This is a genomic window from Marinobacter sp. CA1, assembly GCF_020546665.1.
GTDB classification, from domain to species: Bacteria; Pseudomonadota; Gammaproteobacteria; order Pseudomonadales; family Oleiphilaceae; genus Marinobacter; species Marinobacter xestospongiae.
Map to the genome: position 1 here is coordinate 567,532 of NZ_CP071785.1, position 57,671 is coordinate 625,202.

Below are 57,671 nucleotides of genomic sequence, written 5' to 3' on the forward strand. Positions count from 1 at the left end.
GACCGATACCGCCACCACGGTGCGGCTGCGGGACGGTAAACTGACAGCCACTGACGGCCCCTTCGCCGAGACCAAGGAACAGTTGGCCGGGTTTTACCTGTTAACGGCCCGGGACCTGAACGAAGCCATCCAGTTGGCGGGCAAGATTCCGCCGCTGCGACTGGGGTCGGTGGAGATTCGGCCGGTCCGGGAGTTGGCGACCGAGGGCAACCTGGCCGGAAAAACACCGTTGATCGACCATACCGCAAGGAGTGATGGATGAACCCCCGTATCAGCATGATTACCCTTGGGGTCAGTGACTTGGATCGGGCCGTGCGGTTCTACCGCGATGGTCTGGGGCTGCCGCAGCTGGAATCGCCGCCAACGGTGGCGTTTTTCCCGCTTAACGGCACCTGGCTCGGACTCTATCCCTGGGACGCTCTGGCAGACGACGTGGGCGTGGCCGCCGCTGGCTCCGGGTTTCGCGGTGTCACCATTGCCCACAACCTGAAATCCGAGGCCGACGTCGACCGGATGATGGCGGAAGCGCTGGCTGCCGGTGCCACCGAGGTTAAGAAGCCCCAGCCGGTATTCTGGGGCGGTTACTCCGGTTACTTTGCAGATCTGGACGGCCACCTGTGGGAGCTGGCCTACAACCCCTTTGCCTGGGTTGGGCCGGAGGAAGACGCTGACGGTCCTGACGGGAAAACGTCATGACGCCACCTCTTGGCATTATTGAAGGTTTCTACGGCCCGCTCTGGTCCTGGCAGGAGCGCCGGGATCTGGTAACCACCCTGGCGCCGGAAGGCTACCAGTTCTACCTCTACGCACCGAAAGCGGACCCTTACCTGCGCCGCCACTGGCAAAGTCCTCATCCGCCCGAGCAGGCCGGTGCGCTGCTGGCCTTTGCTGACCATTGTCACGGTCTGGGGGTGAGGTTTGGCATTGGCCTGAGCCCGTTTGAGATCTTCAACGACTTCAATGCACCGGCCCGGGAGGCGCTTGCCCGCAAGCTGACGGCGCTGGATGCCCTCGGTATCGACGATCTCGCCATCCTGTTTGACGACATGCACAGCCAGACCCCGCAACTGGCAAAAGTGCAGGCGGAGATCGTGCACTGGGTGGCGGAACGTTCCTCCGCGGAGCGTCTGCTGGTGTGCCCGACCTACTACTCCGATGATCCGGTGCTGGATCGGGTGTTTGGGCCGCGGCCACCGGATTACCTGGAGACCCTGGGGCAGGCGCTGGATGCTTCGATCGAGGTGTTCTGGACCGGGGAAGAGGTGTGTTCCAGGGAGATTTCCCCGGGCCATCTGCAGCGGGTGGCCGGGCAATTGGGGCGGCGCCCCTGGCTGTGGGACAATTACCCGGTCAACGATGGGGATCGGATGTCCCGCCACCTTCATCTGCGGGCCTTCAGCGGCCGGCCGGCGGCAAACGCCGACCACCTGGCCGGCCATGCCATCAATCCCGCGCTGCAGCCTACCCTGAGCTGTATCCCGGCGCTGACGCTGGCCCAGAGCTACCAGCAGGGTGGTCGTTACCAGTACGGTCACGCCTTTCGCCAGGCCGCCGAGGCGGTATTGGGGACCTCATTGGCCTGCCGGATTCACCAGGACCTGCTACTTTTAGAAGACGCGGGGCTATCCCGGCTATCTGCGGAAAAAAAGACCTCGCTACGCTCGGCGTACCAGCAGTTCGATCACCCGGCAGCTCGGGAGGTGGTTGCGTGGCTTGACGGCGACTACCAAGTGACCGACGAAATGGTACAGACCCAGTAACTGCTCTGGATCGCTGTCACCGGTTCAGACAGCGGACCTAAGGATGGCGGTTTATGGACGAACAGGCGGTCTGGCAATCCTCCGGCAAAGAGCGCGGCCATCACCCTGCCTGGGCCTGGCTGGTGGCGCTGCCGCTCTACTTCCTGGCGGGCTACTTCGGCCTGTCACTGGCTTTTGAAACCACCAATGTGTCGCCGGTCTGGCCGGCGTCCGGTGTGGCTGTGGCGGCGCTGCTGGTGTACGGCGTGCGGCTGTGGCCGGTCATCGCGATTGGGGCTTTGCTGGTCAATTTTGTCAGCTTTGGCATTGATGCCGGTGACTGGCAGCGTCCCGGGGTGGGGTCACTGATGATCGCCACCGGAAATACCCTGGAAGCGTTGGCGGCGGCGGTGTTGCTGCGCCAGGCCTTGGGGTCCAACCTGCAGTTTGATTCCCTGGTGATGGTGTTCCGGTTCCTGGTTGTGGTGGCGGTGGCGGCCGCCATCAGCGCTGCCGTGGGAACCGGCACCCTGGTGGGGCTGGGGTTCGCCGGTGCTGACTATGCCGGCAACATTTTCTCGACCTGGTGGCTCGGGGACTGCGTCGGCATGCTGGTGGTGACACCGCTGGTGCTGACCTGGCGTAAGCGCCCGGACGTGCTGCCCAGACAGCCGGTGTGGCACGCCTTGTTGCTGGCGGGCGTTACGGTGCTGCTGTCGGCCCTGGTGTTTGTGGAAGGTCTGTCGGCTCACTTCGACGACCGCCTGTTGAGTTTTCTGTTCCTGCCCCTGCTCGCATACAGTGCCTATGTCTTCGGTCTTCACGGGGTCACTGCCTGCACCCTGGCGGTGACGTCGGTGGCGGTCGCGGCCACCATTTCCGGAGCCGGGCCGTTTGTCCTCAATAGTGTCAACGCTTCCCTGGTGGCGTTGGATGCCTTTATCGCATTGTGGGTGTGCTGTGGCCTGGTGTTGGCTGTCGACTTGAGGGAACGCAGTCAGTTGGGGGTGCTGCGACGGCGGGAAACCCTGTTGCCCTGGCTGGTGCTGGTGGGAGCCTTGGGGGGCACCGTACTGATGTGGCGAATGGCGGTGGCGACGGCCCAGGAAAAGGGGGCGGAACAGTTCGATTACCTCGCCGACACCATTCGCGCACGGGTGGTTGACCGAATGAAGGATTACGAGCAGGTGCTGCGGGGCGGGGTAGGACTGTTTAACGCGTCCAGTGAGGTCTCCCATGAAGAGTGGGCCCAGTTCGTTGAAGATCTTGATCTGTGGGAGAACTACCCCGGGATTCAGGGCGTCGGGTTCGCCCGCTACCTGGCCTCGGAATCGGAGCGACAGGCGTTTGTAAACGGCTTGCGGGAGGAGGGCTTTCAGTCCTTCGATGTGCGGCCCCAGGGCCGGCGTGATGCCTACGTGTCCATCGCTTATCTGGAACCGTTTGACTGGCGCAACCAGCGAGCCCACGGCTATGACATGTTCTCCGAGGCTCGGCGTCGTGAAGCGATTGAGGCGGCCCGGGATTCGGGCGAAACCTCCCTCTCCGCGCCAATCACGCTGGTGCAGGAAACGGCGGTTGGTGTCCAGGCCGGTTTCCTGATGTATCTGCCGCTGTATCAGGGCGGGCGGGTGCCGGAAGACCTGGAAATGCGCCGGGAGCGTATGTTTGGGGTGGTGTACAGCCCGTTCCGGATGGATGACTTGATGGCGGGCATCCTGGCGGACCAGTTTCCCCAGGTGGCGCTGTCGGTGTACGACGGCGATGCCGGTTCGTCCGAGAGCCTGCTGTATGAGGCGAACCGGGATCAGGCGGAAACCGATCAACTGATTGCGCCCTTTACCCGCACCGTGCCGGTGCAGGTGGCGGATCGGACATGGACGCTCCGGGTTCAGTCCCTGCCACAATTCACCGATACCCTGGATCAGCAGAAGGCCCAGATTGTGCTGATCAGCGGTGTGGTGATCAGTTTTCTGCTGTTCTCGTTCATTCGCGCGCTGGTACTGACCCGCTCGCGGGCCCTGCGGTTGGCTGATGAGCTGACCTCGGCACTGAAACAGTCGGAACGCAAGTTCTCGGCGCTGGCCAGCAATGCCAGCGAGGCCATCTTCATCCTGGATGATCGCGGTCGAATTGCCTCCGCCAATCCGGCCGCCAGCGAATATTTTGGCTGGCCCGAAGAGCATCTGGAAAGTACCCGCATCGACAGCCTGTTTGCCGAAGGCGAGCGGGAGCGCCTGCAGGATGCCTTGGCCCGGCTACTGGTCGACGGTCGCGGGGTGGACCGCATCGAAAACCGCCAGACTGAGTGCGTGGCCCGCAGCGGGCGTGCGTTTCCGGCGGAGTATTCACTGTCCCACTGGCAAAGCGATGGTGAGGATTACGTGGGGCTGATCCTGCGGGACATCACCGAGCACCGCCAGGCCGAGGAGCGTTTGCAGCAGGCCCGGGCGGAAGCGGAGCAGGCCAGCCGGTTCAAGAGTGAGTTCGTCGCCAACATGAGCCATGAAATCCGCACGCCAATGAACGCGGTGCTGGGGATGACCCAGATCATGGCTCGCACCGCGCTGTCGGGTGATCAGCGACAGTATCTGGAAATGATCCAGTCGGCGGGCCGTTCGCTGATGGACATCATCAACGACATTCTCGATTTCTCCAAGATCGAGGCCGGGCGGTTGGAGATTGAACCGGTGCCGTTCAACCTCGATGAACTGGTCAATAGCCTGGCCAGCGTGATGATGATCGGTGCCAGCAAGAAGAGCCTGGAGCCTTCGATTGGGGTGGAGACCAATGTGCCGCGGTGGCTGATTGGCGATGAGTTGCGCATTCGTCAGGTGCTGCTCAACCTGCTGTCCAACGCCATCAAGTTCACCGAGGAGGGCGAGGTTGGGCTGTTGATTGAGCAGATGGATCGACAGCAGCAGCAGGTTCGTCTGCGCTTCAGTATCAATGACACCGGCATCGGGATGACGGAGGAACAGTGCCGACGGCTGTTCACGCCGTTTACCCAGGCTGATGCCTCCACCACCCGCCGGTTTGGCGGCACCGGACTGGGGCTGGCCATTTCCCGCCGTCTGGTCACTCTGATGGACGGCCGGGTTGATGTGGAGAGTCTCCCCGGCGAAGGCAGCTGTTTCCGCATGGAGCTGCCGTTGCAGGTGCAGGCGGAGCGGGAGACGCCGCGGGTTCCGTCCTGCCTGGCGGATCGGCGGGTGCTGCTGATTGACAGCAACGACACCAGCCGGGATTACCTGGAGTGCAGCCTGCAGGGCTGGGGCTGGCAGTTGAGGGCCGTGGCCGATGCCGAAGAGGCGCCAGCACAGCAACAGGTGTTGGGAACCGTGGATATTCTGCTGGTGGATTGGTTACCCGATAACCCTGAGGGTCAGCAGCGGTTGCAACGCTTGCGTGATGCCATCAGTAATCCGGATCTGGTGGTGGTCGCGCTGATCTCACCCCACGAACAACCGGAGGATGGCAATGCCGAGTTGCCAGAGGGGCTGAGTGCCATGCTGGTCAAGCCGGTCACCAGCTCACGGTTGTTCGACAAACTTCACGAGATCATGAGTGGTGGGGTGGTGGAGCCTGCAGCGGTGTTGACGTCCGAGCCCTCGGCATTGCCTTTGGATGGGCGCCGCCTGCTGCTGGTGGAAGACAACGAGCTGAACCAGATCGTGGCCCGCAGCTTCCTGGAGAGTGCCGGCGCCGAGGTGATTCTGGCCGAGGATGGTGAACAGGCCCTGACCCGCCTGGGGGATGACAAGGTCCACTTTGATCTGGTGTTGATGGACGTACAGATGCCGGTGATGGATGGTCTGGAAGCAACCCGGCGTATACGGCAGCAGGGCCTCACCCTGCCGGTGCTGGCGATGACCGCCGGTGTGCTGTCAACCGAACGGGACAATTGCCTGCAGGCCGGTATGGATGACTTTATCGCCAAGCCGGTGGTGCAGGCCCAGATGCTGGCGACCATTGAGCGCTACCTGCAGGTGCCCCCGGAGGATGCCAGGCCAGAAGAGAAAACACCGGCCCCGGTCAAGGCGGAGGATGCCACGGATTGCGAGGAGATCACCGGCAAGCTGTTGGCGCAGCTCGACGATCTGGTGAGAGCGGTCGGGGCCTATGCCGATTCCCGTGAGGCGGTGCTGTTGATTGCCCGCAACCTGGTGGATCGGGGCATCGCACCGGTGGATCAGGCCATGCACCAGTGGCAGGCCGGTCAACGGGACAAGGCCGCCAAGGGACTGGAGAGCTTGCGGGGGCTGTTGGGCGGAGTGGACGCGCGGCAGTTGATCCGCTTGTGCGAGTCACTGGAAGATGAGCTTCGTGATGCCCCCAGCGCACAGCTGCAGGACAACTGGAATCGCCTGCAACGGCTGTACCGGGATTACCTCACGGCGCTGGCGGGTTGGCTGCGGGACCAGGCAACGGTCTCGAGCTGAGCCCCGCCGGCAGCCTGTTTCAGACCGTGCTACTCAAGACAGTACTAATCAAGATAGTACTAATCAAGATAGTACTGCACGGTGGACACCACCCGCACCGTCTTGATTGCCTGCTGGGCCTCGACGACGCCAGCGGCCTGGTCCCGTGCCAGGATCTGGAACACCCCCTGGTTGGCCCGTCGCAGGGTGCCCAGGGAGGCATTGGCGTCCTTGGCAAACTGACGGGCGGCCTCCCGGGCGGCGGCCGTGGCTTCTGCAATCATCGCCGGTTTGATGTCGTTGAGCCCATTGAACAGGTAGGTGGGGCCGCTGGGGCCGTAGTCCGCCGACAGCACCACACCGGAATCCACCAGCTCGCTGACCGCCTGGGCGGCCTGTCGCACCCGTTCAATATCCTCGCTGCGGACCATCAGGGTCTGATTGATGATGAAGCGCTGGTTATTGTTGTTGCCCTGGTAAGGGTTCGCCCGGTTGTCGGTTACGTCCAGTCGTTGCAGTTCCACGGCGTCGGTGTCGATGGCCTGCAGTTTGAGGAATGCCATGATGGCCTCGCGACTGGATCGGGCCTGCTCCTGCGCCGCCGCCAGGGTGTCACCTGCCGCCACGAACCGCAGTGGCCATAGCGCCAGGTCCGCTTCCACTTGGCGTTCCGCCACCCCCTTGACGGTGACGTAACGGTCGCTGGTGCGCAGGTGGGTAAGCCCCTCCTTCACCAGGAAGGCTGAGGCAACCAGCCCCAGGGCGACGATCAGACTGGTGATCACTTTCATGGTGCACTTCCTCTCAACACGTAAACCTCCACCATTGCGGCAGGCCCGGTTGGCGTCAAGTGACCGATTGCTAATTAGAGGCTCCTGAGGAAGCCGGATTGGGGCGTACCGGCGAAGATGTGCCATGCTTCAGCAGCTAGTGTCCCGTGCGGTTAATTCGCTGACCTACTGCGAACGAACCGCACGGGACACCAAGGGCAATCAGGAGAATGTAATGATTCGAACTCGGGTAGAGTGTGTTCAGGGCGACATCAGCAATCAGCCCGACATGGATGCGGTGGTCAACGCCGCCAATGCTCAATTACAACCTGGCAGCGGTGTTGCTGGCGCCCTGCACCGTGGTGCCGGGCCAGGTCTGGCACGGGAGTGTCAGGCGTTGGCGCCGATCCGGCCGGGGCAGGCGGTGATTACCGGGGCCTACGACCTGCCCAACCGTCGGGTGATTCACTGTCTCGGCCCGGTGTACGGACGCGACGAACCTTCGGAACAGCTATTGGCGGACTGCTATCGCCATGCCCTGGCGCTGGCGGAGCGGGAATCGCTGGTCTCCGTTGCCTTCCCGGCCATTTCCACCGGGGTGTTCGGCTATCCGCTGGCCGAGGCGGCGGAGGTCGCCATCGCCACGGTACTGGCCGCCCTGACGGATTCATCACTGACCCGGGTGCGCTTTGTGCTGTTCAGCCAGGCGGATCTGGTGGTCTTCCAGCGGGCTCTCGACGCCGCGCTGACGGCGGCACCGTTTGATGACGGCCGGAAGTCGCAGTGACATGCGGCCAAGGAGGCATTGCCGGTGACGGGTGATTCGGCTGTGATGGCATAAGTTACCTGGCTGGGGGATAGGACATGCAGTGGCGAGCCGTGGTGTTAACGGTGGTGGCGATGGTCGCATTCGCCGGTAATTCGCTGTTGTGTCGGGCTGCGTTACGGGACACCGACATCGATGCCGCCAGCTTCACGTCGTTGCGGCTTGCCTCTGGCGCGCTGGTGCTGGCGTTGTTGGTGTGGCTTCGGGGTGGCCGGGTGCGTGCTGGAGGTTCGTGGCTGTCGGCGCTGGCGCTGTTCATCTACGCCGCCGGTTTTTCTTTGGCGTATCTCGGGCTGGGTACGGCGATGGGCGCATTGCTGCTGTTTGGCGCGGTCCAGGCCACCATGATCGGGGTGGGTCTGGTGCGGGGCGATCGTCCCAATCGCTGGCAATGGCTGGGATTTGTGTTGGCGTTTGGGGGGCTGATTGGCCTGCTGTTACCGGGGCTGTCGGCGCCACCAATCGCCCAGGCAGTTCTGATGCTGGTGGCCGGGACCGCCTGGGGCGTGTACTCATTGAGGGCAAAAGGTGCGGGTGAACCCACCCTGGCAACGGCAGGAAACTTCCTCCGGGCGCTGCCGTTGACGGTGATCTTCAGCGTAGTGCTGTGGCCGCAGGCCCAGGTTGATGTTCCGGGGGTGGCACTGGCGCTGGCATCCGGAGCGCTGGCTTCGGGATTGGGCTATGCCGTCTGGTATGCGGCGTTGCCGTTGCTCCAGGCCACCACGGCCGCGACGGTACAGCTCAGTGTGCCGGTGATTGCTGCACTGGGCGGCGTGCTGCTGTTGGCGGAACCACTGACGCCGCGGCTGCTGGTGGCTGGCACTGCCATCCTTGGCGGTATCGCGCTGGTGATTCTGGCGAAGACCGTTACCCCAACTGCCAGATCACCGGGGTAGTGGGGATCAGGCGCCGAACAGTGCCGAACGCAGGGGCGCCATAAAACGTGTGGCGCGGCCCTGGCCCTGCTTGCTGCGGCGGCCGTCAAACTCGATGTAGCCATCCTCGATGGGATCGAAGCGCAGGGTCCTCACGTCTTCCAGGTAGTTCTGTGAGCCTTTCCACGGACCCTGGCTGCCCTGGCGGGGCAGACGGTCGTTGGCGCGTTTGATGTAGCCGGCACTGAGGGAGCCCAGGATGGTGTCCTCGGTGCGGCTGTTCTGGGTATCGTGGGTGACACACTCCTGATAGCCCTTACGGTCCATGTGATTGATCAGACGGCAGATGTATTCGCTGGCGATATCGGCCTTCAGGGTCCAGGAAATGTTGGTGTAGCCGAAAATCATCGCGGCGTTGGGCACGCCTTCCACCAGTACGTTCTTGTAGATCAGCGTATCCCGGATCGGTACCGGCTGACCGTCTACTTCCAGATCCATGCCCCCCATCATCTGAACATCCAGACCGGTGGCGGTGATGATGATATCGGCCTCCAGTTCCTGACCGGATTGTAGCCGGATGCCGTTCTCGGTGAAGCGGTCGATGTGGTCTGTGGCCATGGAGGCCTTGCCGGCTTTCAGCGCCTTGAACAGATCGCCGTCGGCAACCACACACAGGCGTTGGTCCCAGGGGTTGTAGTCCGGCGAAAAGTGGCGCATGTCGACCTTGCCGCCCAACTGCCGCCGTACAATGCCGAGTATCAGGCGGCGTACGGCTTTCGGATTCTTGCGTGAGCGTTCGAAGATGGTGCGGGCCAGGGTGACGTTGCGGGCACGGGTCAGTCGATAGGCCAACTGGTCCGGCAACAGTTTCTGCAGCGTCACCGAGATTGGATCTACTGAGGGCAGTGGCATCAGATAGGTGGGCGAGCGTTGCAGCATGGTGACGTGTGCAGCCTTGTCAGTGAGCGTCGGCACCAGCGTTACGGCGGTGGCGCCACTGCCGATGACCACCACTTTCTTGCCACTGTAATCCAGGTCCTCCGGCCAGTGCTGGGGGTGGATCACCTGGCCCTTGAAGTCGGCCTCGCCCGGAAAGTCGGGTTTGTAGCCGGCATCGTAGTTGTAGTATCCGGTGCAACCCACCAGGAAGTTGGCGGTGTAGGTTTCCGCTTCGCTGCCATCTTCCCGTTCCACGTTGACGGTCCAGCGTTTGTCAGCACTGGACCAGTTGGTGCGTACCACCTTGCGGCCGAAACGGATGTTGTCGGTGACGCCATACTCGTCGGCGGTTTCGCAGACATAGCGTCGGATCGACGGCCCGTCCGCCAGCACCTTGCCACCGGTCCAGGGCCGGAAGTTGTAGCCGAAGGTGTACATGTCGGAATCGGAGCGAATGCCGGGGTAACGGAACAGGTCCCAGGTCCCGCCAATGGCGTCGCGGCGTTCCAGGACGGCGTAGCGTTTGTCAGGGCAGTTGCGGGTCAGGTGGCAGGCCATGCCGATGCCGGAAATACCGGCGCCCACGATCAGGACATCAAGGTGCTGTTGGCTCATGGTAAACCTCTTGTAGATGGCCAGCATCTGGCGGCTGGCCTGTCATCAGGGCCGCCAGGGCGACCACTGTGGTTGTGCAATGCCGTGAGTTTAAAGGAGCCTCTGATCAACTCCGGATCACCTCTGGCCTTCAGAGCGGTTCACACTCAAGGCGCGGCTTTGCAGGAAGGCTGGTTGCCTTTCAAGAAGGCGCAACGCCGAGTGTGGATCGCTCTGAAGGCCCCGAAGGGCGCACTCTGAGGGCTGCATCTGCGGCGTTGCGGCCCTTGCCAAGGGCTACGGCCATTACCTGCGGACCGCGCCTTGCAGCTACAGCCCTCAGATCGCGCAGAGGCGATCCGGAGTTGATCAGAGGCTCCTTAATCTACGCCGTTCCCCGGTGGCGTGGGATTGGCCGAGGATTTCGCCAGCGCGGTTGGTGGGGCCAAGGGGGCGGTGTCTGGCCTGGTGGATGTGCGGAGGCTCCCTAGCCCTGGGATTGGGCCTCGTGGTAGAGACGCTGCCAGATGCTGTGGCCGACCTGATCGTGTTCCAGCAGGGCGTCGAAGAAGCGCTGCCTGGCCTGCTGGTCTACCATCGCGTCCGGCAACAGCGGATCAAATACAATCTGGCGGATGGCCTCGTCGCCGATCTCGAACGACTCCCGGGCGGCAATTTCCGGTTCCAGGTCCTTGGCTTTGTCGAGCCAGCGGTGCAGCCGCTCGGTGGTGTGTTGGTAGCCGGTTTCCAGGGCGTCCCGATCCCACAGGGTACGAGCCACCTGCTGGCGACGTGAATCCAGCTCGCTGAGGGCGAACACCGGTGCTTCGGGCTCCAGGCCGAGGCGGTAGAGGCGCTGGCGGATGGCATCGGTGCTGCCGGCGAGATTGTCCGGTCGCACGAACAGATCCCGGGACAGTTCCTGAAAACCGTTCATCTGCAGGGCACGGGTCCGTCGTCGCAGTACCGGCTTGTCGCTGCGGCCAAGGTCGCCGCAGTGCACGGCCAGCCAGCGACCGCTCCAGGGCACCAGGCGCTCGAGGGCGGTACGCCAGCCCCGCAGGTCGTCGGCGAGTCGGTGCGCCTTGTCAGTCAGCTGATACTGACCGCGCCCGCAGGACTCGATCAGGCCGTCGGCGGACAATCGCGCCAGCGCCACCCGGGTGCTGTTGCTGCTGACATCGAACAGCTCGCAGGCGTGGATGGCATCGCGCACGTGAACGATACGATCATCCACCGCCATCATCATGTTCATCAGCAGTCGTTGGGGTTTAGGTTTCACAGTTGTTCTCGCTGGCTTGCCGGAACCGTTTCATCATGGCCTGCAGTTCGCGGTCCCTGTCGAGATAGTCCTCCTGGAGTGGCCTCAGGTAGTAAAGATAGTCGCCCTTTTCTCGGTCGTCTTGCGACACATGTTCGGCAGGTACGTCGGTCACCACCGGTGAGATCACCCGCACCGTAAGCTCCGGTGCCCGTGCGTTGAGCGCAGCGACGGTGCCGAGGCGGTGCTCGCTGTGGAAAGTGCCGTTGGTGTGCACTACCTGTGCCCCCGGATGATCCGCCAGTGCCTGGACAATGCGGCTGGCCATGGTGTTGTCCCGCAGCAGTTGCGCGCGGTAGCTGTTCTCCAGGCGCTCGGGGTCGCCGGGGCCATGCTGGTGATCGGTCAGCGTCGCAAGGAATTTTTCCCGGTAAGGCGCGGTGCCGTAGAACGGGTCGCCTGGCAACAGCGCCTGCAGGTCTTTGGGGGCCCGTGTCAGGTAGTCCGGCCCCTGCCGACCGACGCAGCGCACCAGCTGGGCCGGGGCATTGCCGGCAATCACCGGCAGGTCGCGGGCGAGGGCGAAATCCACCAGCGGGCGGTAGGAGGCCTTGTAGTTGTCCCAGGCGTCTGCGTCTTCGATCATCTCCGCCTCGCCCAATTCCCCCGCCAGGTAGCGATCCAGTGTCGGCTGGTGCTCCACGGTAAACTGCTCCATCGACAGCACCTGAAGCGGCTGTTGTTGATACAGCGCCTGTTGCAGTCGGGCCTGCAACAGGTGCGCACCATTGTGGCCATGGAGCTCGCCGATAAAGACCACGTCGGCATTCTGTAGCGCACTGGCGAGCTGGGGCAGCGCCATGACCTGGCCAGAGTCCGGGTCGACAATCCGATAGTCGTAGAGGCTGGTCAGCGGGGCTTCGGCGGGGGGCGACGGCGGGACAGTGGTGCAGGCGGTGGCCGCCAGTGCTGTGAAGGCTGCGAAGCTGAGAATTCGAGTCATCATGATTTCCGTTTCCAGTGCGAGGGTGTCATAAAACAGTGACTATCAAGCCCCTGTCAATTGTGTCACCCTCCCGGTCGCTCTGACGGTTGCCTCCCGGGATGCGGTTCCGGGACGACAGTTGGACTCCGATAACAAGACTTAAAGGAAGTACCGTCCGTGAGCAAACGCAAGACATCTCGCCCATTGTGGCACCCCGGTTTCTGGCCGTCCTGGGCCGTGGTTTTCGTGTTGTATCTGCTGGCCCAGCTGCCGATGGCCACCAAGCGCAGCTGGGGTCGAAAGCTGGGCGGCGTATTTAGCCGCAAGCTCCGTTCCCGCGCAAGGGTGGTGGACGCCAACCTGGCGGCCTGTATGCCGGAACTGACAGAGCAGCAGCGCCAGCAATTGATGACAGCCTCATTCGAGTCCTGCACCCAGGGCGTCTTCGAGAGCCTGCACAGCTGGTGGGGGGATACCCGACCCTGGCAACAGGCGGCGGAAGTGGTGGGGCTGGAGCACGTGCAGGAGGCGCTGGATCGTGGGCGAGGGGTGCTGCTAATCGGCGGCCACTACAGTATCCTCGATCTGGCGCTGCCGTTGGTGGCCTGCCACCTGCCCAATCCCGGTTACATGTATCGGCCGAACAACAATCCAGTGATCGACCGAATGATCGAACGGGGCCGCCGTCGTCATTTCGGTATCCAGCCGTTCACCAAGCGGGAACTACGCGGCATGATGGATTTCCTCCGTGGCGGTGGTCAGGTGTGGTACGGCTGCGATCAGGACTTTGGTCGCCGTACCGATCTGTTTGCCCCGTTCTTCGGTGTCGACACCGGCTGCATCAGCACACCCACCCACATTGCCCGGGAGACCGGCGCAGCGGTGATCTGCGTCAGCCATTTGCGTAACGAGGATGGCAATTACCGCATTGAGTTTTCGGTCATTGAAGAGGGTTTTGGTGAGTGCCCGCAGCAGGATGCGGCCACCTGGAACGGCTTTATTGAAGACACCATTCGGCGTTACCCGGACCAGTACTGGTGGTTGCACAAACGCTTCAAAACCCGCCCCCCTGGGGCTGCGGCGGTTTACTAGCTGACCTGGCCGGGGTTCATGCTACATTGAGGCTACCCTGACCAACCCCGACCAACCCGGCTGGTTGGTCGTTGTCTGGAACCCTGTTCGCCAAGGGAGGTGGCCCCCGTCATGCTGCCATTGCGGTTTATTGATCGTGTGAAGTTCTTTGTTGAGCGCCAGTTCGTCCGTGGCGCGGCGTTTCAGCTGTTGGTTGTGGCGCTGGTGATTGGTTTGATTTCCCTGGTGGGGGGCTTACTGGTGGCGCCGCTGGGAGAGCCGTTTGACGGTCTGGGGGATGCAATCTGGTGGGCCTTCCTGCGATTGACGGACCCGGGGTACCTGGGAGACGACAGTGGCAGCTGGCAACGTTTTGTCTCCACGTTACTGACCATCAGCGGCTACGTGGTGTTTCTGGGTGCCCTGGTGGCGATCCTGACCCGTTGGTTGATCACGCTGATGAATGACCTGGAGCGGGGCCTGACTCCGGTGTCGCTGAAAAACCACGTGGTCGTACTGGGCTGGACACCGCTCACCCTGCCGCTGTTGTCGGAACTGCTGGGCGCCAGCCGGCGGGTACGGCGCTTTCTGGAGCGCCACGACGCCCGGCGATTGAATCTGGTGGTGTTGTCGGAAGAGGCGTCAGCAGCCCAGGTGCTGGAACTTCGTAGCGAGCCCGGTATTGGCGGCAAGGCCCGGCAGGTGATTCTGAGGGCCGGGCAGGCGATCCAGCCGGATGCCCTGCACCGGGTCGCATGTCTTGAGGCGGCAGCGGTTATCATTCCCAGCGCGGTTCACCCCAGCAGCAGTCTGGTGAGTGCCGATGTGGAGACCGTCAAGGCGTTGCTGTCGATCACCGCCCAGGCCCGGCAATCGGGCCAGGTGCTGCCCTTTGTGGTGGCGGAGGTGCAGGATCTGCGCAAGCGTCCGGTCATCGAGCGGGCTTACCCGGGCCCGGTGGAAGTGGTGGCGGGGGACGCCACCATCAGTCGGCTGCTGGCCCAGAATGTCTTCCATCCGGGGCTGTCGGCAATCTACAACGAACTGCTTACCTCCGGCGTTGGTAACGAGCTGTACATTCGCAGTGACGATGGTCTGGTGGGCATGACGCTGGAAACCCTGGCCTGTCAGCGGCCCCGTGCCCTGGTGCTGGGTCTGCTGAGAAAAGGCGATGACGGCCAGTGGCAGGTGCTGCTGGCGGTGGCGACAACGACGGAGATCGTGGCGGGGGATCGCATCGTGATGATGGCCCGCAGCTACGAGGACACCGAGCCGGACGGCCGTCAGTCGCCGCTGAAGCCGGTGCCCCGAACGCCGGCGGTCGCACCCGTGGCGGTCGCCGCCCAGGAACGGCGGGTGCTGGTATTGGGTTGGAGCCGAAAGGTACCGGCGCTGCTGCAGGAATTGGACAGCTATCCTCAGCAGCAGCTGCAGGTGGATGTGGTGTCGGTGGTGCCGGAGGCCCAGCGGGTCAGTGCGGTGTCGGCCTACCTGGGCACGCCCCGGCGCCTGCGATGTCAGCACCTGGAAGCGGACTACATGGTGGAAGGCGAGTTGCGGCGATTGCGGCCGGACGGCTACGACACCATTCTGCTGTTGAGCAGCGATCGACTGTCTTCCGGGGAAGAGGCCGATGCCCGGGCCATGGTGGGGTACCTGCAGCTTGAGGACATCCTGGCGGAAGCCGGTGGTCGACCGCAGCTGATTCTGGAGCTGAGTGATCCGGACAACCGGGATCTGCTGGGGGTGCATCAGGCCGAGATGCTGGTGAGCCCGATGGTGTTGAGTCACGTCCTGGCCCAGGTGGCGCTACGGCCGGAACTGCGGGTCGTGCTGGACGAGCTGTTCTGTGCCGGCGGTGCCGAGTTTCAGTTCCGTGACCCGGCGGATTACCCGCTGCCGGCCAGCGCGGATTTTCGTGCCCTGGAACGGGTACTGGCCCATCAGGGGGAATTGGCAGTCGGGGTCTGGCGTTGGCATGCCACAGGCCCACAGCTCGAGCTGAACCCCAGCCGCAGCGGCTACCTGGACCTGAGCCCCGGGGACCGGCTGGTGGTGCTGGCGGTCACCAACCCGGTGGCCTCGTCGGCGGACTGATCGTCATTCAGCAAAAAAATGCTGGAAATAGATAATATAAATTTCAATTATGAAATTGGGGCCATTACAGTATCCGCAACTCAGCACCCGATCGCCCGTAAAACACGTGACGGGATGTCTGAAACGGTGGCCGACTCCGGTCGGCCACCACCCTATGCAGTACCTCAAACCTACGAGACAGGACTGAGACCATGCCATACGCAAGCGACGTCGATGCCATCGCATCCCTGATCAAGCAAAACAACTGGGCCAACATTTCTCCTGAGCACGCAGCCCGCATGCGCGCCCAGAACAAATTCAAGACCGGCCTGGACATCGCCAAGTACACCGCCAAGATCATGCGCGAAGACATGGAAGCGTATGACAAGGACACTTCTCAGTACACCCAGTCCCTGGGTTGCTGGCACGGCTTCATCGGTCAGCAGAAGCTGATCTCCATCAAGAAGCACTTCGGTACCACCAAGCGTCGTTACCTGTACCTGTCTGGCTGGATGGTTGCCGCCCTGCGTTCACAGTTCGGTCCGCTGCCTGACCAGTCCATGCACGAGAAGACCTCTGTATCCGGTCTGATCGAAGAGCTGTACACCTTCCTGCGTCAGGCTGATGCCTGGGAACTGAACCACCTGTTCCGTGACCTGGAAGCGGCCCAGAAAGCCGGTGACGCTGCCAAGGCCAAAGAAGTTGAAGCCGCTATCGACAGCCACGAAACCCACGTTGTGCCGATCATCGCTGACATCGACGCCGGTTTCGGTAACGCCGAAGCGACCTACCTGCTGGCCAAGCAGATGATCGAAGCCGGTGCTTGCTGCATTCAGATCGAGAACCAGGTTTCTGACGAGAAGCAGTGTGGTCACCAGGACGGCAAGGTTACCGTTCCTCACGCCGACTTCATCGCCAAGATCAACGCCGTACGTCTGGCGTTCCTGGAGCTGGGTGTGGACGACGGTGTTATCGTTGCCCGTACTGACTCCCTGGGCGCTGGCCTGACCAAGCAGATCGCCGTGACCAACGAGCCGGGCGACCTGGGCGACCAGTACAACAGCTTCATCGATGGCGACGTTATCGAAAGCGCTGACGACATTGCCAACGGCGACGTTGTGATCAAGCAGAACGGCAAGCTGGTTCGTCCGAAGCGTCTGGCTTCCGGCCTGTTCCAGTTCAAGGCTGGCTCTGGCGAAGACCGTGTTGTTCTGGATTGCATCACCAGCCTGCAGAACGGCGCTGACCTGCTGTGGATCGAAACCGAGAAGCCGCACGTTGGCCAGATCGCTGGCATGGTTAACCGCATCCGTGAAGTGGTGCCCAACGCCAAGCTGGTTTACAACAACAGCCCGTCCTTCAACTGGACCCTGAACTTCCGTCAGCAGGTATTCGATGCCTGGAAAGAAGAAGGCAAGGACGTATCTGCCTACGATCGCGACCGTCTGATGAGCGCCGACTACGACAGCACTGAGCTGGCGCAAGTGGCTGACGAGTGGACTGCGAACTTCCAGCGTGACGGATCTCGCGAAGCGGGCATCTTCCACCACCTGATCACTCTGCCGACTTACCACACCGCGGCCCTGTCTACCGACAACCTGGCCAAGGGCTACTTCGGCGACGAAGGCATGCTGGCCTACGTTGCAGGCGTACAGCGTAAGGAAATCCGTCAGGGTATCGCCACCGTTAAGCACCAGGATATGGCTGGTTCCAACATCGGTGACGACCACAAAGAGTTCTTCGCTGGCGAAGCAGCTCTGAAGGCTGGTGGTAAAGACAACACCATGGGTCAGTTCGAGAACATCTAATCTCGATCGACACCCTGTGTTGATGAAAAGGCGACCCTCGGGTCGCCTCAGACTGCTGACAAACCCTCGCCATGGTAGCGGGGGTTTGTTGTAATTGGGTCAGCGACTTTCCAGAGGCTGCCCCATGCTCAAAGAGCCCTCCCCACAACAACACGAACTCGAGATGGTCTGTCTCGAGTCCCTGGTTCCTGAAACCCATCTGCTTCGCTCAATCGATCACGCCATTGATTTCGAGTTCATTCGTGAGCGTGTACTGCACCTGTATTGCGCGAACAACGGCCGCCCGGCCCTTGATCCGGTGGTGTTGTTCAAGATGCTGTTTCTGGGCTACCTGTTCGGTATCCGCAGTGAGCGGCAGCTGGTGCGGGAGATTCAGGTCAATGTGGCCTACCGCTGGTTCCTGCGTTTCAACCTGACCGACAAGGTGCCAGATGCCTCCACGCTGAGCCAGAACCGCCGTCGTCGCTTTCATGACAGCCACATCTATCAGGAGATCTTCGATGAGATCGTGCTTCAGGCCATGAGGTACGGCCTGGTTGGTGGCGAAGTGCTCTACACCGACAGCACCCACCTCAAGGCCAACGCCAACAAGAACAAGTACGACCTGGCACAGGCGGAAGTGAAGGTGGTGGATTACCTGGAGAGTCTGGAGCAGGCGATCGAGAGCGACCGCAAGGCTCATGGCAAGAAGCCGCTGAAAACGAAGCTGTCCGAGCAGCCGCCCAAAATGAAGGACACCAAGGTGAGTCGTACCGACTCGGACAGCGGTTACATGGTGCGGGAAGGGAAACCCAAAGGCTTCTTCTATCTGGACCACCGGACGGTGGATGGGCGTCATGCCATCATCACAGACAGTTACGCGACCCCGGCCAATCTCCATGACAGCCGGCCTTACCTCGATCGGTTGGACCGCCAGCGAGAACGCTTCGGTTTTGACGTCTGGGGTGTGGGGTTGGATGCGGGGTACTACACGGCGGGTCTCTGCAAGGGCCTGGAAGACCGGGGCATCTATGGCGTGATGGGCTACCGACGCCCCAACAAGCCCAAGGGCTATCTCCCCAAGCGTGCCTTCACCTATGACCCGGAAACCAATACCTATCGCTGCCCCGAGGGACAGTTGCTGATCTACGCCACCACCAACCGGCAGGGCTACCGGGAGTACAAGTCCAACCCGGTTCACTGCAAAGACTGCCCGCTACTTGGTCAGTGCACGCGCAGCGCTAACCACGTCAAGGTGCTCACCCGCCATGTTTGGCAGGACTGCAAAGAACGAGTCGACCAAAACCGATTAACGCCTTGGGGCAAGGCGCTGTACAAACGACGGCAAGAGACGGTGGAGCGCTCGTTCGCGGATGCCAAGCAGTTGCATGGCCATCGCTATGCTCGATTGCGAGGGCTGTCAAAGGTCCGCGAGCAATGTCTGTTGGCTGCGACTGCCCAGAATATGAAGAAGATCGCGCAGCTCCTGGCGCGTATTTTGGGGCTGAAATCGCTTGCAGCACTGGTCTTACAGGCGTCTATCCTGGCATGGACTCAAAAACGGGTTGATAGGAAGTATCGACGAGGAAGGCTGACTCAAGCGACCGTCGGCTGAAAACAGAACGACCAAATGCAACAAACCCCGGAAAACCGGGGTTTGTCAGCAGTCTGAGGCGACCCTCGGGTCGCCTTTTTTGCTTTATCGGTGTAAAACAATTACCCGGTTGCCCAGAATTCCGGCTAACCATCTGGTAAAAACTCACGACGGCTCAAGGCGTTGGTCTCTTTCCGCCAAAACAGCCAGAGTCTGAATCAAACTACCTGCTGCCGTTGATCGGCAAGTGCGAGTCATGGAGCGAACATCATTATGAGCTATGGACTGGTTCCCTACACCTGCAACCTCGATTACATCAATGAGCTGGGCCGTAACCTGAAGGAAGACGAACTGGCTGGCCTAAGAGAATCCCTGGCTCCGGCTCTGGCGCAGATAGACAGTGATTTTATGGAGCCGGTGAAAGCCATTCAGGCGCTGGATGACTTTATCGCAGGCAAGGTCAACCATCCGTCTTATCCGCACCTTTACTGGTACGTCTTCGAAATCCTGTGCCACGTATTCGGTGGCCGCCTCCCCAACGAAAGCTGTTATCCATGTGATCCAGCGATCGTGGATAACCTGAGCAGTATCAAGCTTTACTGCCTGAGCCACCCGGTACTCCCCATGCCTGACGACTTTCCTTCGGTCTATGCCTGCCGCCCCAGCAGCCAGGCTCAGCTCCGCGAAGAGCTCAAAACCGCCCCGATGCCGGAAGAGTGCCGTATAGAAATGAATGGCTGGCTAGACTTCGTTCAGCCCCATGAACAGGATTTGGTTGTCTTTTATTACTGAGAGGGGGCGGCGGGATCTCTGGTCAGTACTCCAGCCCAAGTGTCTCCATTACGGCACGGTTGTTAGCTGCGACAACCGTGCCGGTCCTTGGGATTAAGCTGCCACGTCTTCAACGATGCTTTGAAGCTTCTGCTCAGACAGTCGTCGGCGACTCGGAGAGGTTGCCCCATCTGCGACGTACTCGTAGATAGCCACCAGCGACAGATTTCATCAAGCCGATAACGCTGGGCATCTCGCCATGCCCGGTCTCATCGCCGGTATCGCGACCGCTGTCACCAGGTGCTAGCGTCACCTGACGTGCACGGCCTCAGCCACCGCTTCGTAGTGGCGGCCCACGATCTCCATGTCGTCAGGGTTTACACAGCGCTCCTGGCAAAACTCGTTCAGATCGTTGCGAATCTTCGCCCGCAGCTCCGGCGGGTTGCTGTCATCATTCACATAGGCGTAGGGATTCTGGGACAGCGCGGGATCGGGATTGGGTTCCCCCAGGGTAGCGGCGGTCGCCACCATATCGCCGGTAATTGCGATCGAAAAGATGCGGTCGAAAACCTGGGCGTAGTCCGCAAATCCGTCATAACCCGATTTCCGGGCCACCTGGTCCAGCATTGCCATCGATGGCTTGGTCGCCATGATCTCGGTCAACGTGGTATAGGGGCGCAGATCGAAAATGGCATTTTGTACCTGCTTATTCTCAGCCTTGGACAAGTCCTGATTGGTCGACGCCAACACGGCTTCAATCGCCGGCGTCTTGTCCAGAAACAGGGCCACCTGCTCCTCGGTGAGGCTTTCCGCCGCCACCGGCGCAGCCAACGCAGCGGTGAGAGCAATCGATACGGTCATTCGCTTGATCATCGGAGTTCCTTCTGTCATCCGTGAAAACATCGTGTGTTCCTTATTGCGGGTTATCAGTAGGTAGCGGCACAAGCCGCTCGCTGCTTCACTGCCCTTCCACCATCCAGTTGGGCACGAAGTCGCTGGCCTCGGTCACCCTATACCCGGCCCGGTCGTAGGCCACCGAGGCCATGGCGGTGAGGGGAAGGGAAAGCAGTCCGTCGCTGTCAGGGTCATTGGCTGACCACGCCTGCCAGAAGGCCTGGTGCTGCTCCAGCGCGGATTGCAACAGCTCGTTATAACGAGCTTCGCCTTCCTCATTCAGCACGGCGGCCAGCACCGCCAGCGAGGGCAGCAGAATCTGGCCCTCGTACTGGACGTCGTAAGCCCGGCAGCCTTCGGTTTCCAGCGTCTCCAGGGTGGCCTGCATTTTCCCCGTCAGGTTCGGCTCGGCTTTCGCCAAGGCCTTATAGAAATTACTCAGCGTCAGCTTGAAGGCGGTGTCAGGCCCCCCGTTATTATCTAGGAAGATATCCAGTCCGACTTGATCCAGAATCGCCAGACCATCGCTATCCCGGTTGATCAACGCCAGCCAGAACGCCTTACACCAATCGTTCACGCCCTTATCTGACCTGGAGTTTTTCCCAACCGTCTCCAGATCACCGCGCCGAAACCGGATCGTAAGCGGCTGCTCGTCAGCCATCAGGTTCTGAAAGAACCCGACGGCGAGCTGACCGGCCTCTACCAGTAACTCACCCGCCAGTTCGGTGCCGCCATGCTTCAGGTTTTCAATCACTAGGTATTTCTTGGTGATCCCCATCCGTACATGCAAGGCTCTTTTCGGGTTTGCTCGGACCATTTCCGCGACCCGGTCTAATGCGCCAAAATAAAGCTCAGATCGCAACTCGTAGGCATGGTCCAGGCTAATGTTGTAGTGTTCGAGCATCTGCCCAACGTCATATTTCAAAGTCGTACCCTCCCTGCTGTCTAGATAACCTGCGTTCCTGGCAGGTTTCGTTTTACCAGATACGTTGAAGGCCAGAGTCTTCCTGGCTATAAGGCAACGCTTCAAATCGTCGATGTTATCAGAACTATCCTTACCCCCGCCGCCATCTGATTGATGCGAATACGCGGAATGAACTCAGGGTCAGAGGCTCAAACACTCACGCCTTCGACGCCGCCAGCTTCTCCCGGGTGGCGAGGCGGCCCTGACGGCGGGTTTCCGCGTCCCGGTAGCGGCGCTGCTGGTCGGCTGTTTCCGGTTGTACGGCACGCACACTGATCGGCCGACCGTTCTCATCGAGCGCAACGAAGGTGAAATAGGCCGACAGAATATGGCGCACCTCGCCGGTGTAGCTGTTCTCCGCCATGACCCTGGCACCGATTTCCATGGATGAGCCCCAGACCCGGTTCAGCGCCAGGTTGAACAGCAGGGTGTCGCCGCCCTTGGCGGGCGCCCGGAAATGGATGGAGTCCACGGCTGCGGTCACGCAGACAAACCCGGAGTGACGTTCCGCTACCACCAGCGCCAGCCGGTCGCACTTGGCCATGATCATGCCGCCGAAGACGGTTTCATGAGAGTTGAGATCGTTTGGGAAAACCTTGTAGACGTGGCTGTCCACGGCGGAGGCCGACACCGGCCGGGCGTTGTCCTGCTGCATGACGTGTCCCTGTAATGGATGGCTGGGGTAAGCGTAACCGAAGCCACGTTGTCGGGCTACGTTGATGGACGTCGTCGGGCTGTGTGTGCGATCTCAGCCCCGGTAGGTGCGGTGCTTCTCCATCAACCGGTACATCGACACCCGGGAGATATCCAGCAGCCGGGCGGCGGCGGATACGTTGTTGTGGGTCAGCGCGAGGGAACAGGACACCGCCTGCTGTTCGGCGCGGGCGCGGAACTGGTCAAGGCTCAGGCCTTCGTACTGCCCGGGCGGATGTGGGGTGAGGCCAAGGTCGTTGGTGGTGATGGTGCGTCGATCACTGAGCAATACCGCCTGCCGCAACCGATTGCTCAGCTCCCGCAGGTTGCCCGGCCAGTCGTGCAGCAACAGGGCCCGCATGGCGCTCTCGTCCAGCCGCCGGGGCGGGTGGCGACGGGCGTCCGGCAGGGCGTCGAAGAACAGTTCCAGCAGGGTGGGAATGTCTTCCAGTCGTTCGCTCAGCAGCGGTAGCTGGATTTCCAGGCCTGCCAGACGGTAATACACGTCGCTGCGGAAGCGACCGGCGTGAACCAGCGCATCCAGTGGGCGAGTACAGGTGGCGATAATGCGGATGTCCCGCTGGTGGCCGGCGGCTCCGGGCTCATCCTGAAACAGCCCGAGCAGCGCCGGTTGCTGCTCCAGGGTCAACTCGTCCACCGCCTGCAGCAGTAGGCTGCCGCCATGGGCGCTGTCCACGCTGCCCACGCCGGTACCGGGTTCATGCTCCAGCAGGGCGTCGTCGCTGAGGCTGCTGGGCAGGGCGGCGCAGTTGATGGTGACGAACGGGCCTTGGGATACCGGCGAGTGATCGTGCAGAAAGCGGGCGGCGGCCTCCTTGCCGGTGCCGCTGGCACCGTGGATCAACACCGGTTCCAGAGTCTGGGCGAACCGCTGCAGCAGAGTCCGGGTCTGGTGAATGCGTGGTGAGTCGCCGGCGAGAGCGTGGCGTTGCAGGCTGGCTTTGTGGCCCTCGGCCAGCCGTGCCTGCAGATCCGCCATCCCCCAAAGGTGGCCGAGCACGGTGTCCAGCCGAGGCAGATCCAGAGGCAGGGTGTGGTAGTCGGCGCAGTAGGTGCCAATCAGTGTGCCCAGGCTTGGTTCGTCATAGGGTGACTGACTGGTCAGACCGACCCAGGTTGTGGGCGCCAGCGCGACCAGCCATTCCTCAAGCCAGGGAAAGCGCTCGCTGTCGTAGTTCTGCAGGTCGAGTACGCCAACCCGGGGCACCGGTGGCACGGAGCGGACATTGGGGGGCTGGTTGAGGTCGATTGGCACCAAATGCCAGCGATCCGCCAGGGTCTGGGTCGGCAGGGACTGCTCCGGGTCCGGTGATAACCATAACAGCGTTCTGTCTGCCCCCATTACCTGCCCTCGGTGCCTAAAGGTGTCCGGATTCGTTCTCTGGATCTGTATAAGCAGATTACATGCCACGCTCCGTCAGGGCGCCAATGGCGGTGTCAGGCGATTCCGGGGCGGCGGTCAGCCTGTCAAAAACTGTAAAATCCACTGACGTTTCTGTGAGGGTCAGCCGCTGCTACCTCCGGTGGCCGTGCCGGCCTGGAGATAGTCATCGATGTGACTGGCCAGTGCCACGCCGGTCTCGTTCATGGTCAGGTAGGCCTCGTTGGCACCGGCTTCCTTGATCTTCTCGGCCTCGTCGGAAAACATCGTGTGAGCAATGATGAAGCCGTCGAAGCCCCGGTTTCGCAGCATCCGCGCGGCGATGATCTTGCTCTCGATGTCGCTCATCGCCAGCACCACCGCTTCCACCTTGGGCATGTGCAGGGCTTCCCAGAAGGTGGTGTCTTCGCCGTCGGCAAACACCACGTTGCGGCCGGCCTTGAGGTGCATGTGGGCCTTGGCGGGGTCCGAGTCCAGGCCCATGATCCGCGGCTCCGAGTCCATCAGCCGGTCGTAGGCCGCCGAGCCTGTGCGGCCCATGCCCATCACCAGGATGCGGGTGTCTCCCAGCGAGATGGGCTGCTCGTCCGGGTGGTGACGGTCGGCCTGGAATCGGCTCAGGGCCCCGGAGTAACGTTCGTAGAGGGTGTGGGCAACCCGGTTGATGGGGGCCGAGATCACGAACGACAGCGACACGGCGATCGCCAGCGGAACCAGCCACTCCGGCAACGCCACGCTTGCCACTATCAGACCGAACTCGCTGTAGTTGGCCAGTGACAGCGACGTCAGAAAGCCGCTGCGGGCCCGCAGCCGGAAGGCCAGCAGCAGGAAGAAGAACAGCCCGCCCTTGAGTGGCAGCAGCAGGGCAACGGCGACAGCAAAGATCAGCGCCTGCTGGTCCGGCAGACCGCCGATGCCGATCTGCAGGAAAAAGCCCACCAGGAACATCTCCTTGACGCTCCAAAGCGACTTCGACAATTCCACCGCCCGCGGGTGGTTCGCCAGCATGGCACCGAACACCAGTGCCCCCAGTTCCGAGCTCAGGCCAACGGCTTCGAAACCAAGGCCGCCCAGCACCAGTGCCAGCAACAGGCCCAGCAGCACCAGCAGTTCGTCGTGGCCACTGGCATCCAGCAGCCGGTACAGCAGTGGGCGTAACAGTGGCAGCAGGAACACTCCCAGAGCCCAGATTGACGGAGTTTTGCCGGCGGCAATGCTCATCACCACCAGGGCGATCAGGTCCTGCATGATGAGAATGCCGATGGCGACACGGCCGTGAAACGCGCGCAGTTCCCGCTTGCTTTCCAGCACCTTGGCCGCCAGTACGGTACTGGAGAAGGACAGTGCAATGGCCAGCAACAGCGAGGTGGACCAGTCGGTATCCAGTAACAGGTAAATGCCCGGCGTAAACAGCGAGCAGCTGATGGTGAAATGCAGCAGGCCACCGCCAATCACCTCGGGACTGAGGATCGAGCGCAGCTTGAGCTTGAGGCCGACGGTAAACAGCAACAGCAGCACCCCGAGGTGGGCGAGGTGATCAAGTACATCGGTGTTCTCCACCGCCAGCGGAGTAACCGTCGCCAGCCCGCTCAGGGCAAAGCCGGCGGCCAGGTAGCCCACCAGCGGGGGCAGGCCGACCGCCTTTACAATCAGGCCAAGGGTAAAGGCGAAGGAGATCCAGAGAGCTTCGGGCATGCGCGTGTTGCCTTAACGTGCGTGGGTGTTAACGGATAACGGTTGCGCCAGCGGCGGGTGGTGCGTTGATAAACGCTCTGACCAGCTCGGCGGAATGGTCCGGGGTCTCGATCATGGGTACATGGCCAATGTCGTCGAGCAGGTGCGTGACGGTGGTATTGATCCGCTGCTGGAACACCTCGGCATTGCGGTAGTCAATCACCCGGTCTTCCCGGCCCCACACCAGCATCACCGGCGCCTGGATGTCGGCGAGCCGGTCCCGGAAGGCGTTATCGTAGCCGGAATCGCGAATCGCCAGGAAGATTTTCTCATACACCGGCCGGTTGGCGATGGCCTGCTGTTCCATCACGTCGTAGATGGGCCAGGGCACAAACGGCTGGTCGCTCATCACGAACGCCACCAGCCGCTCCATATCACCGGGCTGGCTGACAATCAGCGGGTTCTGGCCTTCCTCAATCCGGGTAACCAGTTCGCTGTCGTACTTGAACACCCCCGCGGGGCTGAACAGGCTGGCTGAGTGGACCTGGTCCGGATAGGTGGCGGCGTAAAGCGCGGTGATGGCACCCCCCATGGAGTTGCCGAGCAGATGCACCTTCGATTCGCCCAGCGCCGCCAGGGTGTCGTGGACGTAGCCGACCTGGTCTTCCAGGCGGTAACCCAGCGTCAGGGGCTTGCTGCTGTCACCGTGACCGGGCAGGTCGAGGGCGACAACGTTGAACTGGTCGGTCAGCTCGCCGGCCATCCGCACCCAGTTGTCCTTGTTGCCGCCAAAACCATGGAGCATCACCAGGGTGGGGCCGTCCTTGACTTCCTGATTGTGCAGGTAGCTGATGCTGAGCTCGCCGACCTCGATTTGATCGACGGTGAGCCCGGCGGAGCTGCGTTCCCAGGCCATGGCCTTGTCAAACAGTTCCTGGCGACTGCAGCCATTGAGGGTCAGAATCAGCAAGAGACAGAGCAGCAGGCGGAGTTGGGGGGGAGGCTGAGCCATCATCGGGTCCTTGGGCGTGTCTGGGGTTGGCCGAAAAGCCTTGCGACAGAACCCCTTACACTAGCGCAAAAAAAAGCCCGGTCAATAACCGGGCTTCGGGATCACCGCGCTGGGGCCTACTGCTCCCGGGCAATGGCGCGGTAAGCAATATCCTTGCGGTAGAAGGCGCCATCCCAGTGGATCTGGCTGGCCAGGGCGTACGCCCGTTGCTGGGCTTCGGTCACCGAGTTGCCCAGGGCGGTGGCACACAGCACCCGGCCGCCGCTGGTCACCACTTGCTCGCCATCAAGCTTGGTGCCGGCGTGGAAGACCTTCTCGCCATCGATCTCGGCCTGCGGCAGCCCGGAAATGGCGTCGCCCTTGTTGTAGCTGCCGGGATAGCCGCCGGCCGCAAGCACGATACCGACGGAGGCGCGTTCGTCCCACTCGGAGTCGCACTGGTCCAGCTTGCCGTCAATGGCGGCGTCGCACAGCGCTACCAGATCGGATTTCATTCGCAGCATGATGGGCTGGGTTTCCGGATCACCAAAGCGGCAGTTGAACTCGATCACTTTGGGAGCACCGGCGCCATCGATCATCAGGCCAGCGTACAGGAAGCCGGTGTAGGGATGACCTTCGGCCGCCATGCCGCGCACGGTGGGGTAGATCACCTCGTCCATGATGCGCTGGTGGATCTCGTTGGTCACCACCGGTGCCGGGGAGTAGGCGCCCATACCGCCGGTGTTGGGGCCGGTGTCACCGTCGCCGACACGCTTGTGGTCCTGAGAAGTGGCCATCGGCAGCACGTGCTCGCCGTCCACCATCACGATGAAACTGGCTTCCTCACCCTCGAGGAACTCCTCGATCACCACCCGGCTGCCGGCGTCGCCGAAGGCGTTGCCTGCCAGCATATCGCGGATGGTGGCTTCGGCCTCCTCCAGGGTCATGGCAACGATGACGCCCTTGCCGGCAGCCAGGCCATCGGCCTTGACCACAATCGGCGCGCCCTGTGCCCGTACATAGGTCAGGGCTTCATCGACATCGGTGAAGTTGGCGTAAGCGGCGGTGGGAATGGCGTGGCGGTCGAGAAAGTCCTTGGTGAAAGCCTTGGAGCCTTCCAGCTGCGCGGCGCCCTCGGTCGGGCCGAAGACACGCAGGCCGCGGCGGCTGAACAGATCCACAACGCCGGCCACCAGCGGTGCTTCCGGGCCGACGATGGTCAGCCCGACCTGGTTCTGCTCGGCAAAATCCGCCAGGCCGTCGAGATCCATAACGTCGATGTTGACGTTCTCCAGGCTCGGCTCGCCGGCGGTACCGGCGTTACCGGGGGCGACGAAGACCTTGTCGGCGTTGGGCGACTGGGCCGCTTTCCAGGCCAGGGCGTGTTCGCGTCCACCACTGCCAATTACAAGAATGTTCATAGTCTGAATCCTTAACGCTTAGTGGCGGAAATGGCGCATGCCGGTGAAGACCATGGCGATGCCGTGCTCATTGGCGGCGTCGATCACTTCCTGGTCACGCATGGAACCGCCAGGCTGGATCACCGCGTTGATCCCCGCGGCGGCGGCGGCGTCAATGCCGTCCCGGAACGGGAAGAAGGCGTCGGAGGCCATCACCGATCCCTTCACTTCCAGATTCTCATCCGCGGCCTTGATACCAGCGATCTTGGCGCTGTAGACCCGGCTCATCTGGCCGGCACCAATGCCGATGGTGCGGCCGGCCTTGGCGTAGACGATGGCGTTGGACTTGACGTACTTGGCCACTTCCCAGGCGAACAGCAGATCGTTCAACTCGGTTTCGGTGGGTTGGCGCTCGGTGACGACTTTGACGTCCTCCATGGCGACCATGCCCAGATCCCGGTCCTGCACCAGCAGGCCGCCGGTGACCCGTTTGTAGTCCATGGCCTTCTCACGCTCGGCACTGAACTCGCCGCAGGCCAGCAGGCGCACGTTCTTCTTGGCGGCGACGATCTTAACCGCTTCCGCGGTGATGGTGGGCGCGATGATCACTTCCACGAACTGGCGGTCGATGATGGCCTTGGCGGTCTCGGCGTCCAGCTCGCGGTTGAAGGCGATGATGCCGCCAAAGGCGGAGGTGGGGTCGGTGGCAAATGCCAGGTCGTAGGCCTGGCGAATGTCGGCGCCAATGGCCACGCCACAGGGGTTGGCGTGCTTGACGATCACGCAGGCCGGATCGGCGAACGGTTTGACGCACTCCAAGGCGGCGTCGGTGTCAGCGACGTTGTTGTACGACAGCTCCTTGCCTTGCAACTGCTTGGCGGTGGCGACACTGGCTTCCCGCGGGTTGCGCTCGGCGTAGAAGGCGGCGCGCTGATGCGGGTTCTCGCCGTAGCGCATGTCCTGCACCTTGACGAACTGGCTGTTGAAGGTGCGGGGGAAGTCGGCGTTGTCGTTGTCGGTGGTGCGGCCGCCCAGGTAATTGGCAATGGCGCCGTCGTAACCGGCGGTGTGCTCGAACGCCTTGACCGCCAGATCAAACCGGGTGGCGTAGCTCAGTTCGCCGTTGTTGTCGGCGAGCTCGGCCAGCACCCGGTCATAGTCGGAGGCGTTGACCACAATGGCAACGTCGTTGTGATTCTTGGCTGCGGCACGCACCATGGTGGGCCCGCCGATGTCGATGTTCTCAATGGCTGTCGCCAGGTCACAGTCGGGGTTGGCGACGGTGGCCTCAAACGGGTACAGGTTGACCACCACCATGTCGATCGGGTTGATCTGATGCTGCGCCATGACGCTGTCGTCGGTGCCGCGCCGGCCCAGGATGCCGCCGTGGATCTTCGGATGCAGGGTCTTGACGCGACCGTCCATCATCTCCGGGAAGCCGGTGTAGTCGCTGACTTCGGTGACAGCGATCTGGTTTTCCTGCAGCAGGCGGAACGTGCCGCCAGTGGACAGCAGCTCAACGCCCTGAGCGGTGAGGGCGCGGGCGAACTCAACAATGCCGGTTTTGTCGGAAACGCTGATCAGCGCACGACGGACGGGGGTATTTACCTGATTAGCCATGGGTCACATTTTTCGTTGGGTCTGAACGAATGAAGGCCTCGCGAATGATGTCGGGAGGCCCTCGTAGGGATTGGATGCCAGGATTATAGCAGACCGTACTGCTTCAGTTTCTTGCGTAAGGTGCCGCGATTGAGCCCCAGCATGGTGGAGGCTTTGGTCTGGTTGTTGCGGGTGTACTTCATCACCTGCTCCAGCAACGGTGCTTCCACCTCGGACAGCACCAACTGGTAAACATCGGTGACCGGGGCACCGTCGAGCTGTGCGAAGTAGTTTTTCAGGGCTACTTCCACGCTGTCGCGCAGGGTAACGGAGTTACCACTGCCGTTGACCGTCTGCAGCTGGTGAATGTCATCACCAGTGGACGGAATCCGGTTTTCGTTTGCCAGAGTCTCAGCGGTCATGCTGCGAATACCTCTCCATTTCGTAAGGCTGCAAAATACTGTTGAATCACATCTCGTTGCTCCAACCCATCCTCGATGGCGTTGAAGCGCTTTCTGAAGGCTCTGCTCTCATCGTGAGCCTGCAGATACCAACCAGCGTGTTTACGCGCGATACGGGGGCCCATGACCTCGCCGTAAAACTCGTGCAGTGCTCTCAGGTGTTCGGTCAGTATCTGCTCCACCTCGTTCAGATCCGGGGCGGGCAGTTGTTGTCCGGTTTCCAGGAAATGCAGGATTTCCCGGAAGATCCAGGGGCTTCCCTGGGCAGCACGGCCGATCAGCAGACCATCGGCGCCGGTGTGTGCCAGCACCTGTCGGGCCTTCTGCGGTGACGTGATATCACCATTGGCGAACACCGGGATACTGACCCGGGATTTCACCTCGGCGATGGTGTCGTACTCGGCACACCCTTTATAGGCATCTGCCCGGGTCCGGCCATGGATGGCCAGTGCCTGAATACCTGCATCTTCCGCCATCCTGGCGATGATGGGGGCGTTGCGGTGTTCCTGATCCCAGCCCGTGCGCATTTTCAGCGTTACCGGTACCTCGACGGCGGCGACCACCGCCTGGAGAATGTCCCGGACCAGGGCCTCATCTTTCATCAGTGCGGAGCCGGCGGCCTTGTTGCAGACTTTTTTGGCCGGACATCCCATGTTGATGTCGATGATCTGGGCGCCGTGCTCGGCGTTGAGTCGTGCGGCGTTGGCCAGCATTTCCGGATCACCGCCGGCGATCTGCACCGAACGGGGTTCGGGTTCGCCCTGATGGTCCAGGCGCAGCCTGGACTTGCGGGTGTGCCACAGCTTGCTGTCGGCGATCACCATCTCGGAAACCGCCAATCCGGCCCCCAGGCGCCGGCAGAGCAGCCGGAAAGGGCGATCGGTCACGCCCGCCATGGGCGCCACAATTAGCGGATTGGGCAATGTGTACGGCCCGATGTTTGCCGTTGGCAGCATAATCTCAGTCCGTTTCACCACGATACACCAGAGTTATTCGGTGGCGCCGGCGTTCTACCTGTACAGGTATTAACCAGCCCGATTTCCGAAGGGCGACAATGATACCGCCGAGATTGGCGCTATTGAAGGGGCCTGAGCGCGAAAAAACTGATTATTTTTCGCGCTTGTTGGTTGACTTTTGGACGCGTGGTTGCCAACGAGTGCTGGCCGGAAGTCAGCACTCGCTTACGGGGCGTAGCGCCGGAATGCGATGTTGTAGTTGACCGCGTCGCGGCCGGGGTCGCGAATACGGATGGCGATCCGCACCGGCACGCCATTGGGCATGGCCGTGAGGTCGCTGGCATCCCCCGCCAGGTAGTCTTCCGGTGGGAAAACACTCTGCGCAACCACATCGCCATTAAGGTTGGAGAAGGTCAGGGCAATCGCCGGAAAGGGCTGGTCGAACGGCGCCCGGTTGATGATTTCCGCATCCACGACAAGCGCATCCCGCTGTTGCGGGTCGGTGCGGACCACCAGTTTGCGGCTCTTGATCTGGCTGACATCCACCAGGGGTTTCAGTTCGCACCCGGCGTACTGGCAGGCTGTTTCATAGTAGGGCCGGAGTTCGGGAATCGCCGCCAGCCGGTCAAACTGATAGTAGCCGACCTGAGCGCCCAGCAGGCCCAGCAGTCCCAGTACCAGCAGGGTCCAGACGGTGGTGCGCATCCAACTGCGACCGCCGTTGTCCAACGAGATGGGATCGTGGCCGAGATCCTGATAGGGCGAGGCCGGTTTGTAGCTGGGCCGCTCGCGCTCGGCGCTGAACGACTCCAGCGCTGCTGACTCAGCGGCCGATGGCGCGCTGGCCTGCAGCGGCTCGTGATCGGTGGGCTCCAGCGCCAGTTCCGGTCGAGGCTGTGGTGCTGGGGTCTGCTCGGGTTCGGGCTCCCGGGGTGGTTCCGGCCGGGCATCTGGCTCGCGGTTCCGAACCTCTTCGCGGGGCTGCTCCGGTTCGGTGGGCGCCTCCGTCGAGGTCTGCTTGGCTGTGTCCTTGCGGGGCTCTTCCAGCAGCATGGCTTCGGCCCAGCTTTCATCCACCTGGGACTGCTCTTCGTCCGCCTCTTCCGTGTCGAAGCTGGGACCTTCCTCATCAAAGCTGCGGAAGCTATCGCTCAGCTCGTCTTCGGAGAAGGTCAGCTTGTTGCCGGCGTAGCTGTGCTCGGTGGCGTCCTCTTCCGGGTCGTCCTGGAACACCAGGTCGTCCTCGGTCGCGGTGAAGCCGGCAGCGGCGCTTTGGCCATCGCTGGCCGAGGTCGCCGGCGGTGCCGTCTGGTGCTCAACGGCATTGAAGATTTTCATGCAGTTGCCGCAACGGACTTTGCCGTTGGCGATACCGAGCTGTTGGTCCGTTACCCGGAACTGGGTTTGGCAGTTGGGGCAGCGGGTGAGCAGACTGCTCTCGGGGCGACTCTCAGGCATCCTTCAATCCTGTCGGGGGCGGCGCGTTGACTCGGGGCAGTTTAGACGTTCGACCTGCGTTCGTCACCTGTTGGTGCGTCGACCTGTGAGGCGTATCCAGTCTTCCTGCTGCACCGGCTCGTCCATGATGAACCAGGGTTCGTAGGCTTCCATCACTTCCCGGGCCTGGTTGGCCAGAATGCCCGACAGCACCAGCAGGCCGCCGTCCCGAACCCGGCTGGCCAGGTGAGGGGCCAGGCCAATCAGTGGCTGGGCAAGAATGTTGGCCAGCATGATGTCGGCGATGGTGTCCGGTTCCTGCTCCGGCAGGTACAGATCCAGCTTGCGGTCCTCCACCTGGTTGCGCCGGGCGTTGTCGCGGCTGGCTTCCAGGGCCTGGGGGTCGGTGTCGACACCGATGACGTGGTCCGCTCCAAGCAACAGGGCAGCGAGCCCCAGAATGCCGGAGCCGCAGCCGTAATCGATCACCTGGCAGCCTTCCACGGCCTGGCTGTCGAGCCACTCCAGACAAAGCGCTGTGGTGGGATGGGTACCGGTGCCAAAGGCCAGGCCCGGGTCCAGCATCAGGTTGGCGGCCTCGGGCTCGGGGGGCTGATGCCAGCTCGGTACGATCCACAGCCGATTGCCGAAGCGCAGCGGCTGGAAGTCGTCCATCCAGGCGCGTTCCCAGTCTTTGTCTTCCACCAGGGTGACGTCGATTTCGGGCAGGGTTTGCTGGGTCTGCTGATGCCAGCCATCGCGGATGGCGTTGCACAACTGCTCGGTGTCGCGACCGGAGTCGAACAGCCCGGTGACCCGGGTCTGATGCCACAGCGGGGTGGTACCCGGATCGGGCTCGTAGAGGGGCTGGTCGGCGGCGTCTTCCATCGAGACGGCGTCGGCACCCATCTCCATCAACAGATCCTCCAGCTGATCCGCGGTGTCCGGATCAGCCGGAATCTGGAGTTGTATCCAGGGCATACTGAGGTCCTGTTTGTTAGGGAGCCTCTGATTAACTCCGAATCGCCTCTGCGCGATCTGAGGGCTGTAGCTGCAAGGCGCGGTCCGCAGCCAATGGCGTCGTCCTTGGCAAGGGCCGCAACGCCGCAGGTACAGCCCTCAGAGCGCGCCCTTCGGGGCCTTCAGAGCGATCCACACTCGGCGTTGCGCCTTCTTGAAAGGCAACCAGCCTTCCTGCAAAGCCGCGCCTTGAGTGTGAACCGCTCTGAAGGCCAGAGGTGATCCGGAGTTAATCAGAGGCTCCTTGGCCGTATTTACCCTGGAGGTCGGCGGGGTCAGTCCCGAATCAGCTTCTCCAGGTAATGGATGGTGAAGTCTACCTGTTTAAAGCCGCCATCGCGTACCAGTTTTCGGTGCAATGGCTGATTGGTCTTGATGCCTTCCACCACCAGCTCGTCCAACGCGTTCTTCATGCGCCGGCGGGCGATGTCACGGTCATCCCCCCAGGTGATCAGCTTGCTGATCAGGGAGTCGTAATAGGGCGGAACCGTGTAGCCACTATAGAGGTGTGAGTCCACCCGCACGCCGTTGCCGCCAGGGGCATGGTAGTGCTTGACCTTGCCCGGGCTGGGTACGAAGGTCTGGGGGTCCTCGGCGTTAATGCGGCACTCCAGCGCATGGCCGGACACCTTGATGTCGTCCTGGCTGTACTGCAGCGGCAGACCGCTGGCGATCCGAAGCTGCTCACGGACGATATCCACACCCGTCACCATTTCCGAGACCGGATGCTCCACCTGGACCCGGGTGTTCATCTCGATGAAATAGAAACGGCCATCCTGGTACAGGAACTCGAAGGTGCCAGCGCCGACATAACCGATTTCCTTACAGGCCTGGACGCAGGCGTTCAGGGTCTGTTCCCGGGCTTCCGGGTCGATGTTGGGCGCGGGGGCTTCTTCCAGTACCTTCTGGTGACGGCGCTGCATGGAGCAGTCGCGGTCCCACAGGTGGATGACGTTGCCGTGGGTATCGGCCAGAACCTGCACCTCGACGTGGCGAGGCCGCTCCAGGTATTTCTCCAGGTACACCGTGGGATCGCCAAAGGCGGCCGCGGCTTCGGACTGGGTAATCTGGATGCTCTTCAGCAGCGAGGCTTCGGTGTGGACCACCTGCATACCGCGACCACCGCCGCCGGAAGCCGCCTTGATGATGACCGGGTAGCCGATCTCGCGGGCGATCTTGAGCGTGCGTGCGTCGTCTTCGGTGATCGGACCATCAGAGCCCGGTACCGTGGGAACGCCGGCGCGGGTCATGGCGGTGATGGCGGACACCTTGTTGCCCATCAGGCGGATGGTGTCGGCGTTGGGGCCGATGAAGCGGAAACCGCTTTTCTCCACCTGTTCGGCAAAATCGGCGTTCTCCGCCAGGAAACCGTAACCGGGGTGGATGGCAACCGAATCGGTAACTTCCGCGGCGCTGATGATGGCCGGGATGTTCAGGTAACTGTCCACCGGGCTGTTGGGGCCGATGCAGACGGACTCGTCCGCCAGCCGGACGTGCATGAGGTCGCGATCCACCTGGGAGTGGATCGCGACCGTGCGAATGTTCAGTTCCTTGCAGGCGCGCAGGATACGCAGGGCGATTTCACCCCGGTTGGCGATCAGGACTTTCTCTATCATGGCCATGGCTCAGCTTCACCCGCTATCAGGAAATGACAATCAGGGGCTGGTCGAACTCGACCGGCTGACCGTTCTCGACCAGGATCTCGGTGACCTTGCCGGCTTTGTCGGCTTCGATCTGGTTCATCATCTTCATCGCTTCCACGATGCAGATGACGTCACCGGCATTGACCTGCTGGCCGACTTCCACGAAGACCTTGGCGGTGGGCGACGGCGCTCGGTAAAAGGTGCCCACCATCGGTGAGTTCACGGTATGGCCGGAAATCACCGGGGCAGCAGGCTCAGCGGCTTCGGCAGCCGGAGCGGCGGGCGCCGGGGCCGGTTGAGGTGCGGGCGCGGTGTACTGGGCGACCATGCCGGCGGCCTGTTCACGGCGGCGGGAGATGCGGACGGAATCGTCGCCCTCATGAATCTCCAGTTCCTCGACGTCGGATTCCTCCAGCAGCTCAATCAGTTTCTTGATCTTGCGAATGTCCATAGTCAGTTCAATCCCGTTCTGTGTTCTGAATTCGTGAAGCGGTGGTCAACCGCGTTGTTGTAGCTGGTTCAGTGCGGCCTGTAGCGCCAAGTCGTAGCCCTGGCTGCCGAGGCCACAGATAACGCCGATGGCGATATCGGAAAAATAGGAATGATGGCGGAAGGCTTCCCGCGCATGCACGTTCGACAGATGCACCTCAATAAAGGGAATGTCGGACGCCAGAATGGCATCCCGCAGCGCCACGCTGGTGTGGGTGAACGCGGCGGGATTGATGATCACAAAGTCCACTCCTTCCCGACGGGCCTCGTGGAGGCGCTCGATCAGCTCGTATTCAGCGTTGGACTGCAGGTGCAGCAGGTGGTGACCGGCGTCGGCGGCCTGCTGTTGCAGGCGTTCGTCGATGTCGGCGAGCGTCTCCCTGCCGTACACCTCCGGTTCACGGGTGCCGAGCATGTTCAGGTTGGGGCCATGGAGAACCAGAATTGTTGCCATGAGTACCTTTGATGATAGCTGGGTTTTTTACAGGATCGCCGAAAATCGCGGCATTTTCCACCAATCCATGCTGTTAATCCCAGGATTTTCTTACATTCTGGTTTTCTGGGTGTGACAGTTTTGCGACATCGTCGGGGTGGCAACCGAAACGGTCGCCTCGACAGTCCCTCCGTGGGGCGTCAGCGTGCCTATTGTGGGAAAGCCAATCAGGAGCGTCCATAAGACGTTGGTTTCATAACCGCGGTGGGAGGCATCGACGGAATTTGGGGATCAGCGGTGATGGTGACGAGGCAGATGGCACTTTCGGGTCGGCACGCAAGTGCCAGGGCAATGCTGCCAGAGTGTGGTGTTGGGCTGTGGGTGGCCGTGCCAACATCATTGCAATAACAACAATGTCGTGAGTGCGCGGTCAGTTCCGGGCGTTCGCAACAGGACGTGGAGGGAGCGGGAATGAAAGACCTCGAGCTGTGTCGCCACCTTTTGGGGCTACAGCCGCCGTGGGACGTCGGTAGGGTTCGTCTGGACGAGCCCAGCGGTGAGCTGCACCTGTATCTGGGCCAGGGGCGTGCCTGGTTTGGTCGCTACCGCCCTGGCAGCGGCCAGTCGCGCTGGCGTCACACCAACATTGGCGACTGCGCGGTATACGTTCACGCGGCCCTGCCGGAGCAGGTTGACGCCGACCTACCGTTTCTGGGACCGGTGGATCAGGAGTTCACCCATGGTCTGGCCCAGCGGGTGGTCACATGCCTGCAGGCGGGGCTGAGCTATCGCCAGGTCTGTGAGTTGCTGCTGATCGATGTCCATCTGGCCTGGCAGATCCGTCACGCCCTCAGCGAAGGTACGCTGCCGGGCACTGCGCCGGAGTTGGCGCAGCGGGTCAGCCGGGAAACCGTTGGCGACGCTGCTCCCGGGCGTATTCCCCCCAGTGCCGATCCAGTCTGGCGCCAGTTGCTTACTGACGATGAACCGATGCCGGTGCGTATGCTGAGTCTGAAACTGCTGTTGGCACGGGCTCGCCAGGAGTTTGCCCAGTTGCATGGAGAAGAGGCTCGGCTGCTGAAGATCAACGACATCCGTCGTTTCTTCATCAAGCACGAAAGCCAGTTGGATGAAGAGATTGATCGGCTGGCGGCATTGCGTGGGTCACCCATGCAGGGGGATGGCTCATGACTGCGGTAGCGGGCGGGCTGATGTCGGTGGCCGAGGTGACTGCCCTGATTGGGACCGGTGAGTTGTTGGCTCTGGCCGCCGACCGTGCGGTGCTGACGCGGTTGCCCCGGGGAAACTGGATTGCCGGCTCAACGCCCTACTTCATGGCGGAACAGGGCGGCTGCCAGGATCGGGAGCGGGTCTTCGTTCAGCGTTTTGGTGACCTCCAGGGTCATATCCGGCGTTACCAGCCGGAGACCTTGCCGGAGGTTCTGGAAGAAGCGCCAGAGCACGGGTTGTCGGTGCTGATCCTGCCGGCTGGCAGCGCGATACTGGAAGCCTTCGCCCGTGAGGCGCCGCTGTATCCGGAGATGTACCTGAAACCGCTGGTGGGCTGGGTGGCCGGTATTGCGATTGACGACGTGGGGAGCGATACGGCGGTAGTGGTGGACGGCCGGGATGGCTGCGTTGCGGTCAATGAAGCGGTGGTATTACACCTGCAACTGCCCGCGCAGCTGGTCGCCAATGTCCACGCCATCAACCTGTTTGAACCGGGGGACGGGCCAGAGATCCGCTTCCCGCGCACAGGATTTGAGGTGAGCGATTGCCTGGTTGATGGCCAGCCTGCGAACTTTGCCCATTATCTGATCGAACAGGCTGGCGCAGGTTCGCTGCCATTGGTGGCGGATTATTGTGGCGCGATGATCAATGTCAGTGTGCAGGCGGTAGAAGCGAATGGGGTTCGGTTCTACGCCCCGGTGTTTGAGGGTGTGGGCTACCGCCTGGCGCGACCGGTGCAGGACTATCCGACGGAATTCCTGGCGGCCATGCCGCCCCGGACCGGGCCGGTGGTGTTTGGCTGCAACTGCATTCTCAACTACCTGAACTGTGGCCTGGAAGGCCGTCGGACCGAGGGACTGGACGGCCCCATCACCTTTGGGGAAGTGGGCTATCAGTTGATGAACCAGACGGCGGTGATGGTGACGCTGGACGGAATCTGAATCACTGGCGGTGTAGTGTGCTGGCGGTCAGGGCGGCCTCGCGGGCGAGGCCTGACCGCCAGTGCGTCAGTCGACAGCCGGCACCACACAGTTGCGGTCGTTGGCCTTGGCCTGATACAGCGCGCGGTCGGCACGTTCACACACCAGTTGCGCCGATTCGTTGTTCCAGCTGGCCACGCCGCAGCTGAAGGTGACGGAGAACTCGCGATCGCCCGCCGGTTGCACCAGCTCGGCAAAGCGTTCGCGGATTTCGTTCAGCACCCGCTCGGCATCCTCCGCCCGGGTATCGGGCAGGATGATGGCAAATTCCTCACCGCCATAGCGGCCGATGTGATCGGTCTTGCGCAGGCGCTGTTTGAGGAACATCGACAGGCTTCGCAGCACCCGGTCGCCAATGGGGTGGCCGTAGGTGTCGTTGATCTTCTTGAAGTAATCGATGTCGATCATGGCAAAGCACAGCGGGTGTCGCTTCTGCCGCGCCTTGACGATTTCCTGATCCAGCAGGTGCAGGGTGTGGGTATGGTTGAACAGCCCGGTAAGGCTGTCGCGGATCATCAGCGCCAGCAGCGATCTAGCGCGCCGTCCACGGTTGTGGATGGTGGCCACCAGGTGCTTGGGATCAATGGGCTTGGTCAGGAAGTCGTCGCCACCGAGGCTCATGGCGTGGAGCTGTTTGGTGACGTCTTCCTCCGCCGACAGGTAGATGATGGGCACGCTGTGGAAGCGGTCCTGCTGGCGGATCACCCGGGCGATTTCCATGCCGGTGCAGCCGGGCATGTACATGTCGAGAATGATGATCTCCGGCGAGAACTCCTCCAGGGCATGAATGATCTGCATCGGGTCGGTGATGATGTGGGCTTTCATACCGGCCTTGCCCAGCACCGTCTCCATGAACTTGGCCTGGGCACGGGAATCGTCCAGCACCAGTACCCGGTACGGCTCCACGGTGTTGCCGTGGGTGTAGGTTTCGATCTTCTCGATCAGCTGGCCCGGGTCTACCGCCGGGTAGAAGTATTCTTCACCGCCGCAACGGGACGCCCGCAGACGGGTTTCGATGGTGCCGTCCTCATCGCTGATAAAGATGATGGGGATCGGGGTGTCATGGCGTTCCTGCAGCCGTTCGATGGCATCCAGGCCGCCATCGGTCTGGCCGCCGAAGCTGACGTCCATCAGGATGGTTTCCGGCTTGTGGAGCGCGCAGGCTTCCATCAGGTCTTCCGCCTTGTCGAAGGCCGAGGCACGAAAGCCGAAGAACTCCATCTGCTTGATCAGCCGCCCCGCCATCTCGCTGTTGTTGAGGGCAATGTAGACCGGGGTGCGACGATAGATCCGGGGCGATTCGTCCTGGTGCTGGTCAGCCCGTCGCAGGGTGGCGCGGGAAAGCTCGTCGACCCAGTTCTGGACCGGTGCGGTGAGTTCCTCAGGCAGGGCCTCATTGGCCGGCCACTCGGCAATCAGTGTCAGCAACTGCTGGCCGGCGCTGGCGTGTTTGTCCATTTCAAAGCGCTGGGCATACCGCACCAGTTTGTCGATGGCGGTGGCGAAGTCATGTTGGAAGGCGGCGGTATCGTTGCCGGCTTCGCGGATCTTTTGCCAGGTATCGAGGACAACCCGGGCCTGGGTGGTCACGCGGCGGGCAAAATGCTGCCTCAGCTTTTCCTTTTGGCTTTCTTCGTTCATCGTGGCTCCGGCCTGGAAATCTCATTCCAACAGGGGATCTTCCCCAAAATTCCAACACTAGTCGTTTTTCAGAGTCTATAGTGTTTAGTGTTGTCGGCGTAGGTCACGCTGTGTAAATGTTTGTCATTTAATTTTTATGCAACTGCTTGAAACAGCAGAAACTTGAGGGCCTCTGAGGCATTGTGATGGCGGGATCGCGGGCGCACACCAGAGCCGACACGGACGCGGGCAGGCAACGTGGGGCGGTGACCCTGCGGATGTTGTTGCTGGTCTTCACCGGCGGCCTGATCCTGCTGCTGCTGTCTACCAGCCTGGTTCTGACCCTGGGCAGCTTTCGTGACTACATTTCCGGCCAGCTCGAGGATCACGCCCGCGACGGCGCCACGGCGCTGGGCATGTCTCTTTCTCACGCCATTGATGGCCGTGACCCGGTGGCGTCATCGTCGCTGATTGATGCGGCCTTTGATTCCAGTCGTTACCTCAGCGTGCAGTATCTGGATCACGCCGGACAGCCAGTGGCGGCCCGCTCCGAACCGTTGGGCAATTTCGGTGTGCCCGACTGGTTCATTGCCCTGGCGGAGATTCCGCTGGTGGAGGGCAGGGCGGAAGTGACCCGGGGCTGGAATCTGTTGGGCACGGTGCGGGTGGTCAGCAACCCGCAGCAGGCCTACCGTGACCTGTGGAACATCAGTCTGGCCATGGTGGCGATCAACGCCACGGTTGGCGGCCTGGGGCTGGTGATCCTGTTTGCCATTCTCAGTCGTGCCTTGGGACCATTGCGACAGTTGGAAGCCCAGGCACAGGCGGTCAGTGGGCGCGATTTCAGTCAGCGGGTTACTCAATCTTCGACCCGTGAGCTGAATCGGGTGACCCGGGCGATGAATCAGATGTCGGACGACCTCGGTGTGTTGTTTGAGGGCCAGGGCAAGCTGATTCAGCATCTGCGACAACTCAATAATGAAGACTCGGTGACTGGCCTTGCGAGCCGCACCGCGTTTGATCAGCGTCTGCGGGTGGAAGTGGAGTCGGAGGAACGGGCTGCCCCGGGCGCACTGTTGCTGTTTCAGTTGTCGGATTTTGCCGAGTTCAACCAGCAGTTCGGTCGTGATACCGCAGACCAGATGCTGGGCCGGGTGGCCGACCTGGTGAAGGCATTTGTGCTCAAACATGCCGGAGGCTTCGCCGGTCGCCGCATGGGGGCGGAGATTGCGGTGTATCTGCCCGGTGCCGCCCAGGCCGATGCCCGGCTTTGGTTCAATGAGCTGGTGCAGCAGGTCTACGCGCTGTATTCCGATGCGTCGTTGCCACTGACGGTGGCGGTCTACGGTGGCATCGCTCAGGCGGAAGAAGGTCTGGGCCGGGGCGAACTGCTGGCGATGGCCGACGAAGCCATGCGCCAGGCCCATGCCGATGGCAAGACCGGCTGCCGTGGCGGCGATCCCGGCCAGGCGCCCCACTTTGGCGCCGAAAGCTGGCGACAGCGGTTGGAGGCGGCCCTGGCGGAGGAGGCCCTGGGGTTGTGGCAGCAGCCGATGGTCACCCGAACCGGCAAGGGGCCGGCTTTTTATCAGGTGTTCTCGCGCATTCGCTGTGACGACGAGTGGGTCCGTGCCGGTGTGTTTGTGCCCATTGCCGAGCGGTTTGGGCTGATGCCGGCGGTGGACCGGCTGGTGGTGATCAAGGCCATCGACTGGCTGCGTCAGGATCGGGGTCGCCAGTTGGCGCTGTCGTTGGGACAGTCATCGCTGGCGGACAGCGATTTCCGGGAGCAACTGATCGAACTGCTGCGAGATGCAGTCGATGTTCGCCGGCGCTTGTGGATCGGGGTATCCGAGCAGGCCATGGGGCATCACCGCAAACCGGTGAAAGCCCTGGCGCAGGCATTGGGGAAACTCCGGGTGGGGATGGTGATCGACCATTTCGGGGTTGGCGGGGTGCCTTTCAGCTATCTGCAGGGGCTGCCGATCCGTGCGTTGCGGATTGATCACAGTTTCGTGCACGGCATTGAGGCCCACGAAGACAACCGCTTCTATTTGGAGTCTGTGGTCTCAATTGCCCACAGCCTGGGCGTGCAGGTTTATGCCACCGGGGTGGAAACCGCGAATGAATGGGAAACCCTGCAGGCGTTGGGGATTGATGGCGCCATGGGTTATCACCTCGGTCGTCCGGGACCGGCAAACGGCGAGGCTGAGTAGCCCTGCGTACCATTGCACAACGGTAGGGATTGCGTCATGGTAACTTCCGTCAGAACCACAGAATAAACCGGGGCTTGGGAATGCTCATTAACTCCGAATCGCCTTCGTGCGGTGATCTGAAGGCAGAGATTATCCAGAGTTAATCATAGGCTCCCTATTACAAGGAATAAGGACGGTATGCTGAGTCGAATGAAACAATACTTTCGCGATCGTCGGGACGATGTGAACGATTACGCTGGTGGCCTGGGTAAGTGGCTGCTGGGGTTGCTGATCATCTATTTGCTGGTGACGGTGGTCCTGGGCATGATCTGGAGCAGTGAGCCGGATGTGTATTCCGTGCGGGAGCATACCCGGACGGTGGCAGCAGAAATGAACCGTGAACCGGTGACCGGGTTTGCCACCACGGTCACCATGATCCGCATTGCCGAAACCCTGCTGGACAAGCCGGGTGGCTACATCAGCAACGACTATTTCCCGCCCGGTCTGTGGCTGGACAACATGCCGGCCTGGGAATACGGCGTGCTGGTGCAGTTGCGGGACCTGTCTCGCGCCATGCGCAAGGACATCAGCCGCTCACAAAGCCAGTCTGCCGAGGACCAGGATCTGGTGGTGGTGGAGCCACAGTTCCACTTTGACAGTGGCAGTTGGGCGATTCCCTCCACCGAGTCAGAGTACCGCCGGGGCATCCGGGCGCTGTATCGCTACCTGGATCGCCTCTCCAACCCGGAGCAGCCGGACGCCCAGTTCTTTGCACGAGCCGATAACCTGAGCAACTGGCTGGCGGATCTTGAGACCCGGCTCGGCAGCTTGTCCCGGGTGCTTGGGGAGAGCGTGGGTAAAGCGTCGGTGTCGGATTCCCTGGCCGAGAGTACCGCCAGCGACCCTCTGACCGACTCCGCCGATGGCGAGATGATCAAGACTCCCTGGACCGAGCTGGACGATGCCTTCTATGAGGCCCGCGGCAGTGCCTGGGCTCTGCTGCACATCTTCCGGGCCATTGAAGTCGATTTCCGCAGTGTGCTGCAGGACAAGAACGCTACCGCCAGTGTTCGCCAGATCATCATTGAGCTGGAAGGTTCTCAGGGCGAAATGTGGAGCCCGATGATCCTCAATGGCAGCGGCTTCGGGGTACTGGCCAACCACTCCCTGACCATGGCGGCCTACCTGTCACGGGCCAACGCGGCCATCATCGATCTGCGGGAGTTGCTCTCCCAGGGCTGATCCTGCCTACCCGCCACTGGCTGCCGCCGGTGGCGGGCCTCTCCTCGACGGCCCGGCGATGGAGGGGCTATTTTCGATCTGGCCTTGATTACCGGAAGTTCATCTTATTAAGATGCTTGCGGATCGCACTGGTTCGGACGTCCAGTGACACAGGCCTTCCTGCCCGCGATCAGATTCATGCTCCAAAGTGCCTGCGGGCACGGGGCGTCCATGAGAGGACCGGTCGCAGAAAGGAGACCTGTGTTATGACCCGGATTTTTGCCCTGTTTGTTGCCCTGATGATCGCGTCCACCAGTGCGTCAGCATTTGACGGCTATGTGGATGTGACCAATAACACCGGCTATGACATCTACTACCTGTACGTCAGTCACGCCAAGCGCAAGAGCTGGGGGGAAGACAAACTTGGAGAGGATGTGTTGCTGAACGGTGACACCGTGCGCATCGATGTCCGAAACGAAAAAACCTCGGTTTTCGACATTCGCGCCGAGGATGAGGATGGTGACACCTACACCATCTGGGATCTGGACATTGAGCACTATGACCTCGAGCTGACTCTGGATCATCTGGACTGATGGCGGATTTCCGCAAAAACACTTGCAACCCTCATTGATTCGGATTATTTAGTCCTTTGGATGTGCCTGCCCTGGTGTCCCGTGCGGTTGATTCGCAGTAGTTCAGTGAATTAACCGCACGGGACACTAATCAGCAGGTGGGCACGCCACCCCTCCCGCTTCCGTCCCAACGACCAAGCCCGAGCTTTCCGTACCCGCGCCCGCCGACATGTTCTTGAGCGCAGGGAACGGGCGTGTGCCTGTGTCAGCCGTACTGGTAGCGGGATTAATCCGCTGTCCGCCCGGGCAGCTGCTGAGGACTTGCCGTGCTTGCCTTACCTGATGCCTATCGTGATTCTGGTCAGAACGAATCTGACCAACTGTTTGAAACCATTGCCCGGGATCTGGGCGAGAGCGGTTACAGCGTGAACCCAGGCGCCTTGCCCGCCGACCTGGCTAATGGCCTGGCGCAGCAGTGCCGGGACATGGGGATGACGCTGTTTGACCCCGCGGGCATTGGTCGTGAGCAGGATCACCATCTCAATGGGTTTGTGCGCAGTGATGAGATCTGCTGGATGACGGGTGAGTCAGACGTTGGCCAGGCCTGGTTGAGCTGGGCTGCGGACCTGCAGGCCTATCTCAATCGCCGGCTCTTTCTGGGACTGTTTTCGTTTGAGAGTCATTACGCACACTACGCCCCCGGGGATTTTTACAAGCGGCACCTGGATGCGTTTCGGGGGCAGGCCAACCGGGTGCTGTCGCTGGTGGTCTATCTCAATCCGGGGTGGCAGCCGGACCAGGGCGGTGAATTGGTGCTGTACCGCGACGCACAGGATCGCGACGGCCTGAAAGTGACGCCTGCCCTGGGCACCGTAGTGGCGTTTCTGAGTGAGGAGTTTCCCCACGAGGTTCTGCCAGCGGCAAGACACCGTTACTCCATTGCCGGCTGGTTCCGGGTCAATGGGTCTGATTCCCAGCGGGTCGACCCACCCCGCTGAGAGATTTGTGTCTATGCTTTGAGGGCCTTTGATGCACATTGCGTCAGAGGCCTCTTGGTATTGGGAGCAGCGGCATGGGCACACCATCACTTTCCACCAGCACCACCGTGCAGTTGTGGTGGTTGGCGTTGTGTACGGCCTTGCTGCCCTTGCTTGCCCTGCATGGAACCTACCTGATGGCGGCCGTGGAAGGCCATGTGCCCTGGTGCCTGCCAGTTGCACCAGCATCAGCCGCACCGGACGCCACGGCACCGGCTATTTCCTGTTCAAGGCGCTGATGATCCCGGCGGCGGTGATGGGCGCGCTTTACTGGTGGTTCAATGGTCGTTGGTTGCGTCAGCAGGGGGCTGTTGGTGCCGGTGTCACGGTGTTGGCATGGCTCGGCATCGGCGCTTGCCTGGGGTTGGTGCTGTATACCGTGGTGCTGGGGCATATTGGCGACACCTTTCACAGCCTGCGCCGCACCGGTGTGGTGCTCTACTTCTCATTGACCTTTCTGGCAGAGCTGCTGTTCAGTGCGGCGTTGATCAGGCTGCCCGGTCCCCGGGTGCGTGGGCGCCGTCTACTGGCGCTGTGTGGTCTGATGCTGGTGCTGGGGCTGCTGTCAGTGGTGCTGCAGTGGCTGGTTCATCCCTTGTACGACCGTATTGAAGACGCCTTTGAATGGTGGTTTGCGTTGCTGATCAACCTCCATGCCTTTGGCGTGGCGTACCTCTGGTGGCGAACCGAGTTTCGGGCGAGGTTGTGGGTTGCCTGATCGGGATATCCCGTATTTTTATTAGCCAGCTAACTTAATACCATTGTTGTTAGCAAGCTAACAAAATAATTAGGCGATCGCCGACGGGAGCTCAACATGAATGAAAGTGGCCGCACTGGCATCGGTCCGTTTCCTGAATCCACCTCCTATTCCCTGCACGCAGACCTGCGCCCGTCGTTGGGGGGCTCGCTGGGGCGATTGCACCGGCTCTGGCGCCAGGCCATCAATCAGGCGACGGTGCCGCTGGGTCTGACGGAGTGTCGCTGGGCTGCTCTGGTTCATCTTGCCGATCTGGGGGATGGCTGCAGTCAGCAGGCTCTGGCTCACGCCCTGGCAATTGAAATGCCGTCACTCACCCGTACCCTCAATCAGCTCGAACGTCAGGGCATGGTGCAGCGCAGGCCCAGCACCGAAGACCGACGGATCCACCAACTATGGCTGACGCCGGCCGGTCGTGACGGCGTTCAGCTGCTGGAAGTGAGAATGCGCGAGGTCAGGGCGGCCATTTGTGCCGGCATGGACGACGATCAGCTCAACCAGCTGGCAGCGTTGTTGCAGTTGATGGAAGACAACGTCCGCAACCATCTGGCCAGCGTGGGGAGGGGGGATCATGACGCCTGATCAACGTTTTGCCCGTTGGGTCCATTGCGCCCTGGTGGTCTTTGCAGTGGTGTTTGTCTACTTCCTGGTGGCGGACTTGTGGATGCCGGTTTCCCCTCAGGCCCGGGTTCTGCATCCGGTGGTGCCGCTGGCGCCCCAGGTCAGCGGTCGGGTGGCCGACGTGGCCGTTGCCAACAACCAGCGGGTGGACGCCGGCCAGACGCTGTTCAGTCTGGATCGACGTCCATTTGAGCTGGCCCGGGAGAAAGCCGCCCTGGCGCTGGAAGTCGCCGTCAGGGAGAACCAACAGACGGATGCCGCCATCGCCTCGGCACAGGCTGAGTTGGTGGCCGCCAGGGTTCAGCGGGACGAGTTGGCCGATGAGGTTAGCCGGCTGCGGCGGATGTTTGAGCGCGGGGGTGTGGCGCAACAGCAACTGGATCAACGGGTAGCCCAGCATCGGGCTGCCGAAGCCAAGACCCATGCGGCCCAGGCCCGGGTCACCCAACTGACGGTGCAGCGCGGTGAAGGCGACGATGGCAACCTGCGCCTGCGTCAGGCCCGCAATGCTCTGGCCCAGGCGGAGTTGTCGCTGTCTTACAGTGATGTCCAGGCGACAGAGGCCGGCGTCGTCTCCAATCTCCAGGTCCAGCCTGGTGCCTACGCCACGGCCGGCATGGCCATGGCCGCCCTGGTGACTGACCAAACCGATGTGGTGGCGGATTTCCGGGAGAAATCCCTGGCTCATGTAGAGCCCGGCACTGCTGCAGCCATCGTCTTTGACGCCTGGCCTGGCGAGGTGTTTGCGGCCCATGTGGCTGGCGTGGATGCCGGAACCCGGGCAGGGCAGATGGCCGCTGACGGTACCCTGGCGTCGCCCCAGGCGACCGATCGCTGGGTTCGGGATGCCCAGCGTCAGCGTTTGCACCTGCAGCTGGATAACCCGCCGTCAATGCTCTCTGGTCTGCCGTCGGGCGCCCGGGCGACGGTTCAGTTGCTACCCGGTGGCGGCGTGGCGGATTGGTTGGGATGGTTGCAGATTCACGCCATCAGTTTGGTGCACTACATCTACTGAGGTGAATCATGCGGATCTTTCGGCCCATGCAGGCCGGCGGTAAAACGGCCTTCAACACCGCCGACCTGAACCAATGCCTGCGAATCGCTTTTGGCGGCACCCTGGGGTTTCTGGTTGCCAAGCTCACTGGTGCCAGCTATGGCGCCTTCTATACGGTGTTCCCGATGCTGTTGCTGGGGATGGTGCCGCAATTGAATGTGGCCGTTATGCGACAGTTCCTCGCCAACATTGGCCTGGTAAGCCTGGTGGTGTTGGTGGGGCAGGGGCTGCTGGGTGACAAGCCAGTGCCGATGACATTGCTGGTGATGGCGCTGTTTGCTCTGCTGTTCCGCGCCATGGCTCGTGGGCCATACTTTCTGTTCGGCGCTATGAGTGTGGTGAACCTGTCGATGCTGCTGCACTTTGCCAGTTATCCCCAGGCAGACGTTATCGGCATGGTGACCTCCAATCTGGGCGCTGCGGCGTCAACGCTGCTCATTACCCTGTTGATGCACACGCTGTTTCCCGAGCCCGGTGCGCGGCCGGCACGGCCGGTGATGAGCAAGTCCGTGGAAACCCGGCGCCATGAAGTGATTCTGGCGACAACGGTGGCCACGGGCTCGTTCATTGCTTTCCAGGTGTTGGATCTGCAAGGCTCCCTGTCGGCCCAGGTGGCGACGGTCCTGGTGCTGTTTCCGCTGAATTGGCGTGGTGCCGTGCCAGCGGGCTGGAACCGGGCCATCGGTACCTTTGTTGGCTGCAACGTCGGGCTGGTGATCCAGCTTGTGCTGCTGGGGCATTTCGATGTCTTGCCGTTTATTGCGGTGGGGTTGTGGCTGAGCCTGATGCTGTTCGCCCGTATGCATCTGCTGGAGGGCGGCGGCTCCGGTGCCGGATTTGCTGCCCTGACCACCATGGCGATCCTGTTCGGGCAATATCTGTCACCCTCCCAGGATCTGGTCTACAGCGACCTCTACCGGTTCAGCTCACTGTTGGTGGCGGTGGTGCTGGCGCTGCTGGCGGTGTATCTGATGCACCTGCTGCTCAACCGGTTTGCGGCCACTCGCTGGGCTGAGCCCGTGCCGGTGGGGTAGTGTCCCATCAGATCAACTCCGACAGTTACCGGCCTTGCGATAGCCCGCCGCTTCGGCGGCGGCCGGGCTGGCGAATTCCACCCGGTTGTCAGTTGAGACCCGGTCGAAGCTTGGGCAGCCTTCCGACAGGTGGTAGACCTTGCTGCGCCGGTTACCGCGAACCTGACCGGTGGCGGACGCGGGCTGTTCCGCAAGGTTTGGCGCCTCGCCTTCCCGCAGACCCTCCGCCAGATTGCGGTGGCCCAGGCGCCATTCCCGCTCACCGGTGACAAAGGGGTTGTGATGACCCATGACCCCGGCGATTCGACGATCCCGCTCCTGCTCCCACTCGGTTGCCGGGAACTGTCGATGCCACGCCATCAGCAGTTGCTGCTGCTGGCGGCTCATAGTGAGGTCGTAGCGGTCATGGATGTAGAAGTAGGTGCGGGCAATCATACCCTTGACCTCATCCCGCGGTTCCACGGTGCGCTCCCCGAAGGCGACCTTGAAGGCGCATTGGCCGTGCTGGTAAAGGGCTTGGGGCAGCACACCGAAGCGGTAGTTGCTGCGGTCCGCATTGACCTCGCCGATGGCGGGGGCCAGGTTGTGCATGTTGGCTTCCATGCGCTCGAACAGCGGGTCATTGGCGGCACAATTGCGGCGTCCGCCATCCTGCCAGCACTGGCGTTGGTGACCCATGACCCAGGCCGGGACCACATGTTCCCACTCAATGCGAGCGGCACGGTTGGCCTGTTTGCGTACCTGGTAACCGCAGGATGCCTGGTCAATACGGCCTCCGCTGGTTCCGGCCCATTGCCATTGGCAACCGCAGTAGAAGGAGCCGGTGTCGGAGGCATTCTGGTCGTGGTAGACCCGCTCCCGTAGTTCGGATTTGGCTTGTCGGAAGGACGACGGCTGGCTGACGGCCTGGCAGGCAATCACCAACAGCAAGAGAGCAATCAGAGGTCGAACTGCGCGCACTGATGATCCTTAAGGTGATGGAATGGCGCGGAGATTCTGCCGTACACCGTGTGACGGCTATGTTGCTGACGTGTATCGGTTATGTGTCGATCTGAAACCGGCTGCTGGTGTCTGGTGGCTTATGGGCGGGAGCGTCTGCGATGTCACAAAAGTGTCATCGGTCTTTCTTATTCTGAAGGTAGCGACGAGGGTGTATGAGCTCAGACGATCGTGTGTTTAACCGAAGGCGGCAACGTCTTCGGTTTTTTTCTGTGGGGCCCCGGAAACTTTGGCCCCGGTGTGTGCACAAGCAGACGGACAGCGGTGCTGTGCGATGAATTCTGGCTTGCCGCCATCGCCCGTAGCAAACGAATGATCTCTTCGAATTGGCTAAAAATTGCCCGAAATCAATGTGGCCATGCATTGGGGTGGCGACACTGGGCCGGGCACTGGCGGGGGTATTCCGGCAGCTTCAATGAGAGGCAACAGCGGAGGCACACTCATGAACATGCAGCGTTTACGGCAAATCCTGGCACTTGGGCCTGATGAGGCACTGATGCCTTACTGTCGGCAGGTGGGTGCGGATTGGCCGAAAGCCAGCGATACCCTGAGTTATCGGCAGGTGTCGGCAGATGGCGACACCGTGGCGGTGATCGATGCCTGGCAGGTCGACGGCATCTGCCTGGGCTTTGTGCGCTACGATGCCAGCGGTTTTGTGTTTCAGGATCGAGGATTTGTCAGCCTGGATGAGGAGGACGGTGATGCTGCCTATTCTGTCCCCCAGTCCGTCGCGCATTCTGTTGTACAAGCTACATAAAATCACAGAATGTGATGCGGGGATTTACACCTCGCGTCTGCGTTGGGTTATGCTGAGGTCTTCCAATGGAGGGCCTGATAATGCGACACATCCTGCTGCCTTGCGCGTTTCTCCTGGCGTATGGCAGCCACGCCTGCGCTGAGGTTTACACCTGGACAGACGAAAACGGCGTCACCCATTTCTCCGACCAGTCCGGCGACCAGAGTGCAACGCCGGTGGAGTTGCGCGCCCCCAGCATCATCCCGATGCGGGAAAACATTGAAGTCAAACAGCGGCTCCTGCAACAGCGCCAGAAACCCTCTGAAGACGCGCCCACCACAGCCGTTCAGCTTGGTGAAGACCTGGGCATCAACACCCTCGATCCCGGTACGCCTGAGGGCGAGGAAGGTCCGGCAGACCTGCGCAGCAAAGTGATGAAGATGCTGCAGCATATGAGTGGGTTTGTGGTGGATTAGGTAGGGGCGTGGACACTTGGTTGACACTTCCGGGGTAAAACGGTGAGGTCAGAAACAAAAAAGCCCCTGAAATCAGGGGCTTAATTGTTAGAGATTTGGTGGAGACGGCGGGGATCGAACCCGATTAAGCCACCCACATACCACCACACAGAACCACAAAGCGCCATAAAACAGTGAGTTAGGTTTTTGCAGAACCACACAAAACCCCATACAACCACAGTCCCGTAGACACTTTGTTGACACTTGCCAAGCTCATCCCCGACTTGAGGGAGAAGGGCTATCTGTCGACGACTGGAACTCAGCTAGGGTTTCTTGCCATCAATCCTGGCGTTCGTTGATCACATTTTGTTCATGGTTTTTTCATCGGCACCCTTGTTGCGGACTTTTCTCAGAATCCTCCGAATAGGAATAATTGGCAAGCAAGGTTCTCGAAAAATCGACCTTGTGACAAAAGCAACCAGACGAGCCCGGAACAGGCGAGGCGGGCTGTGAAGGCAGCTCAGAGAATAGGTGCCCATCCCGTATAGTCCCGCCTCATGTGATAGCCATTGTATGAATCAATTGGTGCAGAGCATAGGTAATCGCTTAGACTTCGGTTGCACTTTTTGAGCCTTAGGCCATAATTGAGCCAGTGATAGATACTGTATAAAAAAACAGGGAAATGCAACTAATGTACACCTCTCTCGAACTTTGCGCTGGCGCCGGTGGACAGGCATTAGGCTTGCACCTAGCTGGTTTTCGCCATGTGGGCCTGGTTGAGTATGAAGAGGCTGCATGTGCAACCTTGAATCTCAATAATGAAAGGCACGGTCTTGGCTGGACAGAGGCAAAGCCAACGGATTTGACCGAGTATCACGCGAACCATTTGCGTGGCCAGGTTGACCTCGTAGCTGGTGGCGTTCCCTGTCCTCCGTTTTCGAAAGCTGGTAAGCAGCTGGGTAAGGACGACGAGCGTGACATGTTCCCCCATGCACTCCGAATCGTTGAGCAGGTTCAGCCAAAGGCCGTGATGTTCGAGAATGTCTCAGGTCTTTTAGACTCCCGCTTCGACGAATACCGTGCAGAGATAAACCAGAAACTCAGCGACCTAGGTTTTGATACTGAATGGAGGCTGCTGAACGCTTCTGATTATGGCGTTCCTCAGCTCCGGCCACGAGTGATCATGGTGGCCATGCGTAAGCACCTGTTCAGCGATTTCAGCTGGCCAGAGCCAGGACTGCGTAAGCCGCCAACAGTTGGTGAGGCATTGTATGACCTGATGGCGTCCGAAGGCTGGCCAGGAGCTGAAGAATGGAAGGAAAAGGCCAACAAGATTGCACCAACTCTTGTTGGTGGTTCCAAAAAACATGGCGGGCCTGACCTTGGACCAACCAGGGCTAAGCGGGCCTGGAAAGAACTCCACGTAAACGGTCATAGAGTTGGGAACGAACCCCCTGGCTCTGACTATGAGGGAGTCCGTGAAGGCTATGAAAACATGCCTTTGATCACCGTGCGCATGGCCGCTAGGATTCAAGGCTTCCCCGACTGGTGGGAGTTCTCTGGAAAGAAAACGGCAGCCTACCGGCAAGTTGGAAATGCTTTCCCGCCCCCTGTTGCACAGGCAGTGGCGGAGCAGATAATGGCTGCGTTAGAGGCAAATAACGCCGCTAACGAAGCCATACAGTACAACCTAGTCCCCGAGCCCGATGTCTGCCTTGCGTAGGCAGATGAACTCATCTCTGGACAACGGGCGGTAGCCAGCCGATTGCGCCGCCTTGTTGTCTTCCTTCCGGCCTCCCCAGAGGATTTCCAGCCCTTCCTCGTCCAGAATATCTTGTGCACCGCCATTCCGGCGTAGACGTTTCATATAGTCACGCTGCTGGGATACGGACTCGACAAGATAGCGCTGATTGATCACTCCAATTCTTGAGCGGAAGAACTCTGCAAGTCTCTTCGTTGCTCCACCGGCATTGAAGATCCTGTCTCTAACGGCTGGGGCCATGTGAAGGAATACGTTCTCTGGCATCTGACCATCCTTAACGAGCCACAGGATATTCTTCTTGCCTGATGCTGAAATGCTCTTTTTCTGATCGCGGTTTCCGCCTTTACTCAGGTTCTCCTCACTGCAGCGTAGAAGACCAACGGAGAATGTCCCTTTTTCATCAGACGCCTGTACGAGCAAACAGATTTCGTCCAAAGCCTCGCGGGGAATCATCCAGTTAGTGCCAGTGGTGTTCTTTATGTCGACATCATGGCCATCAATTCGGGCATCGAGCTTATCGCCATGCTCCAAGCCCAGTTCGTGCATCAGAACGATCTCGACCTTCGTGCCGATGTAGGTTTTCTCTGTCTTCTCAATCTGTTCTAAGCAGTAACGCCCGGTACGGGGCATGTCGATCACCTCGTCCATGGCCTGGCGAAGCGGAGGCCCGAAGAACGCCTCCAGCTCGTGAGGCCCTCCAGCATTGCTAATGACCCTTTCAGCAATTGAAACGAGGTCATTCTGACCAGGGTGGCCCTGTTCAAACTCTCTTAAGTAGTTGAGGTTGCGACAGTCTATTGATGGCACGTTTCCACTCCGTTGATAGTTATTGAGGGAGCTAGTGTGCATCAATGTGTAAAAAAGTGGAAAAATGAGGGGAAAACATAGCTTTGCTACTTGCGAGTAGCAGGGGGATTGGCTTCTATAGGAGTCTGTAAAGTTGTCTGTAGGAAAAGGCCAGCTCTGGGCGGCTAGAGGTTCTTGCAGTACAGGATGCCGTAGCAAAAGGAAGCAAATGAAAGTATCGCTAAGCACTTGTGAAGAGGAGCTATTTCCGCTGCTATCTCAAGCTGGATGGAAGGAATTGGAGAGGTGGGAGCAACGGCGGCCCGAGAAAGTTGTACGGTTTGCCAAAGGATTCGCCCATGAATTTCTGTTTAAGGTTCGTCCAGAGGATGTCTTGGCTGTGGTGGATCGCACGGCGCATGCATTAGGTGACGTGCATAAAAGCGAAGCTTTACCTGAAATCGAGGATTACAGTGCGCCCTTTGCCTTCCAGGATATTTTTCATGCCTGTCTCGAAGAGAAGGAAACCGTTCCGACATGGGAGCAGTTCAGAGAGTGGTTCGCGAAAGAAAGACGGGATTTGTTTGTTGAAGACTACTTGAAGGATATTAACCCTGGAGCGAGAACAAAAGAGGAGAAGAGAAGGCTGAAAAGGGCGCTAAAGTGGCGATTGGGAAAAGCCTATTACTCATCGTTGAGAGAGGTCCACCTGCTTGCCAGCTTGAGGCACACCTATGGGCTCGATGTGAAGTATCACGTGCTGGCAGACGTCAGGCTACGGGTCGATTTCTGGATGGGAAATCAGGTGATTATCTGCTACTTCAGCAATCAAAATTACCGTGCCGGTACAGAGGGAAGAAAGCCTAGAACACAGGGCTACTTCCGGGACAATGCTGTGGGTTTTCATAGTGTTGCAATGTATGAAACAGAGCAGTATGGCAGGGCTTGGCTAGTGAGCAATGCGGAAATTGAACGGCTGGCAGACTGCCTTCATAGTGATCTGTGGTGAAAGCAAGCGAGATGCGCGTTATGTTCTCTACCTTCTGATGGCTCTTCGAAAAGTCTAATGGGGTACAAGCTGTGGTTGAACCACGCTGGCGTGCCTCTTGCCGATCAGCTCTGTGAAGTCATAGAAATACAAGGCGGGAATGTCAGTCTGTGTTGCTTTGGAAAGTCGATGGGGCTCACGCTTGTGTATCCGTTTCGAAAGCGGCTTCTCGAAACGTGAATCATTTCCCATTTAGTTGCCATGCCTAACCATAGAATGGTCAGTGAGCCATTCAGTCAGGAAGTCTAGGGCTCACAGGCCGACAGGATGTCAGGCCGAACGCGACACCTGCCCAGTGGTGTGACCTGCCAGGGAGAGCCCTGGCCCCAAGACATAACACTCTTTTACATCCTCCCCCCTTAGCGAACCCAACCCCATAGGTTAGTATCTACTGATCAACGGACGAATCACCCGTCAACGGAGCTGACTGTGGGTTTTCTAAAGATCTTCCTCGCGGTAGTCGCCGCCCAACTTGTCATCCTGCTGATCGTGGCCGTAACGGCTGTCTTCTTCATGGAAGAAAGTGCCGTCGAGCTGGCGCGGGATATTGGCATTGACCTGAATGGCCTGACCATCACCATTGCCGGGGAAGACTGGATCGTCTTCGACAACCAGAGCACGCCAGACAACACTGTCCGCCCCTACGTTGCCAGCGTAGCGCCGACCGTACCTCCCTGGGACAGCAACCAGTCCTCCCGATCGAACCGCACCAACGACGACAACCGCCGCAACACCCTCAGCTCGGCGGCCAGGTCCTCCAGAGACATGTGCCGGTTCTGGCATGCGGAATTCATAAAGAACCGTTCGGAACAAAGCCGCATCTATCGGGAAAGCGCCTGCAAACGATACGAACGCCTGAGTGGTCGCAGCCGCAGCACCATCGTGGGCAACGTTAACCGACAACTCGCCCGGGCCGATCGGGAACGGGAACAGGTACTTGCCCGCCGCAGAGAGCAGCGGGAAGACAGACAACGGGAACAGGCCGAGCTACAGGCCAAGTGTGATCGCTATAACCGCCGCATCGACGTACTCGACGCCAAACTGCGCAGCGGCTACACCGTCTCCCAGGGCAATCGCTGGAGGGCGGAGAGAAGAGAAGTCAGTCAGAAGTATTCGAGGGAGTGTATTTTGGGGCGGTGAAAATTGAGCTGACCCTTTATTTTATGCTTAGGCATATAGTGTTAATGCGAAGATTTGTATCCGAACACCGATCGACATAATGGCCGAGAAAGGTGTAGCGCCATAGCTGATTGATATTTCGGGGCTTTGTTTTTTGGGTGTTTCTTAGTCGAAATAGTTAAGTGTTCGACTACTTTGTTCTCTATTGGTAATTCGTATGGGGGTTGGGTTTATGACGCGAGATAGTATCGAATTGGATTTTTACGATGATGAGCTTTTTGGTAATGAAGCTGGTGAAGATGAAGATCCAGCTGTCCTTTCTTCCTATTTCATAACGAAGGATAAATTTAACAAGTTCTTTTCCCAGTCACGTAGATTTGCAATTGTGAGGGCTAGAAAAGGAATGGGGAAGTCCTCCCTGCTTTCAAAAATGGCTTATGATGTCAGGAAGGGTAATCCTGAGAATATTGTTATATCGATTACTGGTTCTGACCTTTTAAGTTATGGTGAATTTGATTCTACTGATCATCTGGTTCTTCAGAATGAGTGGAAAAAAGCGCTTTCCGCACGAATAAATTTTGAACTTGGTAACAGGATTGGCTTTGCTTGGACGGATGATCAGATGGCCCTTGTAGAGGCTTCGGAGATCTCCGGCTATCGAGGGAAGAATTTTGTTGGCTCTTTGATTGCGAGAATCAGGAGCAAGCATTTTCCTATAGAGGTGACGTCGGGGGCTGAAAAGGACGCTGGTGCGCTTCTATCTAGATATTTGTCTACACATGAGGATATGAAGATATGGCTTTTCGTTGATGATATTGACTCGACATTTTCTGCTGATGAAGTTCAGAAAGCGAGAGTTTCTAGCTTCTTTTCGGCTTGTAGATCACTCACGAGGGATGTTGATGGTTTGTTTGTTCGAGCAAGTGTTCGGACAGATGTTTGGACGACGGTTAGGTATAATGAAGACTTGGATAAGTGTGAGCAATATACTATAGATATAAGTTGGACAAGAACGGATCTTGAAAAAATAATCTCTAAGAAGATACTTTCTTATATAGAACGGAATCATGGTGGCAGCTCTTTTAAGTCATGCAGTGTTGATAATTCAAGGGATAGAGAACTCTTGCTTTCATTGGTTTTTATGGATCGACTTAGGTGGGCTAATAGCCGGGTTCCTCCATTCACTCCCATTCGCATTTTAGGTGCCAAAAGACCTCGTTGGATGAGTCAGTTATGTAGGCTTTCGGCCGAAGCAGCTGCAGACAGGGAGTATAAACGAGTTGGGATTCAGGAGATTAATAACGTACTAAGTGATTTTGGTAGGTTGAGGGTTAATGATATATATAAAGAGCATTCTCATCAGTTTTCGCATTTGCAGAAGCTTGTAGAGACATTTACAAGGGGGAAGAAAAGATACAGGACGGGTGAGCTTTTAGAAAAGATTGAGAAAGGTTTTGTGGCTAGGATTGGGGAGGAGTCGGTTGGGCATATCGATGGCGAGATTTATGTTAGGCCGCTTCAAATAGCGCACCTTTTATATAGGGTGGGTTTTATACTTTTAAGGGAGATTCCTAATCCGGGAAGCCCTCCAAGGTTTATCGATTATGATGAAAGGCCGGAGCTTTTAACTGACCCTTCTTTGGACTATGCTGGTTATATATGGGAGGTTCACCCTTCGTATCGCGGGATTTTAAGTATTCGCTAATTCTAGCTGTTGCTATGGCTTGAGAAAGTAGTGGGTTTGATATGCCATTTGCTTAGGGTCTTGAGAGGTTTGGAGTTCCTTTTCCAGATATTGGAAGCTATTTCAAGTTAATGGTTTGAGATTTCCCTGGAATACGGGATTTTCTTCGGGTGTCCTCCAGATCTTAAAAAGGCCCATAGGGTTTGTTATATTTTTTGCTTGGAGCGACAGCCAAGTAAAGCGCTCTTGATCATCAAACAACCTCTAATGTCCTGGGAACTGCGAAGCGCCTAACTCCCTATCCTTGGCGCTTCATCCGGTCGTCTTTGTCGTAACCCATGTATTGCGGCCATGCCAGCGACTCGCGATCCTGGCAGCTAAGCAATAACCTACCCTGTTTTCAGCTCGTTTTCCTTCCTTGCCTGTTCAATCTCTGGACTGATTTGGCCAGCTTCGGGGATTGTCTTTCCGGTAGTGAGCCAGTAGGCGAACTGTGGAAAAGCTTCGTTAAAAGCCTCTATATCATCCTCGTTCACGCGGCGCCGCTTGGCTCTGATCGCGTTCCACTTCTCTCTATCTATACCCGTCAGACGTTCCATTTCTTTAGACGTCGTCTCTGTGTAATTAAAAAAATCTATGAATCGCTGTCTTATCATTTCTTTTATCAAATTGTAAGGAGTACAAACAGGGTATAGATTGTAAATGTTGCAAACGAATAAGTGCATTGCATTTGTTCGTAGGCAACAAGCCTATCGGAAAACAGTGTAGCAGAGTGGCGAATAGTGGACGAACAAAAGCAGATCATCCTATTGGCAACCCCGGTCATGACGCAGGAACGCTTTGCGCAACTGACCGGGCTCACGGAAGGGCAGGTAAGGGGCATGATCGAGAAGGGCCACTTGCCATCAGTGAAGATCGGCAAGCCCCGACTGGTGAACATCGCCCTCATCTCACAGAACGCCTTGGAAGGGGAGGACTGGGCATGACACCGGA

Annotated in this window: 52 protein-coding genes (2 of these 52 only partly in view); 29 read left to right on the plus strand and 23 right to left on the minus strand. The window is 60.1% G+C overall.

Annotation, left to right across the window (positions count from 1 at the left end; translation table 11 throughout):
- The 4 genes in view from J2887_RS02635 to J2887_RS02650 are tightly spaced (at most 53 nt apart) and all read left to right on the plus strand, a layout consistent with a single transcriptional unit that may run on beyond the window.
- On the plus strand, positions 1 to 262 hold the 3' portion of the coding sequence (locus J2887_RS02635; protein WP_227173903.1) for a YciI family protein. 149 nt of this gene lie to the left of the window's left edge; the window shows 262 of its 411 coding nt (coding positions 150-411); the start codon falls outside the window, past its left edge; it ends in the stop codon at positions 260 to 262.
- A complete protein-coding gene (locus J2887_RS02640; RefSeq protein WP_227173904.1) occupies positions 259 to 696 on the plus strand; it encodes a VOC family protein in 438 nt (145 codons plus the stop codon). Before J2887_RS02635 ends, J2887_RS02640 begins: the two co-directional genes overlap by 4 nt.
- A complete protein-coding gene (locus J2887_RS02645; RefSeq protein WP_227173905.1) occupies positions 693 to 1,760 on the plus strand; it encodes a beta-N-acetylglucosaminidase domain-containing protein in 1,068 nt (355 codons plus the stop codon). Before J2887_RS02640 ends, J2887_RS02645 begins: the two co-directional genes overlap by 4 nt.
- Positions 1,761 to 1,813: 53 nt before the next feature.
- Positions 1,814 to 6,181, plus strand: coding sequence for a CHASE domain-containing protein (locus J2887_RS02650; protein ID WP_227173906.1), 4,368 nt, complete (start codon positions 1,814 to 1,816; stop codon positions 6,179 to 6,181).
- A 59-nt stretch (positions 6,182 to 6,240) separates the two neighbouring features.
- Here J2887_RS02650 and J2887_RS02655 read toward each other — a convergent pair whose 3' ends face one another.
- Positions 6,241 to 6,951 (minus strand): SIMPL domain-containing protein, encoded by a 711-nt coding sequence (locus J2887_RS02655; protein WP_227173907.1) that lies wholly within the window; start codon positions 6,949 to 6,951, stop codon positions 6,241 to 6,243.
- 214 nt (positions 6,952 to 7,165) lie between these two features.
- On the opposite strand from J2887_RS02655, the gene J2887_RS02660 reads away from it, so the two are divergent.
- On the plus strand, positions 7,166 to 7,717 hold the full coding sequence (locus J2887_RS02660; protein WP_227173908.1) for a macro domain-containing protein: 552 nt from the start codon (positions 7,166 to 7,168) through the stop codon (positions 7,715 to 7,717).
- A 77-nt stretch (positions 7,718 to 7,794) separates the two neighbouring features.
- The gene (locus J2887_RS02665; protein ID WP_227173909.1) at positions 7,795 to 8,655 is read left to right on the plus strand and encodes a DMT family transporter; all 861 of its coding nucleotides are present in this window, start codon (positions 7,795 to 7,797) and stop codon (positions 8,653 to 8,655) included.
- A 6-nt stretch (positions 8,656 to 8,661) separates the two neighbouring features.
- On the opposite strand, the gene J2887_RS02670 is transcribed toward J2887_RS02665, so the two are convergent.
- From J2887_RS02670 to J2887_RS02680, 3 genes are all read right to left on the minus strand, one after another.
- Positions 8,662 to 10,188, minus strand: coding sequence for a flavin-containing monooxygenase (locus J2887_RS02670; protein WP_227173910.1), 1,527 nt, complete (start codon positions 10,186 to 10,188; stop codon positions 8,662 to 8,664).
- Between the two features lie 466 nt (positions 10,189 to 10,654).
- Complete coding sequence (locus J2887_RS02675) at positions 10,655 to 11,449, minus strand: PaaX family transcriptional regulator C-terminal domain-containing protein (protein WP_227173911.1); 795 nt, start codon at positions 11,447 to 11,449, stop codon at positions 10,655 to 10,657.
- Positions 11,439 to 12,434, minus strand: a complete 996-nt coding sequence (locus J2887_RS02680) for a ChaN family lipoprotein (protein WP_227173912.1) — start codon at positions 12,432 to 12,434, stop codon at positions 11,439 to 11,441. Before J2887_RS02680 ends, J2887_RS02675 begins: the two co-directional genes overlap by 11 nt.
- Positions 12,435 to 12,590: 156 nt before the next feature.
- On the opposite strand from J2887_RS02680, the gene J2887_RS02685 reads away from it, so the two are divergent.
- The 5 genes from J2887_RS02685 (at position 12,591) to J2887_RS02705 (ending at position 19,733) form a co-directional block, all read left to right on the plus strand.
- Entirely contained in the window at positions 12,591 to 13,505 is a 915-nt protein-coding gene (locus J2887_RS02685) for a lipid A biosynthesis acyltransferase (protein WP_227173913.1), read from the plus strand.
- Between the two features lie 111 nt (positions 13,506 to 13,616).
- Positions 13,617 to 15,581 (plus strand): CASTOR/POLLUX-related putative ion channel, encoded by a 1,965-nt coding sequence (locus J2887_RS02690; protein WP_227173914.1) that lies wholly within the window; start codon positions 13,617 to 13,619, stop codon positions 15,579 to 15,581.
- Positions 15,582 to 15,772: 191 nt separating this feature from the next.
- A complete protein-coding gene (locus tag J2887_RS02695; protein ID WP_227173915.1) occupies positions 15,773 to 17,368 on the plus strand; it encodes an isocitrate lyase in 1,596 nt (531 codons plus the stop codon).
- A 124-nt stretch (positions 17,369 to 17,492) separates the two neighbouring features.
- On the plus strand, positions 17,493 to 18,962 hold the full coding sequence (locus J2887_RS02700) for an IS1182 family transposase (RefSeq protein WP_227173916.1): 1,470 nt from the start codon (positions 17,493 to 17,495) through the stop codon (positions 18,960 to 18,962).
- A 252-nt stretch (positions 18,963 to 19,214) separates the two neighbouring features.
- Positions 19,215 to 19,733, plus strand: a complete 519-nt coding sequence (locus tag J2887_RS02705) for a DUF7691 family protein (RefSeq protein WP_227173917.1) — start codon at positions 19,215 to 19,217, stop codon at positions 19,731 to 19,733.
- A 288-nt stretch (positions 19,734 to 20,021) separates the two neighbouring features.
- On the opposite strand, the gene J2887_RS02710 is transcribed toward J2887_RS02705, so the two are convergent.
- The 15 genes from J2887_RS02710 to aroQ form a co-directional block, all read right to left on the minus strand.
- Positions 20,022 to 20,585: a hypothetical protein gene (locus J2887_RS02710; RefSeq protein WP_227173918.1), complete on the minus strand. Its 564-nt coding sequence runs from the start codon at positions 20,583 to 20,585 to the stop codon at positions 20,022 to 20,024.
- 85 nt (positions 20,586 to 20,670) lie between these two features.
- Positions 20,671 to 21,531 carry an immunity 49 family protein gene (locus J2887_RS02715; RefSeq protein ID WP_227173919.1) on the minus strand — a complete coding sequence of 287 codons (861 nt, stop codon included), beginning with the start codon at positions 21,529 to 21,531 and terminating at the stop codon, positions 20,671 to 20,673.
- A gap of 196 nt (positions 21,532 to 21,727) precedes the next feature.
- Complete coding sequence (locus J2887_RS02720) at positions 21,728 to 22,225, minus strand: acyl-CoA thioesterase (protein WP_227173920.1); 498 nt, start codon at positions 22,223 to 22,225, stop codon at positions 21,728 to 21,730.
- Between the two features lie 93 nt (positions 22,226 to 22,318).
- On the minus strand, positions 22,319 to 23,626 hold the full coding sequence (locus tag J2887_RS02725) for a sigma-54 dependent transcriptional regulator (RefSeq protein ID WP_227173921.1): 1,308 nt from the start codon (positions 23,624 to 23,626) through the stop codon (positions 22,319 to 22,321).
- A 162-nt stretch (positions 23,627 to 23,788) separates the two neighbouring features.
- Positions 23,789 to 25,360 (minus strand): cation:proton antiporter family protein, encoded by a 1,572-nt coding sequence (locus tag J2887_RS02730; protein ID WP_227173922.1) that lies wholly within the window; start codon positions 25,358 to 25,360, stop codon positions 23,789 to 23,791.
- 28 nt (positions 25,361 to 25,388) lie between these two features.
- Positions 25,389 to 26,351, minus strand: a complete 963-nt coding sequence (locus J2887_RS02735; protein ID WP_227173923.1) for an alpha/beta fold hydrolase — start codon at positions 26,349 to 26,351, stop codon at positions 25,389 to 25,391.
- Positions 26,352 to 26,467: 116 nt separating this feature from the next.
- Positions 26,468 to 27,751: a phosphoribosylamine--glycine ligase gene (purD, locus tag J2887_RS02740; protein WP_227173924.1), complete on the minus strand. Its 1,284-nt coding sequence runs from the start codon at positions 27,749 to 27,751 to the stop codon at positions 26,468 to 26,470.
- 18 nt (positions 27,752 to 27,769) lie between these two features.
- Positions 27,770 to 29,350, minus strand: coding sequence for a bifunctional phosphoribosylaminoimidazolecarboxamide formyltransferase/IMP cyclohydrolase (gene purH, locus J2887_RS02745; protein ID WP_227173925.1), 1,581 nt, complete (start codon positions 29,348 to 29,350; stop codon positions 27,770 to 27,772).
- 83 nt (positions 29,351 to 29,433) lie between these two features.
- Positions 29,434 to 29,751 carry a DNA-binding transcriptional regulator Fis gene (gene fis / locus J2887_RS02750; RefSeq protein WP_227173926.1) on the minus strand — a complete coding sequence of 106 codons (318 nt, stop codon included), beginning with the start codon at positions 29,749 to 29,751 and terminating at the stop codon, positions 29,434 to 29,436.
- Entirely contained in the window at positions 29,748 to 30,746 is a 999-nt protein-coding gene (gene dusB / locus J2887_RS02755) for a tRNA dihydrouridine synthase DusB (protein ID WP_227173927.1), read from the minus strand. Before dusB ends, fis begins: the two co-directional genes overlap by 4 nt.
- A gap of 225 nt (positions 30,747 to 30,971) precedes the next feature.
- Positions 30,972 to 32,204 (minus strand): DUF3426 domain-containing protein, encoded by a 1,233-nt coding sequence (locus tag J2887_RS02760; RefSeq protein WP_227173928.1) that lies wholly within the window; start codon positions 32,202 to 32,204, stop codon positions 30,972 to 30,974.
- Between the two features lie 63 nt (positions 32,205 to 32,267).
- The gene (prmA, locus tag J2887_RS02765) at positions 32,268 to 33,164 is read right to left on the minus strand and encodes a 50S ribosomal protein L11 methyltransferase (RefSeq protein ID WP_227173929.1); all 897 of its coding nucleotides are present in this window, start codon (positions 33,162 to 33,164) and stop codon (positions 32,268 to 32,270) included.
- Positions 33,165 to 33,478: 314 nt separating this feature from the next.
- A complete protein-coding gene (gene accC / locus J2887_RS02770) occupies positions 33,479 to 34,825 on the minus strand; it encodes an acetyl-CoA carboxylase biotin carboxylase subunit (RefSeq protein WP_228752836.1) in 1,347 nt (448 codons plus the stop codon).
- A 19-nt stretch (positions 34,826 to 34,844) separates the two neighbouring features.
- Entirely contained in the window at positions 34,845 to 35,297 is a 453-nt protein-coding gene (gene accB, locus J2887_RS02775; RefSeq protein WP_227173931.1) for an acetyl-CoA carboxylase biotin carboxyl carrier protein, read from the minus strand.
- A gap of 45 nt (positions 35,298 to 35,342) precedes the next feature.
- Positions 35,343 to 35,789 (minus strand): type II 3-dehydroquinate dehydratase, encoded by a 447-nt coding sequence (gene aroQ / locus J2887_RS02780; protein ID WP_227173932.1) that lies wholly within the window; start codon positions 35,787 to 35,789, stop codon positions 35,343 to 35,345.
- 450 nt (positions 35,790 to 36,239) lie between these two features.
- Here aroQ and J2887_RS02785 point away from each other — a divergent pair, with 450 nt between their 5' ends.
- Complete coding sequence (locus tag J2887_RS02785; protein ID WP_227173933.1) at positions 36,240 to 36,959, plus strand: hypothetical protein; 720 nt, start codon at positions 36,240 to 36,242, stop codon at positions 36,957 to 36,959.
- The gene (locus tag J2887_RS02790; RefSeq protein WP_227173934.1) at positions 36,956 to 37,939 is read left to right on the plus strand and encodes a DUF6976 family protein; all 984 of its coding nucleotides are present in this window, start codon (positions 36,956 to 36,958) and stop codon (positions 37,937 to 37,939) included. The genes J2887_RS02785 and J2887_RS02790 overlap by 4 nt, the downstream gene beginning before the upstream one ends.
- A 66-nt stretch (positions 37,940 to 38,005) precedes the next feature.
- Here J2887_RS02790 and J2887_RS02795 read toward each other — a convergent pair whose 3' ends face one another.
- Complete coding sequence (locus J2887_RS02795; RefSeq protein ID WP_227173935.1) at positions 38,006 to 39,619, minus strand: diguanylate cyclase; 1,614 nt, start codon at positions 39,617 to 39,619, stop codon at positions 38,006 to 38,008.
- A gap of 257 nt (positions 39,620 to 39,876) precedes the next feature.
- Between J2887_RS02795 and J2887_RS02800 the strand changes: the two genes are divergently transcribed.
- From J2887_RS02800 to J2887_RS02835, 8 genes are all read left to right on the plus strand, one after another.
- Complete coding sequence (locus J2887_RS02800; protein WP_227173936.1) at positions 39,877 to 41,814, plus strand: EAL domain-containing protein; 1,938 nt, start codon at positions 39,877 to 39,879, stop codon at positions 41,812 to 41,814.
- A gap of 177 nt (positions 41,815 to 41,991) precedes the next feature.
- Positions 41,992 to 43,035, plus strand: a complete 1,044-nt coding sequence (locus J2887_RS02805; RefSeq protein WP_227173937.1) for a DUF2333 family protein — start codon at positions 41,992 to 41,994, stop codon at positions 43,033 to 43,035.
- A 245-nt stretch (positions 43,036 to 43,280) separates the two neighbouring features.
- Positions 43,281 to 43,607 (plus strand): hypothetical protein, encoded by a 327-nt coding sequence (locus J2887_RS02810; protein WP_227173938.1) that lies wholly within the window; start codon positions 43,281 to 43,283, stop codon positions 43,605 to 43,607.
- 305 nt (positions 43,608 to 43,912) lie between these two features.
- On the plus strand, positions 43,913 to 44,584 hold the full coding sequence (locus J2887_RS02815) for a 2OG-Fe(II) oxygenase (protein ID WP_227173939.1): 672 nt from the start codon (positions 43,913 to 43,915) through the stop codon (positions 44,582 to 44,584).
- 205 nt (positions 44,585 to 44,789) lie between these two features.
- Complete coding sequence (locus J2887_RS02820; RefSeq protein ID WP_227173940.1) at positions 44,790 to 45,341, plus strand: hypothetical protein; 552 nt, start codon at positions 44,790 to 44,792, stop codon at positions 45,339 to 45,341.
- A gap of 96 nt (positions 45,342 to 45,437) precedes the next feature.
- Positions 45,438 to 45,962: a MarR family winged helix-turn-helix transcriptional regulator gene (locus J2887_RS02825; RefSeq protein WP_227173941.1), complete on the plus strand. Its 525-nt coding sequence runs from the start codon at positions 45,438 to 45,440 to the stop codon at positions 45,960 to 45,962.
- A complete protein-coding gene (locus tag J2887_RS02830) occupies positions 45,952 to 47,016 on the plus strand; it encodes an HlyD family secretion protein (protein ID WP_227173942.1) in 1,065 nt (354 codons plus the stop codon). Before J2887_RS02825 ends, J2887_RS02830 begins: the two co-directional genes overlap by 11 nt.
- Positions 47,017 to 47,024: 8 nt before the next feature.
- Positions 47,025 to 48,089, plus strand: coding sequence for a DUF2955 domain-containing protein (locus tag J2887_RS02835; protein ID WP_227173943.1), 1,065 nt, complete (start codon positions 47,025 to 47,027; stop codon positions 48,087 to 48,089).
- A 12-nt stretch (positions 48,090 to 48,101) separates the two neighbouring features.
- Here the strand turns inward: J2887_RS02835 and J2887_RS02840 are convergent, their stop codons facing one another.
- Complete coding sequence (locus J2887_RS02840) at positions 48,102 to 49,049, minus strand: endonuclease (protein ID WP_227173944.1); 948 nt, start codon at positions 49,047 to 49,049, stop codon at positions 48,102 to 48,104.
- A 481-nt stretch (positions 49,050 to 49,530) separates the two neighbouring features.
- Between J2887_RS02840 and J2887_RS02845 the strand changes: the two genes are divergently transcribed.
- The 3 genes from J2887_RS02845 (at position 49,531) to J2887_RS02855 (ending at position 52,002) form a co-directional block, all read left to right on the plus strand.
- On the plus strand, positions 49,531 to 49,845 hold the full coding sequence (locus J2887_RS02845; protein WP_227173945.1) for a hypothetical protein: 315 nt from the start codon (positions 49,531 to 49,533) through the stop codon (positions 49,843 to 49,845).
- 80 nt (positions 49,846 to 49,925) lie between these two features.
- Positions 49,926 to 50,300: a DUF4124 domain-containing protein gene (locus J2887_RS02850; RefSeq protein WP_227173946.1), complete on the plus strand. Its 375-nt coding sequence runs from the start codon at positions 49,926 to 49,928 to the stop codon at positions 50,298 to 50,300.
- Positions 50,301 to 50,970: 670 nt separating this feature from the next.
- A complete protein-coding gene (locus J2887_RS02855) occupies positions 50,971 to 52,002 on the plus strand; it encodes a DNA cytosine methyltransferase (protein WP_227173947.1) in 1,032 nt (343 codons plus the stop codon).
- Here J2887_RS02855 and J2887_RS02860 read toward each other — a convergent pair.
- A complete protein-coding gene (locus tag J2887_RS02860) occupies positions 51,970 to 52,848 on the minus strand; it encodes a NaeI family type II restriction endonuclease (RefSeq protein ID WP_227173948.1) in 879 nt (292 codons plus the stop codon). The two genes, J2887_RS02855 and J2887_RS02860, sit on opposite strands and share 33 nt — an antisense overlap.
- 208 nt (positions 52,849 to 53,056) lie before the next feature.
- Between J2887_RS02860 and J2887_RS02865 the strand changes: the two genes are divergently transcribed.
- From J2887_RS02865 to J2887_RS02875, 3 genes are all read left to right on the plus strand, one after another.
- Positions 53,057 to 53,836, plus strand: coding sequence for a hypothetical protein (locus tag J2887_RS02865; RefSeq protein ID WP_227173949.1), 780 nt, complete (start codon positions 53,057 to 53,059; stop codon positions 53,834 to 53,836).
- A 468-nt stretch (positions 53,837 to 54,304) separates the two neighbouring features.
- The gene (locus tag J2887_RS02870; RefSeq protein ID WP_227173950.1) at positions 54,305 to 55,015 is read left to right on the plus strand and encodes a hypothetical protein; all 711 of its coding nucleotides are present in this window, start codon (positions 54,305 to 54,307) and stop codon (positions 55,013 to 55,015) included.
- Between the two features lie 211 nt (positions 55,016 to 55,226).
- Positions 55,227 to 56,699, plus strand: coding sequence for a P-loop ATPase, Sll1717 family (locus J2887_RS02875; RefSeq protein ID WP_227173951.1), 1,473 nt, complete (start codon positions 55,227 to 55,229; stop codon positions 56,697 to 56,699).
- Between the two features lie 368 nt (positions 56,700 to 57,067).
- Here J2887_RS02875 and J2887_RS02880 read toward each other — a convergent pair whose 3' ends face one another.
- Positions 57,068 to 57,277, minus strand: a complete 210-nt coding sequence (locus J2887_RS02880; protein ID WP_227173952.1) for a DNA-binding protein — start codon at positions 57,275 to 57,277, stop codon at positions 57,068 to 57,070.
- Positions 57,278 to 57,460: 183 nt separating this feature from the next.
- Here J2887_RS02880 and J2887_RS02885 point away from each other — a divergent pair, with 183 nt between their 5' ends.
- Complete coding sequence (locus J2887_RS02885) at positions 57,461 to 57,664, plus strand: Cox family DNA-binding protein (RefSeq protein ID WP_227173953.1); 204 nt, start codon at positions 57,461 to 57,463, stop codon at positions 57,662 to 57,664.
- On the plus strand, positions 57,661 to 57,671 hold the 5' portion of the coding sequence (locus J2887_RS02890) for a hypothetical protein (protein ID WP_227173954.1). It continues 469 nt past the right edge of the window; 11 of the gene's 480 nt are visible here — the first part of the coding sequence; it begins with the start codon at positions 57,661 to 57,663; its stop codon lies beyond the right edge, outside the window. The genes J2887_RS02885 and J2887_RS02890 overlap by 4 nt, the downstream gene beginning before the upstream one ends.

Coding starts and splice junctions, on each gene's coding strand:
- accB (WP_227173931.1), bottom strand. CDS start 35,297: ATGGACATTCGCAAGATCAAGAAACTGATTGAGCTGCTGGAGGAATCC.
- J2887_RS02880 (WP_227173952.1), bottom strand. CDS start 57,277: ATGGAACGTCTGACGGGTATAGATAGAGAGAAGTGGAACGCGATCAGA.
- fis (WP_227173926.1), bottom strand. CDS start 29,751: ATGACCGCTGAGACTCTGGCAAACGAAAACCGGATTCCGTCCACTGGT.
- J2887_RS02790 (WP_227173934.1), top strand. CDS start 36,956: ATGACTGCGGTAGCGGGCGGGCTGATGTCGGTGGCCGAGGTGACTGCC.
- J2887_RS02705 (WP_227173917.1), top strand. CDS start 19,215: ATGAGCTATGGACTGGTTCCCTACACCTGCAACCTCGATTACATCAAT.
- J2887_RS02855 (WP_227173947.1), top strand. CDS start 50,971: ATGTACACCTCTCTCGAACTTTGCGCTGGCGCCGGTGGACAGGCATTA.
- J2887_RS02645 (WP_227173905.1), top strand. CDS start 693: ATGACGCCACCTCTTGGCATTATTGAAGGTTTCTACGGCCCGCTCTGG.
- dusB (WP_227173927.1), bottom strand. CDS start 30,746: ATGCTGCCAACGGCAAACATCGGGCCGTACACATTGCCCAATCCGCTA.
- J2887_RS02760 (WP_227173928.1), bottom strand. CDS start 32,204: ATGCCTGAGAGTCGCCCCGAGAGCAGTCTGCTCACCCGCTGCCCCAAC.
- J2887_RS02845 (WP_227173945.1), top strand. CDS start 49,531: ATGAACATGCAGCGTTTACGGCAAATCCTGGCACTTGGGCCTGATGAG.
- J2887_RS02665 (WP_227173909.1), top strand. CDS start 7,795: ATGCAGTGGCGAGCCGTGGTGTTAACGGTGGTGGCGATGGTCGCATTC.
- purD (WP_227173924.1), bottom strand. CDS start 27,751: ATGAACATTCTTGTAATTGGCAGTGGTGGACGCGAACACGCCCTGGCC.
- J2887_RS02710 (WP_227173918.1), bottom strand. CDS start 20,585: ATGATCAAGCGAATGACCGTATCGATTGCTCTCACCGCTGCGTTGGCT.
- J2887_RS02805 (WP_227173937.1), top strand. CDS start 41,992: ATGCTGAGTCGAATGAAACAATACTTTCGCGATCGTCGGGACGATGTG.
- J2887_RS02730 (WP_227173922.1), bottom strand. CDS start 25,360: ATGCCCGAAGCTCTCTGGATCTCCTTCGCCTTTACCCTTGGCCTGATT.
- J2887_RS02785 (WP_227173933.1), top strand. CDS start 36,240: ATGAAAGACCTCGAGCTGTGTCGCCACCTTTTGGGGCTACAGCCGCCG.
- J2887_RS02835 (WP_227173943.1), top strand. CDS start 47,025: ATGCGGATCTTTCGGCCCATGCAGGCCGGCGGTAAAACGGCCTTCAAC.
- J2887_RS02810 (WP_227173938.1), top strand. CDS start 43,281: ATGACCCGGATTTTTGCCCTGTTTGTTGCCCTGATGATCGCGTCCACC.
- J2887_RS02700 (WP_227173916.1), top strand. CDS start 17,493: ATGCTCAAAGAGCCCTCCCCACAACAACACGAACTCGAGATGGTCTGT.
- J2887_RS02795 (WP_227173935.1), bottom strand. CDS start 39,619: ATGAACGAAGAAAGCCAAAAGGAAAAGCTGAGGCAGCATTTTGCCCGC.
- J2887_RS02850 (WP_227173946.1), top strand. CDS start 49,926: ATGCGACACATCCTGCTGCCTTGCGCGTTTCTCCTGGCGTATGGCAGC.
- J2887_RS02650 (WP_227173906.1), top strand. CDS start 1,814: ATGGACGAACAGGCGGTCTGGCAATCCTCCGGCAAAGAGCGCGGCCAT.
- accC (WP_228752836.1), bottom strand. CDS start 34,825: ATGGCCATGATAGAGAAAGTCCTGATCGCCAACCGGGGTGAAATCGCC.
- J2887_RS02720 (WP_227173920.1), bottom strand. CDS start 22,225: ATGCAGCAGGACAACGCCCGGCCGGTGTCGGCCTCCGCCGTGGACAGC.
- J2887_RS02865 (WP_227173949.1), top strand. CDS start 53,057: ATGAAAGTATCGCTAAGCACTTGTGAAGAGGAGCTATTTCCGCTGCTA.
- J2887_RS02825 (WP_227173941.1), top strand. CDS start 45,438: ATGAATGAAAGTGGCCGCACTGGCATCGGTCCGTTTCCTGAATCCACC.
- prmA (WP_227173929.1), bottom strand. CDS start 33,164: ATGCCCTGGATACAACTCCAGATTCCGGCTGATCCGGACACCGCGGAT.
- J2887_RS02800 (WP_227173936.1), top strand. CDS start 39,877: ATGTTGTTGCTGGTCTTCACCGGCGGCCTGATCCTGCTGCTGCTGTCT.
- J2887_RS02640 (WP_227173904.1), top strand. CDS start 259: ATGAACCCCCGTATCAGCATGATTACCCTTGGGGTCAGTGACTTGGAT.
- J2887_RS02655 (WP_227173907.1), bottom strand. CDS start 6,951: ATGAAAGTGATCACCAGTCTGATCGTCGCCCTGGGGCTGGTTGCCTCA.
- J2887_RS02830 (WP_227173942.1), top strand. CDS start 45,952: ATGACGCCTGATCAACGTTTTGCCCGTTGGGTCCATTGCGCCCTGGTG.
- J2887_RS02680 (WP_227173912.1), bottom strand. CDS start 12,434: ATGATGACTCGAATTCTCAGCTTCGCAGCCTTCACAGCACTGGCGGCC.
- J2887_RS02735 (WP_227173923.1), bottom strand. CDS start 26,351: ATGGCTCAGCCTCCCCCCCAACTCCGCCTGCTGCTCTGTCTCTTGCTG.
- J2887_RS02660 (WP_227173908.1), top strand. CDS start 7,166: ATGATTCGAACTCGGGTAGAGTGTGTTCAGGGCGACATCAGCAATCAG.
- J2887_RS02875 (WP_227173951.1), top strand. CDS start 55,227: ATGACGCGAGATAGTATCGAATTGGATTTTTACGATGATGAGCTTTTT.
- J2887_RS02690 (WP_227173914.1), top strand. CDS start 13,617: ATGCTGCCATTGCGGTTTATTGATCGTGTGAAGTTCTTTGTTGAGCGC.
- purH (WP_227173925.1), bottom strand. CDS start 29,350: ATGGCTAATCAGGTAAATACCCCCGTCCGTCGTGCGCTGATCAGCGTT.
- J2887_RS02670 (WP_227173910.1), bottom strand. CDS start 10,188: ATGAGCCAACAGCACCTTGATGTCCTGATCGTGGGCGCCGGTATTTCC.
- J2887_RS02695 (WP_227173915.1), top strand. CDS start 15,773: ATGCCATACGCAAGCGACGTCGATGCCATCGCATCCCTGATCAAGCAA.
- J2887_RS02725 (WP_227173921.1), bottom strand. CDS start 23,626: ATGGGGGCAGACAGAACGCTGTTATGGTTATCACCGGACCCGGAGCAG.
- aroQ (WP_227173932.1), bottom strand. CDS start 35,789: ATGGCAACAATTCTGGTTCTCCATGGCCCCAACCTGAACATGCTCGGC.